The organism is Ornithinibacillus californiensis (assembly GCF_001038485.1).
Lineage (GTDB): Bacteria > Bacillota > Bacilli > Bacillales > Amphibacillaceae > Ornithinibacillus > Ornithinibacillus californiensis.
Window position 1 is genome coordinate 1 of the sequence record NZ_LDUE01000046.1, and the last position, 57,671, is coordinate 57,671.

The 57,671-nt window shown below is 37.8% G+C and carries 54 protein-coding genes, 6 pseudogenes and 1 riboswitch (1 of these 61 running past the window's edge); of the genes and pseudogenes, 16 read left to right on the forward strand and 44 right to left on the reverse strand.

The window, feature by feature from the left end; translation table 11 throughout:
* The 3 genes and pseudogenes from TE34_RS10120 to TE34_RS10130 form a co-directional block, all read right to left on the reverse strand.
* Positions 1 to 351 (reverse strand): annotated as a pseudogene (locus TE34_RS10120) (IS4 family transposase); the annotation flags it as partial.
* Between the two features lie 170 nt (positions 352 to 521).
* Complete coding sequence (locus TE34_RS10125; RefSeq protein WP_047984706.1) at positions 522 to 1,400, reverse strand: ComEC/Rec2 family competence protein; 879 nt, start codon at positions 1,398 to 1,400, stop codon at positions 522 to 524.
* Positions 1,401 to 1,525: 125 nt separating this feature from the next.
* A complete protein-coding gene (locus TE34_RS10130) occupies positions 1,526 to 2,356 on the reverse strand; it encodes a DUF817 domain-containing protein (RefSeq protein WP_047984796.1) in 831 nt (276 codons plus the stop codon).
* 376 nt (positions 2,357 to 2,732) lie between these two features.
* Here TE34_RS10130 and TE34_RS10140 point away from each other — a divergent pair, with 376 nt between their 5' ends.
* Positions 2,733 to 3,635, forward strand: coding sequence for an LCP family glycopolymer transferase (locus TE34_RS10140; protein ID WP_047984708.1), 903 nt, complete (start codon positions 2,733 to 2,735; stop codon positions 3,633 to 3,635).
* Between the two features lie 64 nt (positions 3,636 to 3,699).
* Here TE34_RS10140 and TE34_RS10145 read toward each other — a convergent pair whose 3' ends face one another.
* From TE34_RS10145 to TE34_RS20735, 4 genes and pseudogenes are all read right to left on the reverse strand, one after another.
* Entirely contained in the window at positions 3,700 to 4,614 is a 915-nt protein-coding gene (locus TE34_RS10145) for a VOC family protein (protein WP_047984709.1), read from the reverse strand.
* A 97-nt stretch (positions 4,615 to 4,711) separates the two neighbouring features.
* Positions 4,712 to 5,114 (reverse strand): annotated as a pseudogene (locus tag TE34_RS10150) (HIT family protein).
* 16 nt (positions 5,115 to 5,130) lie between these two features.
* Positions 5,131 to 5,595 carry an NUDIX domain-containing protein gene (locus TE34_RS10155; RefSeq protein ID WP_047984710.1) on the reverse strand — a complete coding sequence of 155 codons (465 nt, stop codon included), beginning with the start codon at positions 5,593 to 5,595 and terminating at the stop codon, positions 5,131 to 5,133.
* 12 nt (positions 5,596 to 5,607) lie between these two features.
* Entirely contained in the window at positions 5,608 to 5,829 is a 222-nt protein-coding gene (locus TE34_RS20735; RefSeq protein WP_269083163.1) for a GNAT family N-acetyltransferase, read from the reverse strand.
* Positions 5,830 to 6,331: 502 nt separating this feature from the next.
* Here TE34_RS20735 and TE34_RS10165 point away from each other — a divergent pair.
* On the forward strand, positions 6,332 to 6,670 hold the full coding sequence (locus tag TE34_RS10165) for a hypothetical protein (RefSeq protein WP_157037621.1): 339 nt from the start codon (positions 6,332 to 6,334) through the stop codon (positions 6,668 to 6,670).
* Positions 6,671 to 6,729: 59 nt separating this feature from the next.
* Here TE34_RS10165 and TE34_RS10170 read toward each other — a convergent pair whose 3' ends face one another.
* The 4 genes from TE34_RS10170 to TE34_RS10185 form a co-directional block, all read right to left on the reverse strand.
* Positions 6,730 to 8,871 (reverse strand): ATP-dependent Clp protease ATP-binding subunit, encoded by a 2,142-nt coding sequence (locus TE34_RS10170; protein WP_047984712.1) that lies wholly within the window; start codon positions 8,869 to 8,871, stop codon positions 6,730 to 6,732.
* Positions 8,872 to 9,058: 187 nt separating this feature from the next.
* Positions 9,059 to 9,853 carry a delta-lactam-biosynthetic de-N-acetylase gene (gene pdaA / locus TE34_RS10175; protein ID WP_047984713.1) on the reverse strand — a complete coding sequence of 265 codons (795 nt, stop codon included), beginning with the start codon at positions 9,851 to 9,853 and terminating at the stop codon, positions 9,059 to 9,061.
* A gap of 57 nt (positions 9,854 to 9,910) precedes the next feature.
* Positions 9,911 to 11,218 carry a Na+/H+ antiporter family protein gene (locus TE34_RS10180; RefSeq protein WP_047984714.1) on the reverse strand — a complete coding sequence of 436 codons (1,308 nt, stop codon included), beginning with the start codon at positions 11,216 to 11,218 and terminating at the stop codon, positions 9,911 to 9,913.
* Positions 11,219 to 11,373: 155 nt separating this feature from the next.
* The gene (locus tag TE34_RS10185) at positions 11,374 to 12,168 is read right to left on the reverse strand and encodes a YfkD famly protein (RefSeq protein ID WP_047984715.1); all 795 of its coding nucleotides are present in this window, start codon (positions 12,166 to 12,168) and stop codon (positions 11,374 to 11,376) included.
* 84 nt (positions 12,169 to 12,252) lie between these two features.
* Here TE34_RS10185 and TE34_RS10190 point away from each other — a divergent pair, with 84 nt between their 5' ends.
* The gene (locus tag TE34_RS10190) at positions 12,253 to 13,425 is read left to right on the forward strand and encodes an MFS transporter (protein ID WP_047984716.1); all 1,173 of its coding nucleotides are present in this window, start codon (positions 12,253 to 12,255) and stop codon (positions 13,423 to 13,425) included.
* Positions 13,426 to 13,712: 287 nt separating this feature from the next.
* Here the strand turns inward: TE34_RS10190 and TE34_RS10195 are convergent, their stop codons facing one another.
* Entirely contained in the window at positions 13,713 to 14,426 is a 714-nt protein-coding gene (locus tag TE34_RS10195; RefSeq protein WP_047984717.1) for an amino acid ABC transporter permease, read from the reverse strand.
* An 11-nt stretch (positions 14,427 to 14,437) separates the two neighbouring features.
* Entirely contained in the window at positions 14,438 to 15,283 is an 846-nt protein-coding gene (locus tag TE34_RS10200) for a transporter substrate-binding domain-containing protein (RefSeq protein ID WP_047984718.1), read from the reverse strand.
* A gap of 251 nt (positions 15,284 to 15,534) precedes the next feature.
* Here TE34_RS10200 and TE34_RS10205 point away from each other — a divergent pair, with 251 nt between their 5' ends.
* The gene (locus TE34_RS10205) at positions 15,535 to 17,457 is read left to right on the forward strand and encodes a heavy metal translocating P-type ATPase (RefSeq protein WP_047984719.1); all 1,923 of its coding nucleotides are present in this window, start codon (positions 15,535 to 15,537) and stop codon (positions 17,455 to 17,457) included.
* A 21-nt stretch (positions 17,458 to 17,478) separates the two neighbouring features.
* Here the strand turns inward: TE34_RS10205 and TE34_RS10210 are convergent, their stop codons facing one another.
* Genes TE34_RS10210 through TE34_RS10220 form a run of 3 tightly spaced genes read right to left on the reverse strand, consistent with a single transcriptional unit; the run spans position 17,479 to position 19,116 of the window.
* Complete coding sequence (locus TE34_RS10210) at positions 17,479 to 18,300, reverse strand: YihY/virulence factor BrkB family protein (protein WP_047984720.1); 822 nt, start codon at positions 18,298 to 18,300, stop codon at positions 17,479 to 17,481.
* 26 nt (positions 18,301 to 18,326) lie between these two features.
* Positions 18,327 to 18,629: a hypothetical protein gene (locus TE34_RS10215; RefSeq protein WP_047984721.1), complete on the reverse strand. Its 303-nt coding sequence runs from the start codon at positions 18,627 to 18,629 to the stop codon at positions 18,327 to 18,329.
* 16 nt (positions 18,630 to 18,645) lie between these two features.
* Entirely contained in the window at positions 18,646 to 19,116 is a 471-nt protein-coding gene (locus TE34_RS10220; RefSeq protein ID WP_047984722.1) for a low molecular weight protein-tyrosine-phosphatase, read from the reverse strand.
* 130 nt (positions 19,117 to 19,246) lie between these two features.
* On the opposite strand from TE34_RS10220, the gene TE34_RS10225 reads away from it, so the two are divergent.
* Positions 19,247 to 20,602: an alanine/glycine:cation symporter family protein gene (locus TE34_RS10225; RefSeq protein ID WP_047984723.1), complete on the forward strand. Its 1,356-nt coding sequence runs from the start codon at positions 19,247 to 19,249 to the stop codon at positions 20,600 to 20,602.
* Between the two features lie 94 nt (positions 20,603 to 20,696).
* Here the strand turns inward: TE34_RS10225 and TE34_RS10230 are convergent, their stop codons facing one another.
* Complete coding sequence (locus TE34_RS10230; RefSeq protein WP_047984724.1) at positions 20,697 to 21,239, reverse strand: transcription repressor NadR; 543 nt, start codon at positions 21,237 to 21,239, stop codon at positions 20,697 to 20,699.
* 202 nt (positions 21,240 to 21,441) lie between these two features.
* Here TE34_RS10230 and TE34_RS21235 point away from each other — a divergent pair, with 202 nt between their 5' ends.
* On the forward strand, positions 21,442 to 21,615 hold the full coding sequence (locus TE34_RS21235; protein WP_169749098.1) for a hypothetical protein: 174 nt from the start codon (positions 21,442 to 21,444) through the stop codon (positions 21,613 to 21,615).
* 1 nt (position 21,616) lies between these two features.
* Positions 21,617 to 23,089 (forward strand): sodium:solute symporter family protein, encoded by a 1,473-nt coding sequence (locus TE34_RS10235; RefSeq protein WP_047984725.1) that lies wholly within the window; start codon positions 21,617 to 21,619, stop codon positions 23,087 to 23,089.
* A gap of 327 nt (positions 23,090 to 23,416) precedes the next feature.
* Here TE34_RS10235 and TE34_RS10245 read toward each other — a convergent pair whose 3' ends face one another.
* The 3 genes from TE34_RS10245 to TE34_RS10255 all read right to left on the reverse strand — a co-directional run bounded on the left by TE34_RS10245 (position 23,417) and on the right by TE34_RS10255 (position 25,980).
* Complete coding sequence (locus TE34_RS10245) at positions 23,417 to 24,085, reverse strand: SOS response-associated peptidase (RefSeq protein WP_047984727.1); 669 nt, start codon at positions 24,083 to 24,085, stop codon at positions 23,417 to 23,419.
* Between the two features lie 13 nt (positions 24,086 to 24,098).
* Positions 24,099 to 25,094 (reverse strand): glutaminase, encoded by a 996-nt coding sequence (locus TE34_RS10250; RefSeq protein ID WP_047984728.1) that lies wholly within the window; start codon positions 25,092 to 25,094, stop codon positions 24,099 to 24,101.
* A gap of 130 nt (positions 25,095 to 25,224) precedes the next feature.
* Positions 25,225 to 25,980, reverse strand: a complete 756-nt coding sequence (locus tag TE34_RS10255) for a lysophospholipid acyltransferase family protein (RefSeq protein ID WP_047984729.1) — start codon at positions 25,978 to 25,980, stop codon at positions 25,225 to 25,227.
* A gap of 135 nt (positions 25,981 to 26,115) precedes the next feature.
* On the opposite strand from TE34_RS10255, the gene TE34_RS10260 reads away from it, so the two are divergent.
* On the forward strand, positions 26,116 to 26,676 hold the full coding sequence (locus TE34_RS10260) for a maltose acetyltransferase domain-containing protein (protein ID WP_047984730.1): 561 nt from the start codon (positions 26,116 to 26,118) through the stop codon (positions 26,674 to 26,676).
* Between the two features lie 39 nt (positions 26,677 to 26,715).
* Here TE34_RS10260 and TE34_RS21470 read toward each other — a convergent pair.
* Together TE34_RS21470 and TE34_RS21690 are read right to left on the reverse strand one after the other, a co-directional pair.
* Positions 26,716 to 27,096, reverse strand: a pseudogene (locus TE34_RS21470) (CAP domain-containing protein); the annotation flags it as partial.
* A 30-nt stretch (positions 27,097 to 27,126) separates the two neighbouring features.
* Positions 27,127 to 27,870, reverse strand: a pseudogene (locus TE34_RS21690) (CAP domain-containing protein); the annotation flags it as partial.
* 332 nt (positions 27,871 to 28,202) lie between these two features.
* Between TE34_RS21690 and mreBH the strand changes: the two are divergent.
* From mreBH to TE34_RS10285, 4 genes are all read left to right on the forward strand, one after another.
* A complete protein-coding gene (gene mreBH, locus TE34_RS10270) occupies positions 28,203 to 29,210 on the forward strand; it encodes a rod-share determining protein MreBH (RefSeq protein WP_047984731.1) in 1,008 nt (335 codons plus the stop codon).
* 535 nt (positions 29,211 to 29,745) lie between these two features.
* On the forward strand, positions 29,746 to 30,903 hold the full coding sequence (locus TE34_RS10275; RefSeq protein WP_047984732.1) for a CaiB/BaiF CoA transferase family protein: 1,158 nt from the start codon (positions 29,746 to 29,748) through the stop codon (positions 30,901 to 30,903).
* 6 nt (positions 30,904 to 30,909) lie between these two features.
* Positions 30,910 to 32,112, forward strand: coding sequence for an acyl-CoA dehydrogenase family protein (locus TE34_RS10280; protein ID WP_047984733.1), 1,203 nt, complete (start codon positions 30,910 to 30,912; stop codon positions 32,110 to 32,112).
* 93 nt (positions 32,113 to 32,205) lie between these two features.
* Positions 32,206 to 33,654, forward strand: coding sequence for an NAD-dependent succinate-semialdehyde dehydrogenase (locus TE34_RS10285; protein WP_047984734.1), 1,449 nt, complete (start codon positions 32,206 to 32,208; stop codon positions 33,652 to 33,654).
* A 45-nt stretch (positions 33,655 to 33,699) separates the two neighbouring features.
* Here the strand turns inward: TE34_RS10285 and TE34_RS10290 are convergent, their stop codons facing one another.
* From TE34_RS10290 to TE34_RS10350, 14 genes and pseudogenes are all read right to left on the reverse strand, one after another.
* Positions 33,700 to 34,740, reverse strand: a complete 1,041-nt coding sequence (locus tag TE34_RS10290; RefSeq protein ID WP_047984735.1) for a hypothetical protein — start codon at positions 34,738 to 34,740, stop codon at positions 33,700 to 33,702.
* The gene (locus TE34_RS10295; RefSeq protein ID WP_047984736.1) at positions 34,727 to 35,251 is read right to left on the reverse strand and encodes an RNA polymerase sigma factor; all 525 of its coding nucleotides are present in this window, start codon (positions 35,249 to 35,251) and stop codon (positions 34,727 to 34,729) included. Before TE34_RS10295 ends, TE34_RS10290 begins: the two co-directional genes overlap by 14 nt.
* A gap of 99 nt (positions 35,252 to 35,350) precedes the next feature.
* Positions 35,351 to 35,833, reverse strand: a complete 483-nt coding sequence (locus tag TE34_RS21480) for a DUF4279 domain-containing protein (RefSeq protein ID WP_269083165.1) — start codon at positions 35,831 to 35,833, stop codon at positions 35,351 to 35,353.
* Positions 35,819 to 36,661 (reverse strand): annotated as a pseudogene (locus TE34_RS21485) (alpha/beta fold hydrolase); the annotation flags it as partial. The gene TE34_RS21480 and the pseudogene TE34_RS21485, both read right to left, overlap by 15 nt.
* A 12-nt stretch (positions 36,662 to 36,673) precedes the next feature.
* A complete protein-coding gene (locus tag TE34_RS10305) occupies positions 36,674 to 37,126 on the reverse strand; it encodes an NUDIX hydrolase (protein WP_047984737.1) in 453 nt (150 codons plus the stop codon).
* A gap of 14 nt (positions 37,127 to 37,140) precedes the next feature.
* Positions 37,141 to 37,605, reverse strand: coding sequence for a DUF2691 family protein (locus TE34_RS10310; protein ID WP_047984738.1), 465 nt, complete (start codon positions 37,603 to 37,605; stop codon positions 37,141 to 37,143).
* Between the two features lie 29 nt (positions 37,606 to 37,634).
* Positions 37,635 to 38,480: a hypothetical protein gene (locus TE34_RS10315; protein ID WP_064971729.1), complete on the reverse strand. Its 846-nt coding sequence runs from the start codon at positions 38,478 to 38,480 to the stop codon at positions 37,635 to 37,637.
* An 11-nt stretch (positions 38,481 to 38,491) separates the two neighbouring features.
* Positions 38,492 to 39,241: a hypothetical protein gene (locus TE34_RS20275; protein ID WP_053075056.1), complete on the reverse strand. Its 750-nt coding sequence runs from the start codon at positions 39,239 to 39,241 to the stop codon at positions 38,492 to 38,494.
* 189 nt (positions 39,242 to 39,430) lie between these two features.
* Positions 39,431 to 39,760 (reverse strand): DUF3870 domain-containing protein, encoded by a 330-nt coding sequence (locus tag TE34_RS10325; protein WP_047984739.1) that lies wholly within the window; start codon positions 39,758 to 39,760, stop codon positions 39,431 to 39,433.
* Position 39,761: 1 nt separating this feature from the next.
* Entirely contained in the window at positions 39,762 to 40,523 is a 762-nt protein-coding gene (locus TE34_RS10330; protein ID WP_047984740.1) for an IclR family transcriptional regulator, read from the reverse strand.
* 61 nt (positions 40,524 to 40,584) lie between these two features.
* Positions 40,585 to 41,757 carry a saccharopine dehydrogenase family protein gene (locus TE34_RS10335; protein WP_047984741.1) on the reverse strand — a complete coding sequence of 391 codons (1,173 nt, stop codon included), beginning with the start codon at positions 41,755 to 41,757 and terminating at the stop codon, positions 40,585 to 40,587.
* A gap of 231 nt (positions 41,758 to 41,988) precedes the next feature.
* Positions 41,989 to 43,479, reverse strand: coding sequence for an aldehyde dehydrogenase family protein (locus TE34_RS10340; protein WP_047984742.1), 1,491 nt, complete (start codon positions 43,477 to 43,479; stop codon positions 41,989 to 41,991).
* 31 nt (positions 43,480 to 43,510) lie between these two features.
* Positions 43,511 to 45,172, reverse strand: a complete 1,662-nt coding sequence (locus TE34_RS10345) for a thiamine pyrophosphate-dependent enzyme (protein WP_047984743.1) — start codon at positions 45,170 to 45,172, stop codon at positions 43,511 to 43,513.
* Positions 45,169 to 46,347: an LL-diaminopimelate aminotransferase gene (locus TE34_RS10350; protein WP_047984744.1), complete on the reverse strand. Its 1,179-nt coding sequence runs from the start codon at positions 46,345 to 46,347 to the stop codon at positions 45,169 to 45,171. The genes TE34_RS10345 and TE34_RS10350 overlap by 4 nt, the downstream gene beginning before the upstream one ends.
* 162 nt (positions 46,348 to 46,509) lie before the next feature.
* Between TE34_RS10350 and kynU the strand changes: the two genes are divergently transcribed.
* From kynU to kynA, 3 genes are read left to right on the forward strand one after another with little or no spacing between them, the layout of a single operon-like run.
* The gene (kynU, locus tag TE34_RS10355; RefSeq protein WP_047984745.1) at positions 46,510 to 47,781 is read left to right on the forward strand and encodes a kynureninase; all 1,272 of its coding nucleotides are present in this window, start codon (positions 46,510 to 46,512) and stop codon (positions 47,779 to 47,781) included.
* The gene (gene kynB, locus TE34_RS10360) at positions 47,781 to 48,425 is read left to right on the forward strand and encodes an arylformamidase (RefSeq protein WP_201777689.1); all 645 of its coding nucleotides are present in this window, start codon (positions 47,781 to 47,783) and stop codon (positions 48,423 to 48,425) included. Before kynU ends, kynB begins: the two co-directional genes overlap by 1 nt.
* Entirely contained in the window at positions 48,418 to 49,266 is an 849-nt protein-coding gene (gene kynA, locus TE34_RS10365; RefSeq protein WP_047984747.1) for a tryptophan 2,3-dioxygenase, read from the forward strand. Before kynB ends, kynA begins: the two co-directional genes overlap by 8 nt.
* Before the next feature lie 49 nt (positions 49,267 to 49,315).
* Here the strand turns inward: kynA and TE34_RS10370 are convergent, their stop codons facing one another.
* The 8 genes and pseudogenes from TE34_RS10370 to ribE form a co-directional block, all read right to left on the reverse strand.
* Positions 49,316 to 50,596 (reverse strand): DUF5667 domain-containing protein, encoded by a 1,281-nt coding sequence (locus tag TE34_RS10370; RefSeq protein ID WP_047984748.1) that lies wholly within the window; start codon positions 50,594 to 50,596, stop codon positions 49,316 to 49,318.
* Between the two features lie 154 nt (positions 50,597 to 50,750).
* On the reverse strand, positions 50,751 to 51,425 hold the full coding sequence (locus TE34_RS10375) for a hypothetical protein (RefSeq protein WP_047984749.1): 675 nt from the start codon (positions 51,423 to 51,425) through the stop codon (positions 50,751 to 50,753).
* A gap of 91 nt (positions 51,426 to 51,516) precedes the next feature.
* Positions 51,517 to 52,569 (reverse strand): C45 family autoproteolytic acyltransferase/hydolase, encoded by a 1,053-nt coding sequence (locus tag TE34_RS10380; RefSeq protein ID WP_047984750.1) that lies wholly within the window; start codon positions 52,567 to 52,569, stop codon positions 51,517 to 51,519.
* A gap of 54 nt (positions 52,570 to 52,623) precedes the next feature.
* On the reverse strand, positions 52,624 to 54,498 hold the full coding sequence (locus TE34_RS10385) for an ABC-F family ATP-binding cassette domain-containing protein (protein WP_047984751.1): 1,875 nt from the start codon (positions 54,496 to 54,498) through the stop codon (positions 52,624 to 52,626).
* A 28-nt stretch (positions 54,499 to 54,526) separates the two neighbouring features.
* The gene (locus tag TE34_RS10390; RefSeq protein ID WP_047984752.1) at positions 54,527 to 54,706 is read right to left on the reverse strand and encodes a hypothetical protein; all 180 of its coding nucleotides are present in this window, start codon (positions 54,704 to 54,706) and stop codon (positions 54,527 to 54,529) included.
* 115 nt (positions 54,707 to 54,821) lie between these two features.
* Positions 54,822 to 55,286: a 6,7-dimethyl-8-ribityllumazine synthase gene (gene ribH, locus TE34_RS10395; protein WP_047984753.1), complete on the reverse strand. Its 465-nt coding sequence runs from the start codon at positions 55,284 to 55,286 to the stop codon at positions 54,822 to 54,824.
* A 27-nt stretch (positions 55,287 to 55,313) separates the two neighbouring features.
* Positions 55,314 to 55,925, reverse strand: a pseudogene (gene ribB / locus TE34_RS10400) (3,4-dihydroxy-2-butanone-4-phosphate synthase); the annotation flags it as partial.
* A 12-nt stretch (positions 55,926 to 55,937) separates the two neighbouring features.
* Positions 55,938 to 56,588 carry a riboflavin synthase gene (gene ribE, locus TE34_RS10405; protein ID WP_047984754.1) on the reverse strand — a complete coding sequence of 217 codons (651 nt, stop codon included), beginning with the start codon at positions 56,586 to 56,588 and terminating at the stop codon, positions 55,938 to 55,940.
* A gap of 241 nt (positions 56,589 to 56,829) precedes the next feature.
* Positions 56,830 to 56,974, reverse strand: a riboswitch (FMN riboswitch).
* Between the two features lie 159 nt (positions 56,975 to 57,133).
* On the opposite strand from ribE, the gene TE34_RS10410 reads away from it, so the two are divergent.
* Positions 57,134 to 57,671: the 5' portion of a P1 family peptidase gene (locus tag TE34_RS10410; RefSeq protein ID WP_047984755.1), read on the forward strand. It continues 452 nt past the right edge of the window; only the first 538 of its 990 coding nucleotides appear in the window; its start codon is at positions 57,134 to 57,136; its stop codon lies beyond the right edge, outside the window.

A 57,671-nucleotide genomic window follows, 5' to 3' on the forward strand; every position in this document is an offset into this window, starting at 1 on the left:
CCGAAACCCCATGAAGGTATTGTAGGAATTTCTTTTGTAGTACCAGTCCACAATAGTATCTAATAAAAATATAAAAGCCTCTGGTTTAACCTTCTTCCTCGCCTCACAAAAGGCCTGTTTACTTACTGTTACCTCCTTTTTATTAAGAATTTTAAAGAAGTCATCCAGTTCAATCTGAATGCTCTTCTTTACAAAATTAAGCATAAATAACAATGTGCTTGTAAAACTCAACTTGTTTTGCCCTTCACGGGTAAAATAGGTTGGTTTGGATCGTGATTCACACTTAAAAATATAGTCATGAATGACGTTCCGAGTTACCTCAATAGCCTCTAAAAACATACTTTTCCCCATAAAAAATCACCACTTCATCGTTGATATACCTAAAAAATCGGTATTCAAATCGATTATTGTGGTGATTTTAAAAAGTCAAGTGCTTTTTGGCATATTTTGGTTATTTTTTGTCTTTTTTAATTCATTTACATATTTTGTCATCTTAGCTTGATGACATTGGGACTGTCCCTCTAACTACTTTCTAATATGCCTTGTATTGGTGATCTTTGGGGAAGGATGACATAGTGTTCTCCTTCTGTGTGGATTACTAAATCTCCATAAACAGCTGTGGAGTATATATCGGTTTCTAATTCAAATAGTTTGTTAATGACTCGATTTACCGGATGTCCATAGTCATTATATTTACTATATGTTATAACCGCAACTTCTGGATCTACTTGTTCTAAAAACTTTTCCGAGCTACTCGACTTAGAACCGTGATGTGCAATTTTAATAATCTCTGCTCGTACATCATACGTTTTGGCAATTTTATTCTCTTGTTTATCTTCTATATCTCCCAAAAATAAAAAGTCCACATCATTATAGCTAAGCTTAAAAGCTATGGAGGACTGATTATTATTTTTACGCTTTCCATATGCATTTAAAATTCTCATGTCTAGTAGTGTATCGATTGATACTTCTTTTCCAGCTTTTGCGACAGTTAGCGGAATATCTTGTTTCCTTATTTCGTTCATGTAATTTGCATAAGCTCGAGTAATATGAAGCTTTCCTGAATCTAATATTTCCTTTACCTTGAATTCCTTCATCACAGCAGGTAAACCACCTATGTGATCCCGGTCTGGATGTGTTGCAATAATTAAATCGAGTTCTTTAACACCTAACCCTTTCAGATACTTCACTACCTTTTTCCCAGCCTTAGGGGGACCTGCATCAATTAATATATTTTTCTGACCTGGGGTTTTAATAAAAATACTATCGCCTTGACCAACATTGATAAAATGCACGTCCATTTTCGGCGCAATTTCTTCATAGGCCAGTGCACTGTCTATCGCCGCAAAAACAAGGAAAAACAAAAGCATACTGGTAAAAATTCGTTTGATTTGCAGCATGAATATTACATCCTTTATAAAAGAGTTCTTTATTATCTTTTCACGTTTAGGATGGAAATATTTATTGAATTTTGTCCAATCCTAAATAGTAAACAAAAAAAGGACCACCCTACGATGATCCTGCACTATATTCCCTTTCTCTCTGAAACTTTACCCTTAACCAATTTCAACGTCGCTACGATTAGAAAGCTAACAATCACAAGTAAAAGCCAGGAACTCACCTTTCCTAAATGAACTAGACTCCATGCCTCCGTTTGGTTTGGGTATTCCCATGCTCCAAAATACGTTGCAATATTTTCTGCTATCCAAATAAAAAATCCTATAAGAACAAAAGCTAGTGCAAGTGGCATACGATATCGCGTTGCATTCAATTCATATGCGACCCATGACTTCCAAAAGACAATGATGACAAGGACTGAAAGCCACCAACGAATGTCTACCCAAAAATGATGGGTGAAAAAATTCAAATATATTGCTGCTGCAAGTGGCACCACTACCCAAAATGATGGCCAACGAATTAATTCGACTCTTAGTCTCCGCCACGCCTGACAAAGATAACTTGCAACACTGGCATACATAAACCCACTATATAAAGGCACTCCAAAGATTTTAGAATAGCCTTCTTCTGGATAAGACCAAGAGCCCATATTCACCTTGAATATCTCTAGTGCTAAACCTATTAGGTGAAATAAAGTTATTACTTTTAATTCATCACGAGTTTCTAGTCCAGACCGAACCATCCAGCCCTGCATCAATAGAAAAATAATTAGTAACCAGTCATATCGTGATAGAAATGGCAGTGGAATGATTTGAGTGATGGCTAGCGAACCAAAGATAACAACTGGAAAGATGCATGACAGTGCTTGTTCCCATCCGAAACGGAAGAGTTGATTTAATGGTCTAAATGTCCTTTTTCTATCGAATCCTACATCATTAATTTTAACTGCTTGCTTCATCATTTTTATACTCCAAACATATAAGAACTAGGTTTCCAATTATAAAAAGAGCTATTTTTAAAAAGAGGTTTGATTTTCGTTTCATAAAAACACCTCGGATTATTATTATTATTATTAAATTAACAATACCATACGTTTTATCGATTAACAATAAAAAATTATCGATTAGTTTTAAGTCATTATCGATAAAGGAATACCTTTCAGGCATAGTTATAGCATCCTTGGCAATTGAATACAGATATAGATTAATTACTGCTTTAAAAGTCAGACCACTCCTCCGCCTAATAGTTTGAAAATATTAAAAATTATAATCAAACCATACTATATGATGCTATAATGAACTCAATATAGATCATTTTGTAAATGGGGTGGGGGTATGTTAGAGAAAAAACAGGTTAGCAAGTTTTCGTGGTTAAAATTTAGTTTTATAGTTATTTTACTACTGGTCATAGGTGCTGTTGGATATGTACATAGTCTTTATCAAGAAATTCAAGAAACGATAAATAGTCAAATGTATCAACCATTACCTTCTATCGATCAAGTCCGTTCAGAAGAAAAACTTGCTAAGATGGAGAGACTACATGTATTACTACTTGGAGCGAACTTAGGAGTAGGTGAACATGGAAGAGCGGAATCTTTTATGGTTCTATCTCTTGATCCAAAGAATGAAACGATGGAGATTATCAATATTCCAAAGGATACACGCGCGTCGATTGAGGAAACAGGATTTGAGGATAAAATTAATCACGCCTTTGCTTTTGGCGGGCCGGATATGGCAATTGAATCGATAGAAAACCTGTTAAATACCGAGCTAGATTTCTATGTGCAATTGAATTTGGACGGCGTGAATACGCTTATTGATGCACTAGGAGGAATAACAGTAATGAATGAATTGAACCTTGAATTGGAGGACTATCAACTTCAACCTGGGGAGCTCCATTTAAGTGGTTCACAAGCATTGCGATATGTTCAATTACCAGAGGATTTACTCGAAGGTGACGACGGACAAACGGATAGACAAAGCCAGGTAATCGATGCCGTCATTCAAAAAGGAACTACCATGGTTACCCTCAATAAAATCGATGCAATTTCGCAATTTCTTGAGCAAAATATGGTAACTAATATGGACTTTCATATTATAAAGGAGTTGCTATTGAACTATAACGGGGTTGGGAAAAACGTAACTAACCACACATTGGCCGGAAGCAGAAAAGAGATTGATGGTATAAGTTACTTAATTATTCCAGACGAAGAAATTGAAAAGATACATAAAAAATAATAGAGGGACAGTCCCTCGCTATAGTAAAGCTTTAGCACTTTACTACGGTGAGGGACTGTCCCTCCTAGCCATCATATGCTTTTTTTAATTCGGTAATAGTTAGTTTTTTCATAGGGAGGATCGCTTTATTTACACGTGCGATTTGCTCTTGTGTGCCGTTCGTCATCATGTCGTCCAATATAGCTGGTACAATCTGCCAAGAAATACCATACTTGTCTTTTAACCAGCCACATTGCTCTGATTTCGGGTTGTCGGAGAGCGTTTCCCATAAGTAATCGATTTCTTCTTGTGTATCACACTTAATCATGAAAGAAACAGCCTCATTAAAACTAAAATCATGCTGATGTGCACTATCCATGGCAGTAAACCACATATCTTCTAAGCAGAAATCAGAAAACATGATAGTGCCTTCTTTGTCTGGTTCCATTCCCTCAGGATAACGAGCAATACTTCCAGGTTTGGCATTCCTAAAAACGGATAAATAAAAATTCATTGCCTCCTCCGCATTACCGCATTGGTCATTAACGAACAAAAGGGATGGCGTAATCATCGGCCGATCATCACTTTCTGAATTGATCAACATTAACTGCCAACTTAATCCAAACTTATCCTGAATCCAACCAAATTTTTCACTAAATGGATACGTATCTAGTGGCATTAATGCTGCGCCTCCATCAGATAATTTGTTCCAAACATCATTGATTCTTTCACTCGCTCTTTTATCTCGTGCTGCGTTAAATTTCACCGTGAAGGAAACAGACGGATTTAACTTAAAATACGGACCTGCACCTATTGCCATAAATTCTTGTCCACAAAGCTCAAAAGAAACTTGCTCCACATCACCTGATGGTGTGTCATGGATAGTAGTTACATTTGTAACTTTTGAATCCGGGAATATAGAAGTATAAAGCTCCGCTGCTTCTTTTGCTTCCTTGTCATACCATAGGTGTGGGACAATTACTTGGTTCACTATTGCCATAACTATTCCTCCTTTATTTCACATAATAGAATCAGCGATCACATCATTCAGCATTATTACCAAATCATATGATATGCACCCTTACAAATCAATTTTTTTACTTTATCCTCTTATTCTCAGGTTGCTTTAGCCAATAACGAATGCCTTTTCACTGCATACGGTTCGTCATTATATCTAGGGATGACATGAAAATGGCTGTGTAAGATATGTTGATTAGAAGCATCTCCTACATTCCAGCCTAAAGTGTATCCATCAGGCGAATGTTTTTCATCTAAATATGTTTTAGCCTTTTGCATTAAATCATATGTATCGTTCCATTCTTGCTTCGTTAATTCAAATGCATTGATATGATGCGCTTTTGGGACAATTAGTCCGCTTCCTTCTAGTACATCCTGTTCCTTGTCATGCTGCAAATAGTAGCATGTTTCATTTTCTAAAATAATATGTTGATCTTTATCTTCATACGGATTACAAAATGGACAGTTTTTATCATAAGCCATTTCTATTCCCCCCAGATTAATTAATATCTCCAACATAGGTAGGCATTCGCTCACCAGAATGGTATTTTATTATGTTTTCTCTTAAAGCTTTAGGGTAAAAATTATAGGATTGCAATTGTTCAATTGGTAACCATTCCACGCCTATTTGCCCTTTGTCCGGATTGCTTCCTTTAATCCCTTTTTTCAATGGTTGTACTAATTCACATCGGAACATAAACTCATTTTGGTGCGCATGTGAATGATACTTAGCAAACTCATGATTTTTGCCAATGTATTCGCGCACAAAAACCAGCTCACCTATTTCAACATGTCCCCCTATCTCTTCAAGACATTCCCGTTTTAAAGTCTCATAAAGATTTTCACCGTGATGCTGACCTCCACCAGGTAAAATATAAAAGTAATCACCGTTATCATTTAGCTTTATAGTTAATAGTTTACCGTCATTTATAATGATTGCTTTTGCCGAAGTTCTTATATTCATATGTATTCTCCACTATTCATTCTTTAATTTTACATAATCTATCAAAACTAGTTGCTCTGTTATCCGATGTTCTCCAACCTTTTCATACCCGAGCTTTTCATAGAAGTGATGGTTTCTTGTGTTTAGATGTGGTGTATCGAGGCTCCATTCAGTTGCTTTTGGAAACTCTCTTTCGATTAATTGCATAATTTGTGAGCCTAATCCTTTATTCTGTTGTTTCTTGGCTAGGAATATTCATTTTTACGATATCTGCCCTCTCCTAAATCCCGTACATCAACACCTCCAATAACTTCATCATCTAACCTAACAGTAAAATGCTTAAAATTTTTTATTTTATATTCCAGTCTTTCAATAGATTCATTTACTGGAGTTGTATCATGGTCTTGATACTTTACTAAATCATCAGCAAATGATTCCTTTTGTATTTGTAGCAGATTATCTGCTTCAATTACTTTAGACCTAATAATTGTAAGCCCGATGTAATTCCCTACTTTTCATTGTAGAATAAATAAAACAAACTTTGATTAGAAATAGCCTCGTCAGACATAAATAATGCTATCGATTTACTACAATTCTAGCATAGATTTCAGATATATTTGAATTATTTTCCAATACAGATCAAAAGAAGAAGGATAATCCTCTTTATTGTCGAATTAATTACTATCGGATAGTAAGGAGGAGTTTATTATGAGTACAAAACTTTATTCTGTTGGGGTATGTAAACTATAGATTAAAGGTGGGAATAACTATTAACATTGCAATGGTAGATATTAAGGTCTCTAAGCAGGGACATGATTTTAATGAACGGGAACAAAAAATTTTAGAAGTGCTTATGCTCAATTTAGCAGCACATGCAAATGCGCAGGTTACAGGAGAAGGTATGGCTTTTCATCCAAAAGAAAAGAGGGAAGATGATATATTCTCCTTTCAGTTTGCTTGGCAGAAATCCATTGAGAAACAGCAATATGAGGAACTTGTAGCGGCAATCCAAAGTAGATATGAAACAGCTTTTAAGATGAGCGGATTGGAAGATATCCATATAGACTTCCTTGAAAATTCTTATCTTAAAAAATAAATCATCCGAAATAGGTGAAAACGCATTGGAATCATCCAATGCGTTTTCCTTGTCTATATCTATGCTTTATTTACAACAACTTCACCATTTTTAACAGAAACATGAACTTTTTCCACATTTTCTTCTTCTAAAAGAAGGTCAGTTAATGGATCCTCAATCTTATCTTGGATGACACGGCGTAATGGACGTGCGCCAAATTTCGGATCGTAGCCTAGCTTAACTAGGGCTTTTTTTGCATCATTTGTAATGGTAATCTCCATATTGTTTTCCTTAATAGCCTCTGTTAAATCTCCTAACATTAGATCAATAATACGCATTAAGTTGTCTTCTGTTAGTTCGTTGAAATTAATGATTGCATCAAAGCGGTTTAGGAACTCAGGTTTAAAGTATGCACTTAAGTTTTCTAATGTGGATACGGACTCATGTTTATCTTTGTTGAAACCAACTGTAATTGATTTCGTGCCAGTTCCAGCATTACTTGTCATGATAATAACCGTATCCTTAAAGCTTACTTTTCTACCTTGAGAGTCTGTTAGATGACCATCTTCCATAATTTGTAGGAACATGTTTTGTACATCTGGATGTGCTTTTTCAATTTCATCTAGAAGAATGATCGAATATGGATTGCGTCGCACACGCTCTGTTAACTGACCAGCTTCATCATGACCGATATAACCTGGAGGGGCACCAATTATTTTAGACACTGAATGCTTCTCCATATATTCACTCATATCTAGTCGGATCATGGCATCACGAGTACCAAATAATTCTTCTGCAAGAGCTTTCGTAAGCTCGGTCTTACCTACACCAGTTGGACCTACGAATAAGAAAGATCCAATTGGACGGTACTTCGATTTCAATCCAGCACGGCTTCGACGGATTGCCTTTGCAACTTTATCTACCGCTTCATCCTGACCAATTACTTTCGCGCGAAGATTATCACCGATATTTTTCATTTTCGCTTGTTCATCAGCTTGTAGTTTCGTTACAGGAATACCTGTTTTTTCTTCTACAATTAATTGAATATCAGAAACGTCCACATCGATTACTTGCTCTTCACCTTTTGCTTTCTCCAATTGCTTTTGTAATTGAATTTCTTGGTAGCGAAGATTCGCTGCACGCTCGTAATCTTCCTGCTCAGCAGCCGCTTCTTTCTCCTTCACGATTTCATCCATACGTTGTTGAATAGAACTAGAGTCGTTTTGAGAATTAGCTAGATTTAAGCGAGAACCAACTTCATCCATCAAATCAATTGCTTTATCTGGTAAGAAACGATCTTGGATATATCTATCTGATAAAGTAACAAATGCTTGAATTGCCTCATCCGAATACCGTACTTCATGAAAATTCTCATAACGATCTTTAATACCTTTAAGGATAAGAACTGCTTCCTCTACTGAAGGCTCTTTCACAATGATCGGTTGGAAACGTCGTTCTAGAGCTGCATCCTTTTCAATTTGACGGTACTCTTTTAACGTTGTAGCTCCAATAATTTGTAGCTCACCACGTGCGAGTGCTGGCTTTAGGATATTTCCTGCATCCATTTGTGAACCTTCTGCAGTACCAGCACCAACTAATAAGTGTACTTCATCAACGAAAAGAATCGCATCTTTACGTTCTTGCAGTTCCTTAATTAATTGTTTCATACGTTCTTCAAATTGACCGCGTACACCAGTGTTAGCTACAAGTGAAGCAACGTCCAGTAGATACACTTCTTTATTCATTAATTTTGCAGGAACTTGTCCTTCCGTGATTTTAAGGGCAAGGCCTTCTGCAATAGCTGTTTTACCTACTCCTGGCTCACCTATTAGCACCGGATTATTTTTTGTTCTTCTATTTAATGTTTCAATTACTCGTTTTACTTCTTGATCACGACCAATAACTGGATCGATTTCACCAGCACGCGCAGCATCTGTTAGATTTCTTCCTAATTGATCAAGTAAACCATTTCGTTTCGTTTTTCTTTGTTTTGTTTTCGTTGTTGTATGTGAATTTGCGGATCCATTACTCTGGAAGTTAGCAGCATATGCATCATTTTCCCCACCAAAGAACGGATTAGAGAAAAGTCCATTTGCATTCATCATGTTATCTTGGATTTCACGGAAACATGAATTGCAAAGGTGCATCTGCATCTTTTCATGATTCATTTGCATCGCCATATTAATGTTCGCTTCATTTACACCACATTTTTGACATTTCATTTTCCATTCCTCCTATAAATTTAAGTATCCATAAGATCAAATTTTGACTTTGACTATCTTTGACCTTGTGTCTTCATTATACTCTGACCTTTTTTGACTTTCAAGTATTTTGTTTAAATTTTTTTCAGGATTCTTCACCATAGAAAAAACATCTCAAAAAGGGGTCAGACCCCTCTTTGAGATGTTTTTAGTAGCCGTAGATTGGCTTTGTTAGTTTATCTTGAAGGACAAAGTCATCTAGACTTTTAAACGTATAACCTTCTTTTTTTAGATCTTGGATAATCTTCTCTAATGCTTTTGCATTATCCTCTGATACGGCGTGAAGTAGGATAATGGCACCTGGATGGATTTGTTCCATTACTTCATCATAGGCATATTGCCAGCCCTTTTGCGCATCTGTATTCCAATCAATAATTGCAAGTGACCAGAATACATGAATATATCCTAAATCATAAGCCCATTCCAAAGTTTGCTGATTAAACATCCCTTTCGGTGGGCGAACATATTTGATGTCACTCTGGTTGGAGACTCTAGAAACCGCTTCTTTCAAAGTTTCTAATTCACGCTTCATGACATCTTTCGTCAAAATGGTAAAGTCGGGATGATGATAAGAATGGTTTCCAATTGTATGACCTTCATCCACCATTCGCTTGATTAATTCGGAAGCACTATTTACATAATGTCCTGTAACAAAAAAAGTAGCAGGTACCTTTTCTTTTTTCAACACATCCAAAATTTCATCCGTGTAGCCCTGCTCATATCCATTATCAAATGTTAAGTATACGGTTTTATCACCTGAATCATCCACATAATAAGCACCATATTCTTTTAGGATATCTTGATAATTCCCAATATCTGGTGCCTCATGATTTTTGTTTTTCTTATATCCCCAACCATATGCCCCTGCCTCTTCCACTTGTATATGAAAAAAGGCAAGAAAAAATATGAAGGTAGTTGCTAACATGAAACAAACTTTTTGCATAGAACCCCACCTATTTTTTTTCTTACCTTTTGCTTAATCAACTATTTTTATTCTATCTTACAAGAAAAGTGATGCTGCCCAGCCAAAGATGAACAACGGTATATTAAAGTGAACGAATGTCGGAACACATGTATCCCAAATATGATTGTGCTTACCATCCGCGTTAAGACCAGAAGTTGGTCCTAGTGTACTATCTGAGGCAGGTGACCCAGCATCTCCTAATGCACCAGCTGTCCCAATAAGCGCTGCCGTTGCAAGTGGTGAAAAGCCTGCTGAGATACAAATTGGAACAAACAATGCTGCAATAATTGGAATCGTACCAAATGAAGATCCAATACCTATCGTAATTACTAAACCTACTAATAATAAAACAAAGGCAATAAATGCTTTATTATCTCCTAAAAATCCAGAAGATGCTTCAACTAGTGCGTCGACTGAACCGGTTTCTTTTAAAATAGTACCAAATCCAGAAGCTACTAACATAACAAATGCAATAGAACTCATCATACTTACACCATCAACAATAATCTTGTCACTTTTAGAAAAAGGAACAACAAAGAATAATACCATAAGAATAAGTCCTGTAAGTGCACCTAATACTAAATTTCCAGTAACAATCTGAACTACTAGCGCACCAAGTATAGCAACAATCGTTAGCCCATGCTTCAAGTTAAATATAACTTCTTCCGTTACAGGTTTAACAAAGTTAGAATTCTCTTCCACATGCGGTCGTGGTTCTTTATCTTTTCGGTAAGTAATAAAGATTGCAATAAGCAAACCAACTACCATTCCAATTCCAGGAAATAACATTGCCAACCAAATATCATTTTTCGCGATTTCCGCACCATTTTGTACCATTCCATCATAAATAATCCCATGAAAAATCAAACCAAACCCAGCAGGAATCATCACATATGGTGCCTTCAATCCAAACGTTAAGGCAACTGCAACTCCACGACGATCGACACGCATTTTATCAAATAACTTTAACAACGGTGGTATTAAAATAGGTATAAATGCAATATGAACTGGAACAACGTTTTGTGAAAGAGAAGCAACACCAGCAATTACAAGTAAAAGCATGGTTTTCTTCCCTGTAAGTATACGAATTAAGAAGTTAACTAATATAGTTGTAATACCTGTATAACTAATTGCAACTGCAAAAGCACCAAGCAACACATAACTTAATGCGGTGTTAGCTTGACCGCCCATTCCGCTCACAAGCATTTCGACAGCCTCTATTACATTTAACCCCGCCAATAAACCTGCGGAAACTGCTGCTATAATAATTGAAATTATTACGTTTACTCGTAACAAGCTCAAAATAGTCATAATCAATACGGAAACAACTACAACCCATTCCATTTCTCTTCCCCCTTGAAGTAATTACGCTTTAATACTTTACTATGATAAAGTAATAGAGTGACAAAGTCAACCTAATATTATTAACTTTTTATCTAATTGTTATTCATATAAAAAAGCTCTGAAACCTACGTAGGTTACAGAGCCATTTTATAGGATTATTTTAATTCAAAAGAAAATGAGACATGATCTTGGATTGGAATCCATGCTCCTATACCTTGCTTTGTAACATTCTTAATGACAATGGACTTCTTTGTTCCTTTTAATTCGATATAAACTTCTCCGAATGTTACCTTCCCTTTTTCATTAACCGCAGGTGCAAACGTGTGTAAGTAGCCATATTTTTGTGATGGAACACCATAAGAATTTTCTTTTTTCGTGCCAGCTCCTATAGTTGTGGAATAAGAAAGTGGTAATTTAGTATTTTGCTTAGCCGTCATGATGATCATTTGTTTCACGTCGTCCGGATTGGCGATTTTATTCGTTAGCGCGCCCTTAATTTCTTTTTGAGCTTGTTGATTGTAATTTAATTTCTGGCTATCCTTACCACCAATATTATTTAACTCATTTACGTTTATCTTTTGATATTCCCAGTTAATATTCGTATCGTCCGATTCGTAGTTGAGTGGCCAACGTCCTAAAAAGACCATCCCACGATATCCAAATCCAATGGGAGATGGTTTAATAGTTGACTCATTAAGCATCTTAATTAAATTTGGATTAGAGATTTTAACATCTGTACTTTCCATTAATTCTTGCGTGAGTTCACTTGGTTCAATAACTTCCTCATCCTCATTGGAATTAGGAAACGTATTCTCCTTTGAAATATCTAATACATGACTAGGGATGTTAAATTCATTCTTTTTGCCTTCTTTTTCATCTGCTGCGACAATAAAAGAAGTTTGAATTGCAAGTAGAAAAGTAATTAATGCTATGATATATTTATTTTTCATGTGCGCCTTCCTCTCTTATTTTGCCTTAGTTTTTTCGAGCAGTATTCTTTTTATACATATTCATCATCTTTAGGGGGAACAAAAATGATTTTTAATCGGTTTCGATTTTGGATTTTAATATTACTTGTGATGATTTCTGGACTCTCACAAGGAATGCTGATGCCACTCCTAGCAATCATCTTGGAGCAAGGTGGTGTATCATCTTCCGTTAATGGATTGCATGCTACAGGTTTATATATCGGAGTTTTACTAGCTTCTCCCTTTATGGAAAAACCGATGCAAAAGTACGGTTTCAAACCAATCATCCTAATTGGTGGTTTATTAGTTATCATTTCTTTACTATTATTTCCACTATGGGAAGCACTATGGTTTTGGTTTATCCTGCGGGTAGTTATTGGTATTGGTGATAACATGCTACATTTCGGAACGCAGACTTGGATTACTACAACAGCAGATAAAAGTACGCGTGGTAGAAGTATTTCACTTTACGGGATGTCGTTTGGTTTAGGTTTTGCAATTGGACCACTGTTTACAAGGTTATTAGAAGTTAATGAAGCACTACCTTTTATAGCGTCCGCCCTATTAAGTACGTTAGTTTGGTCACTAATGTTATTCGTTAGAAACAAATTTCCCGATACAGATGTTTCAAGTGTTGAGACTTCTAAAGAAAGTTCACTGAAGCGATTTATCCAAACAACGAAAATTGCTTGGATTGCCTTATTACCACCATTTGCATATGGATTCTTGGAGGCTACCCTCCATGCAACATTTCCCATTTATGGTCTTCGTATTGGGCATGATGTTGATATGCTTTCACTAATTATTCCTTGTTTTGCGGGTGGTAGTCTACTATCTCAATTACCTTTAGGGATTCTAAGTGACAAGATTGGGAGAAGAAGAATTCTTTTAGTTATTATGGCGTTAGGATTAGTCTGTTTTATTGGAGCGGCATTCTTAGAGGCTTCCGTAGCTGCATTATTTATATTATTTACTCTAGCAGGAATATTTGTTGGTTCGTTATATTCACTAGGAATATCTTACATGACAGATCTACTGCCACCAAACTTACTCCCAGCTGGGAACCTACTTTGTAGCATAGCCTTTAGTATTGGGAGTTTAGGTGGACCGTATTTTGGCGGATTATTTATTGATTTTCTACCTGGAGTATCCTTCTTCATTATGATTGCAGTAGTTCTAGCATTTATTGTTGGAGCGATGTTATTGAAGCGAAACACGGTAGAGGCAGTAAGTAGGTAGGGTTGGGATCTTAGAAAGAATAGCTATACTGTTCAATTCACAAGGAAAGAGGTCGGGACATAAGTACTCCTCTCAAAGGTAAAACCTAACATTTTTGTTAGTGCATATAACTCGCCCCGGAAATATACTTCGCTTTCCGTGGGGGGCTGGTGAGCCTCCTCAGAGCTATCGCTCTTGCGGGGTCTCACCGATGCCTATCCTCCCACAGGAGTCTCCGTATATTTCCGGGGCTAGTCTAGTATTTGTTCGTCATTTACTACCCTTGATAGAGTTATGTCCCAACCACATTAATTTATCGTCCGACTAGCCTTAATATCTATATGCTTACCATATCGCTTTTCTAATTTTTCTTGTAAAAATGAGATAGCGATTCCGATTGGCCAGTAAATAAATGCAACCATAATATACATTGTCATCGCATCAAAGGTTCGTCCTGCCACAATTTGTGATTTTTGAAACAGCTCTGGTACCGTAATAATTGATGCAAGAGAGGTCCCTAACATGACACTTAAAAACACATTCGCTAATGGCGGAATTGCTATTCGAATGGCTTGTGGCAGAATAATTAATCGCATTGCTTTCCAATACGGAATGTTCAATGCTTTCGATGCTTCCCACTGTCCTTTATCAACACTCGATAAAGCTGCTCGGTAAATCTCAGCAATATACCCTGCACTATTGAGACCGAATGCTATCGAGGCTGCAATAAAGGCTGTGAGCTTGATACCAATTATTGGTAGGCCAAAATATATCAAGAATAAAAAGACAATTATTGGTGTACTTCGCATGAAGGAGATGTACAATCTCGCTGGCCAGCGAAGGATAAAACGGTTGGAACCTCTCGCCAGTGAAATGAAGAATCCTAAAATAAGACCGATCAACATGCCAATGATGGCAAGGGAAATCGTCATCGGAACCCCTTCTAGCAAGAAAGGTAAACTCTCCCAAGCTAATACCGGATCAAAAATATTTTCTAATTGAACGTGATCAATTTCAAACATAGGATCACCTTTTATTCGATGCCTTCGATTTCAATTACTTCCTCTTCTGGTTCTTTGGAAACATCTAGTCCACCAAAGAATTCTTCGGAGATCTCGGTTAATGTTCCATCCTCTTTCATATCAGCAATAATTTTATTTACCTTTTCTAATAATACCGTTGCTTCTTTTTGCATCACAACATTATTTGTCGTTGGATGGAATCGAAGGTCTGGATGTAAGGTGATATTGAATTCTGGAAATGCTTGAATAGCTAAAGACTGAAGGTAATAATCATTAATAACAACATCTGTATTCCCATTATGAACATCTCTTAAGTAGGCATCGTTGGTTACATTACCATAAGTAATAACTTCCCCACCAAATTTTCTAGCAATATCACTATATACAGTTGTTGCAGCTCCACCGGCTTTTTTGCCTTTTAGATCTTCTAACGTATGAATGCCTGACAAATCATCAGCACGAACGATCATCGTAGCGAATGAATATTTAACAGGCTCTGTGAATGCAAATTTCTCACGACTAGCATCTCTTGGTCCTGCTTGAATAATATCAACACGGCCACTTTGAAGTGCAGATAGCATCGCATCAAAAGCCATTGTTTCAAATTTAATATCGACACCTAATCGGTCAGCTATTTCACGAAAAACTTCTACATTATAACCAGTTAATTCATCTGAACCTTCTGGATAATAGGATGCTGGATATAACGTACCTGCAGTACCAACTACAATTTCACCAGATTCCTGGATATTTTCCCAAATTTTATCCTCCACTGCCTCTTCCGTATCTTCTCCACCACACGCAGCTAGGAAAGTTAGAGTACCAAGTGTGAACATTAATAGTAAAAATTTCTTCATATTAAAGCCCCCTTAAATATTCTGTTACAATTTTTAGAACCTTTCTGATTGTAACAGTTTAGTTTTAATTATTCAAATCTTTTTCACCTTATCTAATACTGTAATGGGGTAAAATCACTATAAATAGTAACAGTTTTAGGGGATTTTCATATCGGTTGACCTATTCAATATTTATGATAATATTATAATATATATTAGTTTATAATTATTATAAATAAGGTTTGTGAAACTTAATTTGGGGAGGAAAAATAATGGGTACTAGTCTTGATACGTTCATAGAACCACATCAATCAAAAAACAATTTCGTCTTCATAAAGAATCTACTTCCACATATCGAATTAATTGCAGCTTTATTAAGTGGATTAATTATACTTATTACTTGGTTACTGGAAGGTCATATATCTGAATCAGCCTTTGTGATTCTTCATTTAACCGCTTTTATTATTGGTGGCTATGCCAAAGCAAAAGAAGGTATTTCGGAGACGATTAAAAATAAAGAGCTAAATGTTGAGATGCTCATGATTTTTGCTGCTATCGGTTCAGCCATCATTGGCTATTGGACAGAAGGCGCAATACTTATATTCATTTTTGCTTTATCAGGAGCTTTAGAAACCTATACGATGAATAAAAGTAGAAAAGAGATCTCAGCTTTATTAGACCTACAGCCAGAAGAAGCGATTAGAATCTCTAACGGGAAAGAAGAAGTCGTATCTGTTCAACAACTGCAAATTGGTGACCGTATCCTAGTCCGCGCAGGTGAACGAATACCAGCAGATGGAGTTATTTTAACAGGAGAAACTTCCATTGATGAAAGTGCAATCACTGGGGAATCTTTACCAACTACTAAAGCAAAATCTGATGAAGTTTTAGCTGGTACAGTTTCACTTGATGGGACGATTACTGTATCTATTACTAAGAATTCTGATGAAACGATGTTCCAAAAGATAATAAATCTCGTGCAATCTGCACAGGAAGAAAAGTCACCATCGCAACTGTTTATTGAGCGCTTTGAAGGAACCTATGTCAAAGTCGTGCTGCTGATTTTCCTAGTCATGCTATTTCTACCATACGTGCTATTCGAATGGTCGTTAGAAGACAGTATCTACCGGGCGATTATTCTATTAGTAGTTGCCTCTCCTTGTGCATTAGTGGCTTCGATCATGCCTGCCACCCTTTCAGCTATTTCTAACAGTGCTAGAAAAGGTGTTCTTTTCAAAGGTGGAGTACATCTTGAAAATCTCGAGAATATTAAAGCAATCGCATTTGATAAAACTGGTACATTAACCAACGGAAGTTTAGTGGTTACGGATGCTCATTTTGCTAATGATGTAGACCAAGATGGAGTGGTTGCTATTATTGGCGCAATTGAGAACCAGTCTACCCACCCACTGGCAAAGGCAATTACCAACTATAGTAGGGAACGTGTAGATATTTTCAATAATGAAGTAGTAAATATGAAAACTATAGGAGGAAATGGTGTAGAGGCAACGATTAATGGAGAGCAGTGGCAGATCGGAAAACCTGATTATGTCGGCAGAGAACTTGCTGAGCAGTTTCAAGATGGAATCTTAGAAAGATTAGCATCAGAAGGGAAAACGGTTGTTTTCGCAAAAACAGCGGGGGCAATCGTAGCTGTCTTTGCATTAAAAGATACGATTAGAGAAGAAGCTAAATACGCGATTAAACAACTTCATCAAAATGGAATTAAAACGATTATGCTAACGGGTGACAATGAACTTACTGCTAAAGCTATTGCTTCAGAGGTAGGAATGGACCAATACATCTCAAACTGTTTGCCAGAGGATAAAGTTAATCATTTGAAAGAACTGCGTAAGAAATACGAAAATGTAGCGATGGTTGGAGACGGGATTAATGATGCCCCTTCTCTTGCTACAGCCAATTTAGGTATTGCGATGGGGGAAGGTACGGACGTTGCATTGGAGACTGCAGACATGGTCCTTATGAAAAGTGACCTAAACAAAATAATGAATGCTGTGAAGCTGTCTAAAAGAATGAATCGAATCGTTAAACAAAATGTTTACTTTTCAATAGGGGTCATTGCCGTCTTACTCATCTCTAACTACTTCCAAGCAATTGACCTTCCTTTAGGAGTTATTGGTCATGAAGGAAGTACTATTCTAGTTATTCTAAACGGATTACGATTATTGAAATAAACAATTTTGGGGACTGTTATGTCAGTCCCCATTTTTCATTTTGCTTATTGTTGCATTTAAGATTCCACCTACTATGACAATAAAAGCAGATATATAAAACCAAATCATTAACGTGATGACGGCACCTAAACTTCCATAAGTTGCTGAATAATGCCCTAGGTTGGCAACGTAGAAAGAGAATGTATACGATGTTATTTGCCAAGCAACTGTAGAAAATAGAGCACCCCAGAAAGCTTCCCGAAACTGCACACTTACGTTAGGTGCAAGCTTATAAAGAAACAGAAATACGACGAAAAATACAATTGATGTTAATACCCAACGCAACATTTCCCATACTGTTATGAAGTCGTCCGATAATCCGAAAAGGGAAAATAAATATATTCCAATCATCCTACCAAGTACGGGCAGCAATATAGCAATGACAATGACTCCTACCATTGCAATCGTTAGTGCTATCGCAATTAATCTAGAAACAATAAAAAATCGGTCTTCCTCTACCTCGTATGCATGGTTGAACACACGCATAATCGCATTAATTCCGTTGGAGGCAGCCCATAATGTACCAATGATACCAATAGATAGAAGTTGTCCATTTTTCTGAGACACTAGTTGTTCTACATTTTCCTCTATCAATTGCATGGAATCAGGCGGTGTAACGGAAGATAATATTCTGGTTAATATTTCAGGATCAACTGGTAAGTACCCGACTAATGTAATCAGTACTACCAGCAAAGGAAACAGTGATAAGAGAAAAAAATAAGCTAATTGCGCGGCTAATCCAAAAGCATCTTCCTCTAGGATCCGCCCAATTAGCTTTTTTATAAAAGTAATAACTTGATTCAAACTCAAACCTCCTAATAGAGAATTAATTAACCCTCTATACGTTTTATTCTATTTGGCTTTGAGGTTACTCTAGCTATTGTATTTTCCACTTGTTCTAGTGCATTGACTGCATTTTCTGTTTGGTATGTTAAGCTTTCACTAAACTCCTCCATAGCAATTCTTGCATTATGGATAGAGAGTGTTGGATTCTTTATAACTTCAACTGATTTGTTTTTGGCGTTTGAAAGTTTATGTTTAGTGTAGTTTCTTGTATCCCAATCAAACAAAGCTGCTATTCCACCTACTGCTGCTCCGATAGCGATACTCGAAATCAATCTTCTTTTACCCATTGTACCTCTCCTTTTGTTATATGTTGTGCTTTTCCCTTATATACGAAAGTAATTTGTTACAACCAATTGTTACTAGTTCATAGGTGTAATCAAAATCTCCAGTATAATATGGATCTGGAACTTCCTGCTCCATTGCATTCGCTACAAAATCCATCAACTTTGCAATCACAACATATTCATTCTGCGAATTAATTTCTAATAAGTCTTTTATATTTTGGTCATCCATCGCAATAATATAATCAAAATCGTTCCAATCCTTCTCGGAAACTTTTCTAGCCTTCATTCCTTGGTAGGAAATCCCTTGTTTATCTAGTATTTTTCTTGTTCCAGAATGAGGCAGCTCCCCAGTATGCCAACCACCTGTCCCTCCGGAATCTATCTCTATCTTATCAGACAACTTTTCTTGCTGAACTAAATGACGAAATATAGCCTCAGCCATCGGGGAACGACAAATATTTCCTAAACATACAAATAAAACTTTAATCATTACTTCCCCATCCTTCTTCCTAATTATAATCAATCCCTCAAAGAGATTTAAGTAAAAAGATTATAAAACTTGTAATTTATATTGAATCTTCTAAATATTATATCTATAATAGACGAAAAGGAGGGATTTCATGCAAGATATAATTAATAATATTAGTAGTTTTGTTTGGGGACCACCAACACTTATTTTAATTGTTGGTACCGGTATTTACTTGACATTGAGATTAGGATTTTTGCAATTCCGTACTCTTCCTTATGCATTACGACTCGCTTTCAGTCCAAAGAGACAAGACAAGGCATCCAAAGGAGATATTAGCCACTATCAAGCCTTAACGACAGCCATGGCCGCTACCATTGGTACTGGTAATATTGTTGGGGTAGCAACCGCCGTAGTATTAGGGGGACCAGGTGCTGTCTTCTGGATGTGGATTACCGCTTTATTCGGTATGGCAACGAAATATGCCGAAGCAATATTAGCGGTAAAATACCGTGTCGAGAACAGTAAAGGAGAAATGTCTGGTGGCCCGATGTACTATTTGGAAAAGGGATTAAATGCTAAGTGGCTAGGTGTCCTTTTTGCAATCTTCGGGGCCATTGCTGCATTTGGTATTGGTAACATGGTTCAATCGAACTCTGTTTCTGATGCACTTGAAAGCTCTTTTAGTGTACCAACTTGGGTTACAGGACTTATTTTAACAATTTTAGCTGGTTTAGTTATTATCGGTGGAATAAAAAGTATCGGAAGAGTAACTGCATTCTTCGTTCCGATCATGGCATTATTTTATGTACTTGGTGGGCTTGTCATTATTGTGACGAACCTTGATATTGTACCTGCTGCTATAAGCTTGATCTTTACTGATGCATTTACAGCTAGCGCACTTGGCGGTGGTATATTAGGTACTGTTATTCGTTATGGTGTGGCACGTGGGGTATTCTCGAACGAGGCTGGGCTAGGATCTGCACCAATTGCAGCAGCTGCAGCGAAGACAGATTATCCTGGTCGCCAAGCATTAGTATCGATGACACAAGTATTTATTGATACGATCATCGTATGCTCCATCACTGGTATTACTATTGTAATGGCAGATCTCGCTGGTAGTGGATTAGAGGGTGGACCGCTAACACAGGCCTCCTTTGCAGCATTTTTAGGTGACTTTGGTGGCTATATTGTTACGATAGGAATTGTGCTATTCGCCTTCTCCACACTCGTTGGCTGGTCATACTATGGAGAGAAATGTTTTGCATACTTATTTAACGATAAAGTAGTTCCAATTTACCGCGTTGCATTCGTAGCAGCAATCTTCTGGGGCGCTGTTCAAACACTTGATCTTGTTTGGGGTATTTCTGACGTCATGAACGCCTTGATGGCAATTCCAAACTTAATTGGATTACTCGGATTGTCAGGTGTCGTAGTTTATGAGACGAAGAAATTCTTAGAGGTTGCGAAGAAGGAAAAAGAACAAGCAAAATTAGAAAGAGCTTCTTAAAGACTATTTAAACAATTAAAAGGACAGTTTCCCGTAATGGGAGATTGTCCTTTTTTCTGTCAGATCATCTTTGCAAGGAACTCTTTGGAAATTATTAATCCTCTAACAATATACCAAGCTTCCTTAATGCCTCACAAGCCTCATCCAGTTGTTCTTCCTGATCTGCTTCAATGGTATGTAAGTGTACACCTTCAGTCAAATTAGATAAGAGCAATGCTCGTTTGTTCATTAACTCTTTAATAAATGAATCTACCTCTCTTCGATTTTTAATCATTAAAGAGCCAGTTAGATCACCATAGATAGGGTGTTCCACCATAACATTTCGTACTGTTATGCCATAATCCACAAGTGTATAAAGCTCATCTGCCGTCTGCTCGGCGGTATGCTTTACTACTATGACACGAGTTACATTGTTATTTTGTAAATTATCTTGTAAATAAACATAACCCCTTGCCGTTGCTAGAATCGGTTCTCCGGTAGCTTTTAATAAAGAAATATCCTGAACGATTACTTGACGACTTACATTCGTACGTTCCGATAATTCTTTACCCGTAATTGGTTCTGTTTCTTCTTTTAACCAAGATAGAATTAACTTTCTACGCTTTTCCCCTAGGATTTTTTGATTTTCTCCCTTCATAACAACCTAACCTCCGCATAATTTTCACCTTTACATCCACACTAATGTTACAGCTTTTCCTTTTATTATACCTTAGATTCTCTCAGTATGAAAAAGCTAGCTTTAAAAAAACAATTGATTTTTATAGCGTCATATGTAAATATATGTGTAAAGACACCTGTTAACTTAAATCTATTAATTTATCAAAAGAAGGAGATAAACAATGAAACGTTTCTGGGGAATTATCATTATTTTAACTGTCGTTTTGGCTTATGTTGTCCCTTATACGCTTCTTTCCGATGTCCGTTCTTGGAATGGAAGCTTTCTTTACTGGGGATTAACTGGAATTGTCGTTATTATCGCAAACATTATGCTTACAAGGGATTGGAGCGAATAAATTGAATACTAGTTATGTCATATGGGGAATTATTATTTATATTATCGTTGCATCTACAATCGCATTATTATCTAGAAAAGGAAACCTACCAGGCATGTCCGGTTATTTTATCGGTGACCGCAAAATGAATGGTATTCTATCTGCTTTAAGCTATAGTGCAACTACATACAGTGCATTTATGATGGTAGGTTTAGCTGGGCTCACCTATCGTGGTGGTGTTGGTGCACTTGGTTTTGAAATTATTTACTTTATCGGGGTATCATTGATTCTTATTTTTGGCCCTAGATTCTGGCTAGCAGGTAAAAAGAATGGTTACGTAACACCATCAGAAATGATTGGAGACCGTTACCAGAGTAAATCTGCAGCTGCAGTTATTGCATTAATGAGTTGTATATTCCTTATTCCATATAGTGCCGTTCAATTAGCAGGAGTTGGTTATTTATTATCTGGAATGACAAATAATGCTATACCTTTCTCTGTAGGGGTCATTATTGCTATTATTTTAGCTTTATTCTTTTCATACACTGCAGGGATTAGGTCAGTTGTTTGGACAGACTCTCTTCAAGCAATCTTCATGATTATTACATCAAGTATAGTGGTAATCTTGATTGTTAATTCACTTGGTGGCTTTGGACAGTTCTTTAATAACTTAGAAACATCACAACCAGATATGTTAGCTGTACCTGGGAATGGTTTCTTTAGCTTTTTAACTTTCTTAAGTTTAACTATCCCTTGGTTTTTCTTTAGTATTTCTAACCCACAAGTTAGTCAACGGTTATTTATGCCAAAATCCTTGAGGGGCTTAAGACAAATGCTAATCGGTTTTCTTGTGTTTGGCCTTATTTATACGTTTGTTTCAGTTATGTGGGGGTTTTCCGCTTTACAGTTGTTCCCAGATCTAGAGACAGCAGATCTTGCTACTCCAAGTCTTCTGTCGTCAGATGCTGTTCCTCCTTTATTGGGAGTTATCGTTATGGTAGGGATTTTGGCTGCGGCAGTTTCAACAATCGACTCCATTATGTTGACCCTGTCATCGATGTTTGCTCGTGATGTTTATGGGAATACGAAAAATCGTCCGAATGATTCACAACAGTTAAAAGTCGGTAAACTAGTCATCCCAGTCATCGCTATTTTGGCATATGCATTTGCGGAATTGGAATTAAATTTAATTGCAGTCTTATCCGTAGCCGCTTCTTCTGGTTTAATTGTTGGTGTACCAGCAATCGTAGGAACATTCTTCTGGAAGCGTGGAACGGCAACTGGGGTTATTGTTAGTGTCGTTATCACAGCTCTATTAGTGCTTTATTTTGAAGCTACAGGAACAAAACCACTTGGACTAGGTGCGGGAATTTGGGGACTGATTATATCTAGCATATTGTTTGTTGGGGTTAGTCTTGCCACCCGTGCACCAGAAGAGAAAGCGAATGAGTTTGTTAATTTGATGAAGGAACATCGTAGAGAAAAAAGAGCATAAAATATCGAGAGCCCTTGGTTTCAAGGGCTTTTTTTATTGGATTTGATTTCTCATCATCATTACTAGTAAATTTATTTAAATAAAAACGATGATACAGCTCCTCATCATCATTTTTCCTTTCTTTCTCTAAAAAAACGACTACGAGAACGTGTCTCATGATCATTTTCACTTTCCTACTCTAAAAAAATGACTACGAGAACGCGTCTCATAATCATTTTCACTTTCCCTCTATTAAAAAATGACGATGAGAACACTCTCATAATCATTTTCATTACTATATTCCCATAAAGTGATGATGAAGACTTTTCCCTACTATTTATGCACCAACTAATCCGCCAATGGTGCTATACAAGTCTCGTCATTATTCTTTGCTGCATTGACATGGCTGGATACATTGTACGCGGTGAACTCCTCTGGCTCTAGATGGAAAAGGAACTCACGTGCTTCTGTTGGCTCATACTTCTCAGGTGTGATCCATTCGTCTTCCTTTTCCTTTGGAAGAATAATTGGCATACGGTCATGAATGTCTTGCATGAATGGATTAGCTTCTCGAGTTAAAACCGTACAGGTAAATAGGTTTTTATCATTGTGACTCCATTTATCCCATAGCCCAGCAAAGGCGAATAGTTTGCGTTCTGCAAGATGAATTCGCTTCGGTTGCTTCCCATCATCCGTTTTTTTCCATTCATAAAAGCTGTCTGCAACAATTAAACAGCGTTTTCTAGACATTAATCGTTTGAAGCTTGGCTTTTCATGTGCAGTTTCACTTCTTGCATTGATCATCTTGTAGCCTATTTTTTCATCTTTTGCCCACGATGGAACTAGGCCCCATCGCAAATAACCTGCACGTTTTTCCTTACCATCATGAATTATCGCAAGTACATTTTGACCAGGTGCGATGTTATAGCTTGGGTGATAATCATCAATGTCATGCTCTAATCCAAACGCATCAAGAATCTCTAATTGATCCGCTAGTAACGTGTATCTGCCACACATACAATCTCCCCCGTTAAAAAATACTCAAATCCCATTGCGATGCAATATGCTTTAATAGCTTCATCCCAGCAATACTATTCCCTCTACTTTCCAGGGCCGGACCGAATACCCCGATTCCACAACCTTCAATAAAAGGAAATGGAGCATTTCTCACACGAGGTGGTGCAACGGCTACAATTCCTCCGGATACACCACTTTTGGCTGGGATACCGACATACGTTGCAAACTTACCGGACGCATCATACATCCCACATGTTAGCATGAGTGCTTTTGTTATTCGAGCGATTTGCCGTGGGATAATTTCTTCGTCACTATCAGGATCTTCTCCATCATTTGCTAGTATTAACCCTATGCGAGCTAAATCATCTACTGTAACCTCTATGGAGCACTGTTTAAAATATGTCTCTAGAGTTACTTCGAGGTCTGATTCCAAAAATCCTGTTTCAACGAGGTAATATCCGATTGCTCGATTTCGCGCAGAGGTATCATTTTCAGATTTAAAGACAGCTTGATTGATTTTAGGGCGATATCCGATTATTTTCTCTAACAATTTTAAGAGTGGTGCTAATTTTTCCTTCGACGTTTTCCCTTCTAACATGGATGTAACCGTTAATGCACCCGCATTGACAAAAGGATTAAATGGTTTGTTTAGACTTTTCATCTCTAGATGCATGATGGAATTGAAGGCTTCTCCAGTTGGCTCCACATCAACACGATCCAATACATAGCTAACACCTCTTTCCATACAAGCGACCATAAAGCTAATTACTTTGGAAATACTTTGTATCGTAAAAGTAGTATTTACATCACCTGAACATATTCTCATTCCATTTTTCCCATGGATAGCTATACCAAGATGGTTTGGGTTTGCTTCTGCTAAAATAGGAATATAAGAGGCAACTTCTCCTTCCTCCGTAGCTTTTTGATAGAACGCTACCCAATCATCCACGTACTCCTGCAACCATTTCTTATCTAATTGTGTATTCCAATTGACTGTACCCTGAACCATCAACTTCACCTCGAGTTTAAACATATTAAAACATACTATCTCTAGTATGTATCGTTCTTTCATGGATATTGATAATATATTAAAAAACAGTGGGCTAATAAATGCCTCACTGTTTGTATATGGGTTAATTTTATTCTTGTGTACTAAGCACCATTTCTCTTTCCACTTTAGCAGAAGGCAATGCTTTTTGCACAATAGCTTGAAGTTCATTTGCAAGCTCGGCACTTTTCATAGTTTCATAGACTTCGGGCAAAATAGGGTCATGAATCGTCATGCGAATTGTAGAGCCTTGCACTCGACCATTACCTTCCTCAAGCATTCGATATGTTCCATCAATGGTTACTGGAACGATTGGCACATTGGCCTTAGTCGCTAACCGTAAGCTACCAGGCTTAAATTCATTTAACTGATTCCCTCGACTTCTTGTGCCCTCTGGAAATATTACTAGTGAATGGCCATTCTTTAAGCTTTCTATCCCTTGATTGATAGCTTTCATAGACTGGCGTCGGTCAGCACGATCGATAAACACACAATTTATTAAGCCCATCCAAGTTCGAATGATAAACAATTTATTGATTTCTTTTTTAGCAATAAAACCAACTGGTTTACCCAAATGTCCAAGGAAAGCTAATATATCAAATAATCCTTGATGGTTGGCAACATATAATACCGGGCCTTCAGGAATATTTTCTCTACCTGTCACTTGTACATCTGTACCGGTAGCTTTTATTACCTTTTGAGAAACTCTTTCTGGTGTTGTGAATATCTCTTTTCGTATCGCTTCTGTAGTTTGTTGTTTGTATAGCTTTTTCGCTTTTTGAAGTTTAAAAAGACTACCTATTACTAAGATAACTGCATAAGAATAAATTTTAAATGAAAATATCATTGCTGTCTCCCCCCACTATCCATTCTTAATTATACTTTTAAATCGCTCATCTTCAAGGAATATTTACCTATTACTTATAAGTGACTAAGAATTCTATGTTAATATAATGGCAACTATAAAAATAGGAGTCCCAATATGAAAACAGAAAAAGAAAAAATGATAGCTGGAGAATTATATGATCCAACTGATCCAGAGTTGGTAAGTGCCAGATTAAATGCCCGCAGACTAACGAGGTTTTATAATGAAACGCTGGAAACAGACGAAGTGAAGCGAACTGAGCTATTAAAGGAGCTGTTTGGTTCTAGCGGAGAAAGTATATTCATTGAACCTACATTCCGTTGTGATTACGGGTACAACATACATGTTGGAGAAAATTTTTACGCCAATTTTAATTGTGTTTTCCTAGATGTATGTAAAATTAACATAGGTGAAAATTGCTTTATCGCACCAGGAGTCCATATTTACACAGCGACTCATCCATTAAACGCTAAGGAAAGAATTTCTGGCATAGAATTTGGAAAACCCGTTACAATCGGTAATAATGTGTGGATTGGGGGAAGTGCTGTTATTAATCCTGGTGTTACCATTGGGAATAATGTAGTTGTTGCATCTGGTTCCGTGGTAACAAAGGATGTTCCGGATAATGTAGTAATAGGTGGAAATCCTGCGAGAGTAATTAAAGCGATAGAAGAATAAATTCATATAAAAACGGACGGTACTAAAACCGTCCTTTTATCATTTACCTATAAACTGCTGCGTCCAAATAATTTCCTCTTTTACAAAACCAACACCAATATGCGTATAGCTTGGATTTAGAATGTTAGCCCGATGTCCTTCACTATTCATCCATGCCTGCACAACTTCCTCAGGTGTAAACTGTCCTCTAGCAATATTTTCTCCTGCTGTTTGGTATGTAACACCAAATTCATCCATCATATCGAATGGTGTGCCATAGGTTGGGCTAGTATGATCAAAGTATCCATGTTCCGCCATGTCTTTTGATTTGGCCCGAGCTACTTTTGCAAGCTCAGAATCAATACTGAGTAGCGCCAAACCATGCTTTGCCCGTTCCTGATTGGTTAATTCTACAACTTGTTGCTCATACGTAGATTGGCTAACGGTAGTATCTAGTCTTTTAATAAATTGTTGGGTCCAATAATACCCATCGACTTCAAACCCTACGCCAATATGAGTAAAGTCAGGGTGAAGAATATTTTCTCGATGCCCTTCACTATCCATCCATGCTTGAACAACTTCGCTCGGTGTAGTTTGACCTCTTGCAATGTTTTCACCTGCTGAATAGTATTTAATTCCTAAGCTCTCCATCATCGCAAACGGGGAACCATAGGTTGGGCTATCGTGAGAGAAATAATTATTAGTCGCCATATCTACTGATTTTTTACGAGCGACATTCGCTAAACTTTCATCTAATTTAAGTGGCTTGAACCCATGCTTGTCACGTTCCAAATTCGTAAGGCGAATGACCTCCTGTTCAAATTCAGCCTGACTAAGCGTTGCTTTATTCGGAGTTTGATTCTTTTGTGGTGTTTGCCTTTTAGTTTTCTTTTCCTCCTGAACTGATTCTTTCGGAGGTTCTGTAGCCTGGGCAACTTCTTCTACTTTCTCTTTTCCCACTTCAACAGGATGGTTTTCCTCTTTTAAGGCAAGAACTTTCGTATTAATTTTTTTCCAATCCACATGTGCTAGTTTAGTTTCTTCCATCGTAAAAAAGAAGTATTCTTCCAATGAAGATGCAGTATATTTATAAAAAGTACCATCATTAAAATAATAGCGGTCAAATTCGTTATTTTCCGCCCCAACATGGATAGGTATGACAAGGAATGTGATCATGGTGAGCAGTAATCCTATAGGTTTTAATTTATTTTTCATGTTGTGTAGCCACCCCTTTCTATCCTAATTCCATCAGGATTCGACAATTCCAGTGCTATTATCTCATGTTTTTTCCTTGATGAATTTTCCATTTTTATTACAATAAACAAAAAATGTAAAGCAAATGAAACTTGTGTTTAGTCTGGTTTTATCTTATTTTAATATAGTACCGCTAAAACTTTAGCGATGTATATTCAGGCAAATATTGCTAATAATGTTAGCTAGTTTGGCAGATAATAAAATTATGTTGTCTGTTGACGCCCACAATTATTTTGTCGAAATAGAAGATTATATAGTAGAAAGACTATTTGTCATCAATGGAGGAACTTATTATGTTTTCTAATGCAGAAATCGGTATTGATCTAGGTACTGCAAATATACTTATTTATGCCAAGAACAAAGGCATTATTTTAAATGAACCATCGGTTGTTGCAATCGATATTAATACAAAGCAAGTCGTAGCAGTTGGTACGGAAGCTAAAGAAATGATTGGTAAAACACCAAGAAACATCGTACCCATTCGCCCATTAAAAGATGGGGTTATTGCAGATTATGATGTAACAGCTCAAATGCTAAAAGCTTTTCTAAAGAAAGTTAGCAAGAAGCTAGGCATGTCTATGCGCAAACCCAATGTCGTAGTTTGTACACCTTCTGGTAGCACAACGGTAGAAAGAAGAGCTATCCATAATGCCGTAACGAGCTATGGTGCAAAAACGGTGCACTTAATCGAAGAACCAGTTGCAGCTGCAATCGGAGCTGAGTTACCGGTGGACGAACCAATTGCAAACGTAATTGTTGATATTGGTGGTGGTACTGCAGAAATCGGTATTATTTCACTAGGTGGAGTTGTTTCTTCAAGCTCTGTTCGCGTTGGTGGAGATAAAATGGATGATGAAATAATTCAGTACATCCGTAAGAAGTATAATATCTTAATCGGTGAACGTACAGCTGAAAACGTAAAAATGGAAATTGCCTATGCACATCCAAATCATAAAGAAGAATTCGTAGATGTTCGTGGTCGTGACATGGTAACCGGTTTACCGAAGACTGTTTCTATCTCTTCAAAAGAGGTTTATGCAGCAATAAGAGAATCGCTAGAACAAATTCTACAAGCAATCCGTGTGACGTTAGAAAACTGTCCACCTGAATTAAGTGGTGACATTGTTGATCACGGTATTGTTATTACTGGTGGAGGCTCCTTATTAAAAGGTATGCAAGAATGGTTAGCACATGAACTATCAGTTCCAGTTCATATTGCGCCAAATCCATTAGAATCAGTAGCAATCGGTACTGGTAAAGCAATTAAAATGATATCTAAGCTTGAAAAAGCAATGAAGTAATGGGAAACGGGGGTTATGGCTCCCGTTTTTTTATTATATTGGCAATTTGGTTGATGATGTACTAATTTTGGTTGATGTTTTCTTTTAACAGTTGATACTTCAAGAAAAACGGTTGATGTTTTATTTATTCGGTTGATATCCCTTTTTACTGGTTGATGTCTATCATTTTTAGGTTGATATTTGCCAATAACGGTTGATAGCACCTAAGTTATGGTTGATGCCTCTCTTCCTCATCATAATAAACCATCACTAATTACACAATACCTGTTTACAAATTTTTCAGAATAAATTAAACTATAGGAAAGAGTCATGTTAAAACGCTTACACCGTTATTCCACATGACCTGTTTAAAACAATTCCTATTTAACTAAACTGCCTAGCTTGTTCACAGCTCAATTCCTGACCTGTCCCAACAAGCCAAAAGCCAGTTCAATTTGATCTACAGCACGCTAGCTGTGTTCATTTTGAATTGGCTTTTTTTATTAACATCTCAAGATATCAAGTAAACGAAAACTATCACGAAAGGAGTGTAGCCGTGTCAGGAGCTTTAGAAAATATCAGAGTTCTTGATTTAACCCGGGTTCTTGCAGGACCTTATTGCACGATGATTCTTGGAGATCTTGGTGCAGAAGTTATCAAGGTTGAAGCGCCCGGTGGGAGTGATGAGACGAGAAAATGGGGTCCACCTTTTCAAAATGATGTTAGTGCTTATTACCTTTGTGCTAACCGGAATAAGAAAAGTATCACCTTGAACCTAAAGTCAGAAGAAGGAATTCAAACGATCAAAGATTTGGTAAAGGAATCAGACGTGGTGATTCATAATTTCAAAACAGGGACGATGGAACGTTTTGGGATAGACTACGATCAGCTTGCTAAAATAAATCCGGGTATTATCTTCTGTTCTATTACTGGATTTGGTGAAACTGGTCCTCACAAAGATCTACCTGGTTATGATTTTATTATTCAAGGGATGAGTGGATTAATGAGCATCACTGGTGATGATGCCTCTGGCCCACAAAAAGTCGGAGTAGCCATAACGGATATTTTGACCGGGCTTTATGCCGCCATCGGAATTCAAGCTGCAATAATCGAAAGGCAGCAATCCGGTCAAGGACAAAAGCTAGACCTATCCTTGTACGACTCTGCAGTCAGTGCCCTAATTAATATCGGTAGTAACTATTTAATGTCAGGGAAAATTCCATCAAGACTAGGAAACCATCATGCGAACATTGTCCCGTACCAAACCTTCCAAACCATGGATGGAGAGATGGTTATTGCCATCGGTAATGATAATCAGTTTAAAGCATTTTGTACTATCTTAGGAAAAGAACAATATAGTGAAGATGAGCGCTTTAAAACAAATCCTGCTCGTGTGGAACATCGAGATATTTTAGTTCCTTTAATCCAGGAAATTCTAGTGACTAAACCTACCAGTTATTGGTTGGATAAGTGTCATGAAAACAACATCCCATGTGGGCCGATTCAAAATTTACAGGAAGTAACGGAAGATCCGCAGCTGCATGCTCGTGATATGTTCTTGGAAACGGAGCATCCAACCGCTGGCCTAATTAAGATGATTGGTAGTCCATTAAAACTCTCACGGACCCCAGTCACATTAAGGCACCATCCACCAGATGCTGGTGAACATAATGAAGAAATCTTACAATCTATTAAAAATATAAATCAGGAGTGAAGAAGAATGAATTTTAATTTTACCGAAGAGCAAAATATGTTACGAGAAACAGTTAGAAGTTTTGTAGATAAGGAGATTATGCCGTATATCGCGGAATGGGATCGCGAAGGGCAATTTGATCCGAACCTTTATAACAAATTAGCAGACCTTGGCTTTATGGGTGTTTGTATCCCAGAAGAGTACGGTGGAAGTGGCATGGACTATAATTCCCTTGCTATCGTATGTGAAGAACTAGAGCGTGGAGACACTGCATTCCGTACAGCTGTATCCGTTCATACCGGATTAAACTCCATGACTCTTTTACAATGGGGTAATGAAGAACAAAAGCAAAAGTATCTTACTCCACAAGCAAAAGGTGAAAAGATTGGGGCATTCGGCTTAACAGAGCCAGGTGCAGGTTCAGACGTTGCTGCTTTACAGTCTACTGCAGTAAAAGATGGAGATTATTACATTTTGAATGGCTCTAAAACATGGATTTCTCTTTGTGATGTTGCCGACCATTTCCTAGTGTTTGCTTACACCGATAAATCGAAAAAGCATCATGGTATTTCTGCATTTATCGTAGAAAGAACTTGGGACGGATTCTCTTCTAAAGCCATCAAAGGAAAACATGGAATTCGTTCTGGTAACACTGGTGAGCTTTTCTTCGATAATGTGAGAGTTCCCGCGGAAAACTTACTCGGTGAAGAAGGAGAAGGTTTTAAAATTGCAATGTCAGCACTAGATAACGGACGATTCACGGTTGCTGCTGGTGCCGTTGGCCAAATCATGGCTTGTCTGGAATCTAGTGTGAAATACTGCCATGAGCGTGAAACTTTTGGAAAACCTATCGGGAAGCACCAACTAGTACAACAAATGATTGCCAAAATGGAAGCAGGTTTACAAATGAGCCGTCTACTAGTATACCGTGCTGGCGAGCTGAAGAATGAAGGAAAGCGTAATACGAGAGAAACATCTCTTGCAAAATGGCAAGCATGTGACTTTGCCAACCGCGCTGCCGATGATGCGATGCAAATTCACGGTGCGTATGGGTATTCGGATGAGTATCCAGTTGAACGTTATCTACGTAACTCGAAAGCTCCTGTTATCTATGAGGGAACACGTGAGATTCATACGGTCATGCAAGCGGAGTATGTACTGGGCTACCGTAAAGATAAACCATTAAATCAAATGTTACCTGCATGGAATCCTGATAAAGAACTAGTTTAATAACACTCAAGAGTCGCATCTGCAAATTGCTAGAATATTGCAGGTGCGATATGCTTATTTATAGAATAAAAGACTATTTGGGGAGGATTGTTCATGATATCAACATTAACCAAAAGTATTTATATTAATGGCGAGTGGCGCGACATTGATTCATCCAAAACACAAACCGTTTACAACCCAGCTACATTAGAAGCGATCACGGAAGTTGCCAATGGGGGACAGGAAGAAACGAAAGAAGCGATTGAAGCTGCTTCAAAAGCGTTCCCTGCATGGAGTGAAATGACTGGAAGACAGCGTTCTCGGGTACTTTATAAAGCTGCAGAACTTATGAGAAAAGATGCAAAACGACTCGGTGAAATATTAACGAAGGAACAAGGAAAGCCACTACCTGAGGCAGTTGGTGAAGTTAAAGGGGCTGCAGGATTTTTACTTTGGTATGCCGAAGAAGCATCTCGCGGATATGGCGAATGGATCCCTTCTTCTGTTAAGACAAAGCGTATGCTAGTCGTTCCAAAGCCTATTGGTGTTGTCGGAGCCATTACTCCGTGGAACTTCCCATCATCCATGATTACGCGTAAATTAGGCCCAGCACTAGCAGCAGGCTGTACGGTTGTTCTTAAGCCTTCACCCGAGACCCCGCTTTCAGCTATAGAAATTGTGAAAATTTTTGAGGAAGCAGGAATGCCTCCAGGAGTTGTCAATCTAGTAACTGGTGATGCACAAGCAATCGGAAAAGAAATGCTAACGAACAAGGAAGTTAAACTGATTACATTTACCGGCTCAACTGCTGTTGGAAAATACTTAATGCGGGAAGCTGCTGATCAAGTGAAAAAAGTTTCTCTTGAGCTTGGTGGTCATGCACCAATCATTGCGTTTGAGGATGCAGACCTAGATAAAGCTACTACACTTTCATTAGCAAGCAAATTCCGTAATAACGGTCAAACCTGTATTTGTGCAAACCGCTTGTATGTTCATGAATCAATTGCGGATGAATTTACGGCATTGTTAAAAGAAAAACTAGAAAAAATGAAAGTTGGAAATGGTTTAGAAGAAGGCACAGAGCTTGGACCATTAATTAGTGAACAAGCAAGGGAAAAAGTCGAAGCACATTTAAATGATGCACTGAACAAAGGTGCAGAAATCGTGTCTGGTGGAAACAAATGGGACGGAGAACTACAAGGTTATTTCTGTCCACCAACCATTGTAAGAAACGCAAGCGATGATATGAAGGTCATGCGTGAAGAAACCTTTGGCCCTCTATTCCCTATACAAACATTCACAGATGAAGCTGAGGTTATAAAAAAAGCGAATGATACAGACTATGGATTAGCCGCTTATATTTTTACAGAAAATACTAGCCGCACCTTGCGCGTCGCTGAAAAACTTGATTATGGGATGATTGGTGTAAATGATGTCTTCCCATCTGTACCAGAAGCACCATTTGGTGGTATCAAGCAATCTGGTAGTGGTGGTAAAGAAGGCGGCCATCATGGAATGGATGAGTTTTTGGAGAAAAAGTTAATTTCTATTGCAATTGATTAAAAGTAAAAGCCGGCATTAGAAAAATCCTAATGCCGGTTTTCTCATCTATTCTGTAATAGCATGATGCTTCTCTAGCCCATTCTCAAACACACGGTAATCATATACTTTTCCATCTGAGTGATTTAGATAAAAGACACTATAGCTTTTCGCTTTATTTTCATCATCCCAGTCTATGAACAATTGGGCTTGAACTTTTCCCTCTTTTAATCCTTCTGTATCTATCCCTGCCATATCATCAAGAGGGGACGCATAATTTTCTCCAAAGTCATATCGCCAAAACTCTCCACCATCAGCTAAACTGCTAGCATATTTAATCTCTATTATTGCTCTCACTTCTTCTTTCGTTAAACCAAGACTAAATCTTTCCTGAATCATTGCTGCTATTTCATTATCTTCTTCTTTGATCTGTTCCACATTAAGAATTTCTAGATCAGCTTCTGATACATCAAATAGATAAAACTTATCTACCGACTCACCTATTAACCAAAAAGTAAAATCCTTATATTCTTCAAAAAGCATGATGGAATTTTTACCTGGGCTAAACTGTTTCTCACTTCCTTTACTAGGTTTTTCAAGTGTTACGAATAATTCAACAACTGCACTACCAGCCTCAAGTCCGTCCATTTCCAAAAATTCAAATTCAATAATATCACCTTGTTTTATTGGAGAACCATCCGCATTCATACTAGTTGGCGATGCAATTAAATCTCCCTTTTGATATACTCTTAATTCCATCGAGTAAATATCAAATGGCAGTTTATTCTCAATCAAAAAAGTATACTCTACTTCTTCTGTATCATCTGTAACCGGTGGAGTAGGATTCCTTTCAAAGGACCCTTGAGGTTGTTCACTTTCACCTACAAAGCTTTGATTATCAAATATTAGTGGTAATGCAACGATTACTAATAATAATACTACCACAGCAGTGGCTGCATAATACTTCCATTGGACCCTATTACGTGTAGTCATTGGCAAATCCATTTTCCGATTAATATCCTCAATAATTTCTCTTTGTTCATTCTCTGGTAATCTAAACTTTTGATTCAACGATTTTAACCCTTGATTCACATCATCATACTGTCTCATGGCTAAAATCCCCCTTTTCCAGTTCTTTACGAAGAGCTTTCATGCCCCTAAACAAATTCACTTTTACTTTGTTTTCAGTCCAACCTAGAATCGTTGCAGTCTCATTTATCGAAAACTCTTTGATTTTCCTTAGGACAATAACATCCCGATAAGCAAGTTTTAGTTTATTTAGAGCTATGTATAGTTCTTGTTCTGATTCGTTTAACATGGCAGCTTTCTCAGGGCTTAGCTCAGTTGATTTCAATATTGGAATTGAATCTAAGAAGTAAGAGATTGGCTTTTTCTTCCGTATATCATCAATGGTTAAGTTTCTGGCAATACGAAAGAGCCAGCCCTTTACATTATCGCCTCGAAAGGAATCATAATGGCTATACGCGCGCAGGAACGTATCTTGTAATATATCTTTCGCTTGTTCATGGTCACCAATTAAAAAATGAATATAATTATAGATATCATTGCTATAGGCGTGGTACCAATCATTAATCTGCTCTTTCCTAACTTGCAGGTCCATGACCTCAAATCCTCTCAATCTATGATTTGCTTTTCACTGTATCAACGGATGAAACAGAGAAAAGTTACAAAAAAAAAATAAAACGCTCTATTACGAGCGTTATTCAACATCATCATCCTCTGGTTCTGTGAATGGATAAACATACTCATCCAAATCCATCCCTACCCCTATATCAATCATGAATTGCATCTGTTCTATTGTGAGCGAGTATCCTGGAGACATTCCATTGTAAACTTTAGGAACCATACCGATATATGGTCTAATACCATACTCATCTCTTAGCTGAATAATAACGGATACCTTATCCTTAAATGTATTTACAATCTCATCAACTAACCCTTCAAAGTCAAGGGTTTCTATTCTTCCAGTACTATATTTCCATTGTGTATAAGAATATTGTCTTGGATTAATCGCTAGCTGTTTAGCCCGTTCTGGATTATGAAATTCTCCCATTTTCTGAGTCGAAGTAGGAGATATCCCTAGTCTGTCTGTTACGAGGGCTAGTTCAAAATCATAATCATTATCTTCGCTTCCCTCTAGTGCGAAATATATTTCTACAGAGGTTCGCAATGTACTTTTCACAAACTCTTTAAACTTCTCTTCTTCCTCCGAAAATGGGTTATGATTACTTTCCTCAAATATCGTCCAAGAAGCGTCTGGTATCAACTCAGCTATTTCCACACCATACTTCATCGGGCACTGGGAGTCATACTTTCCTGCGTAGATATAGCTTGGAACGCGAATTTCTTTTAATTCTTCTCTAATATCATAAGTAGGATATTCTACTTTTCTAAAATAATCTAACCGTGGTCCAACGGTCTTACCACTATTTGGCTTTTTCAATGCCTCCTGCAGTTTTTCTTCCGAATGATAGGACATTAACGCCCATTCATAACCCAACTCTTTTCTAGTCTCAATCGGTGTTGTTGGGTCTTCTAGCAGGTTCATTATTTCTACAATTCTATTGAACTTAGGATTCTTACTGCAATAGATTGAATCAGGATCTGCACCATATTCATAACTAGCAGCTGCCCCGCCAGCTATAATCTTCGTTAATGAACTTGGACAATTAATCGCATATTTTAACGCAAGCATCCCACCAGTGGAGTGACCAGCAAATCCCCATTTGTGAATCCCCAAAGCCTCACGTACTGCTTCTAGGTCTTGAACCGCCGCATCCATACTGTATTCACTCTCGTCTTCTACTGGAGAAGAATTACCTGCACCTTTCAAGTTTATTAAATACACATGATATTCCTCAACGAATGGATTAGCAAAACTATTCCCTTTCTCATTAAAAGCACTATACAGATGCGTTACTGCCAGTGGTTCTCCACCACCATTTTCAAATACTTCAAATACGCCTCGGTCTGTTTCTACTAATAATCTCGTCCACTCATTTTTCCACATATCTATTCCCCTTTATCTGCACTTCTTTAGAAAGTCTTTGACGATCGGTATGTCTGGCGGATTTATATCTTCCGGAAGTTCGTTTAGACTAAAAAACTTCAATTCTGCTACTTCGTTTTCATCTTCGCTTAGCTCACCTTCGTAGTTCCTACAAATATAAGCTGTAACTACATTGTATACCTCATCACCATGAGGATATTTATAATAGAATTCTTTACCTGAGTAAACATTAAACATTATTAATTCCGATGCAATTAATCCTGTTTCCTCTAGTAACTCTCTACTTGCTACTTCCTCTAATGATTCCCCAAGGTCCATGGAGCCACCCGGTAAACCCCAGCAGTTATTATCCTGTCTTAATTGCAGTAGGATTCTATTATGTTTATCTACTAAAATTACACATGCACCAACCATTATTAGCGGACATGATCCGACTTTTTTTCTTAAATCTGCTATGTATCCCATTGTTATTTTTCCCCTTATTCAAACCGAATGGTGGGTGCATTTTCATCGGTTAGATACTTTATATCTTTATACCCATTTCTTTTAGCTATCTTAAATAATTGTTCGTTCAACTCTGGTTGCTTAGCGAAGACATAGACCTCAGTTGTATCAACAATTATTAAGACAAACTGACATTCACTTTCTAGATAATCCTCATAGCTTCGAATGTCACGTACTTCTTCTTTTTTCCTATATCCTTTCAAATCAACAAAAATAAGATACTGATTTTCCCCTTCCGAGATGATCTCAGACAGCTCCTTACTAGTAAGAATATGGTCCTCAGAAGAAGAAGGGAAAAGTGTTTCACCTATTTCAATTTCTTTATACGACTCTACAGGATCAACTTGCCAAATATAATGCCATATGTCTAAGTCATGTAAAATTTCATATAAGAATTTACCTCTAGCATTTGGGATATTGAACATAATTCCTCTTTTCATAAGGAAAGCCTCACTTCTACTTTAAATTCTCAACTCTGACTTTCTTCTAACCAAGATTTAATGATATGGAAGAATTCTTTTTCCTTCCACAACAGCAATGTATCAACCTCTCCTTTTCGCTCTACAAAATCCTGAAACATACAATCTGCTATATAATAACCGAATCGGCTATAGCCAAACCTCTGACCACCATTGATGGAAAACCACTCTCTAAATATATTTGCGTTCGACTTACCACTTTCCATATCTGATATAAAACTAGTAATAATTTCTTGCTTATTCTCTTTCGCAAATTTCAACCAATCCTCTTCCTCATACTTATAGGAAAAATAGATGGACTCTTCTAGACCCGGAACGATTTGCTTAGAAAAGTGAGTTGCTGCGCCTTCTTGTAATAACCATGTGTATGGGTGATCCCATTTGGCCGATTTCCAATCCATATCATATTGATCCGTGATGATATTATGAGATGCATGGCCGAACTCATGTGCAATGATGACCTTTAAAGGCTCCTCATCAAAGGTAAGTCTCTCCAACGCAAATGTAATATTGGGTATAATTTGCAAGTGTGTGTACGCATTCGAACCATATCCCCCAATGATTAGATTCACATCAATAGGAAACTCAATTTGGTAAACTTCTTGATACAATGCAGTTACATTTTCTATCAAATTACCAATTCGTTCATGAACCTTTTTAATAGAATCCCAGTCTTCCGAATACTTCTGTATCGCTTGATTTAATCTGTCATCTGTATTTTTGCAATGACGAGGAAAATAAGCTTTAAAAATATCTGGATGTTTTTCATAATACTTTCTTAACCCAACTAATGACGGTTCTGCAGGGAAATCTTTACATGTATCTATGATTCTCAAGATTAACCATCCTATCTTTTTCGTAATTGATTATCTTTATCTGCATCAAAATCAACTCTAGTATCTCTTGCCACCTGTATACATTCTAATTTGTCATTAGATAGAAAGGCGTCAATTATCTCTTTGGATCCGCCTACAATACTAAAATCGAAATCATAATCCGTAAAAATACACCACTGCTTGTCTTCCGGCCACCAATAGGTTGGGGATCCTAATTCAAAACCCTCACCTCTATGGTATAAAGTTGTTACATCATTTAATTTTCCATGATACATAAGTTCTCTAGCATGTAAATCAGAATCTTGAGAAAGAGTATATACCGTTTTTAACCATTCAAAATAAAAATAACAACCTGTCTCATTTGTGAAAGGGGTTAATGTATTGATAGTTTCCTCAAAGATATTTCGCTCCATGGTCCCTTCATCGGGGAAAATAAGGTATCTAGGAAGGTTCAGTGACCCGAGTGCATGATGTAATGACCAACCACTAATCTCTTTCGTATAGGGGAGATTCAGCTCATCCATTACTTGTTTGCATGTCATTTTCTCCACATTGTTCATAATCAGCTCTTCATCTGGTTCACACTTAGACCACACTAAATTTTTATCTTTTATATTCCAATCGCGAAGGAAAGGGTTCATAATTTTACAAAAGTGTGTAAATCGCTGAGGGATAAAGTCTGACACTCGACTATTTCCATCAATATTTCTTGTTTCTCTTCGTATCCATTTGAATTCTGTAAAATCCTCTAGCCTGTTCATTTCTCTCCACTCCCACCATCAGTTATAGTTACCCTCTTCTCTATTTTCCTCATGGTTCCATTCCACGTTTATTCCAATTATCTATATCTATTCTAACAAAAATTCTGAAGGTTTTTATAGTTTGGCGAAGAACTTTTAAACAAAAGAAAACGCATAGTTACAACTATGCGCTTGAATGAAATATTCTTTCTATACAGATGCACTTTTCCTTTTTTCCAAATACAACTCGTATTGTTTATGCAAATCCTTCAGTGCAGAAACAATGGCATTCCCAGCTTTCCCCATATAATGTCCCTTTACAGTTCTTACTGGTTCCTCTATTCCATCCTGCAAGCTATAGCCTCTTAATAAATGTTGGACAAAATCACGGCCATGTTCGGTTGCTAAAGTGCAGCTTGCTGCGACAATAACACCATACTTCCAGTCAATCTCAGCGGTAATGGTTAACGTTTCAAACATATTTTGCGCGGCCATACCAGACGGTAATCGAGCATGTCCTGCAATAAAAACGGTATTCATATTAGTTAACAACTCCTTGGATGTAGCCTCGAAAACCTAACTTTCTAGAGATACGTGCTGCGGTTTCTTCTGTTTTGGTTTTTATTTCAGTTAAATTTTCACCTTCAAAATAAGTGGACAAACCGCTAACAGTTAAGGCAGCAATTACTTGATTACGATAATCATAGATTGGGTAGGAGATTCCAGTTGTATTCTCGTCCTGTTCACCAATACTATAGGAATACCCTTCTGTACGTATTCTTGAAAGTTCTTTCTTAAACGTTTCTCGGTTTATTTTATTTTCAGCTTCGTCTAATATTTCTTCTTGCTTCTCTTCTGATAGATTTGCTAGAAGCATTTTAGGGCCAGATCCAATATAAAGTGGGGAGCTTTTACCAATTCGCGTATACAGACGAATGGCTTTATTACTTTCCACCTTTTCAATATAGATTGCCTCGCGGTGATTTATTACCACAAGATGCACTGCCTCTTGAATGTCATTAGCAAGCTTCTCCATATAAGGATAGGCAATTCGTCTAACTTCTAGTTGATCGGAAACTAACTGACCGAGCTCCAATAGCTTTAATCCTAATCGATAGCGACTATCATGTTCATTTTCCTTTAGCTTGTAAACATAATTCATAGATTCTAATGTTGTTAATAAACGATAGGCTGTAGGTTTCGGTAAATTTGCTCGTTCTGATATTTCCTTTAAAGAAAGTTCGTAGTTTTTTTCATCAAATAAGTTTAATAGTTTAAGTGCCTTCTTTACACTTTGGTTCATCTCTATTCTCCTTACCTACAATTAGAAAAAGGCCCCTCTGCCTAAACAGAGGGAAATGCCTTTAGTTTCTAACTTTGGAGTCTTCCTTCACAACCGATTCTGTAATGACTACTCCGCGTTTTGCCATTTCTTCAATATATACATTTCCTGGAACGCTCTGCTCTGGAGGATAAACTCCTCTTTTCGCAATTGTTCCATTCCCAATCATTTGAGCAACAACCGAAATGGTATTCGCAGTTGCTCTAGCCATCGCTGTTACATTATGTTCTCTGTCTTTAAAAGTAGCCATTTCATATTGGTACGTAGTGAACTCTCCATCCTTTGTGCCAGAAACTTCTACACGAAGTAACACTGCATCATCGCGGTCACCTAGTTCCACAATTGGATCAAGAACCTTTAGTAATACTTCTCTCGGCTTTATTGTTTGCCCATGTAAATCAACCTCATAGTCATTACGTGTCAGATTCAGGTCAACTAGTAGTTTGAACTTCTCCGCATGTCCTGGGTAACGAATCGTTTTATATTCTAATGTATCCACGTTTGGAAAAGAGATTGGTAATGTTGATGTTCCACCGGAAGTGTGAAAAGCTTCTAATGGCCCAAATTTATCAAAGTGAAGTCGTTCTACTTCGGATAAAGATGGAATCTCTTGCTTCACGCCATTTCGGATGATTAACGACGGGTCTGTGTAGTGATCCATTAAGCCTTCCATCGAGAACACGTGAAAATACTCAAGTGGTGGTTCTGGTCTTACTGGAATACCACCAACAAACAGTTTAATAGATTTCGTTTCATCTAGTTTGCTAGATCCGTAGCCAGAAAGAATATTAATCATTCCTGGTGCTACGCCAAGGTCTGGTATTAATGTTACATTGGCTACTTCTGCGTCTTCGTGCATTTCTAATACTTTATCGGTGATGTGTCCAATGTGTCCTCCTAAATCGACTGAGTTTACGCCGACTTGGATGGCTGTTTTTGCTACGATTTCGTTGAAGGAATAGAATAGTGCGTTTATGATAACGTCGTATTGACGCATGAATGCTGCTAGTTCTTCTTGGTTGGATGCGTCTACTTGGTGTGCTGTTAGTTTTGGTGAGTTTAGTTGGTCGACTACTTGTTGTGCTCTTGTTAAATCTAGGTCTGCTAATCCGATTGTTGTTACTCCTTGGCTTGTTGTTAGGTCTCGTGCTGCTTCTTTTCCCATTAATCCTGATCCTAGTACTCCTACTTTCATGTGATCACTCCTTCTGTAAAATTTAATCCTATAATTATATTTTCTGGCCCTGGCCGCGGTCGGAATACACTCCGCTTTCCGTGGGCGGCTGGTGAGCCTCCTCGCTCGTTCCGAGCTGCGGGGTCTCACCGATGCCTTTGCTCCCACAGGAGTCTCCGTGTATTCCGACCGCTAAGTGCATTGAAGAATCTGTTCAATTTACACTAGCCAACATAAATAAATAATTTTTCCTTACTCCACGTCTATCTGTGCTCTTTGGAGTTTGCCGCTGTAGTCTACGTAGACGGATTTCCATTCGGTGAAGACGTCTAGGGCTTGGACTCCGGAGTCGCGGTGGCCGTTTCCGGTTCCTTTTGTTCCTCCGAATGGTAGGTGGATTTCGGCTCCTGTTGTTCCTGCGTTTACGTATACTATTCCTGTGTCTAGGTCGCGTTGTGCTTGGAAAACGCGGTTTACGTCTCTTGTAAAGATGGAACTGGAAAGACCGAATTCTACACTGTTATTCACTTCGATTGCTTCTTCAAAGCTCTTCACTGGTATTAAAGAAACTACTGGTCCGAAAATCTCTTCTTTAGCAATTCGCATGGAAACTTTTGCATCTGTAAATATTGTTGGAGCGAAATAATTACCATTTGCATGTTCGCCTTCTGTTAACTCATAGCCACCCGCGAGAAGTTTTGCTCCTTCTTCTTTACCAATTTCAATATACTTTTTAATCTTTTCGATACCGGCTTTATTGATGATTGGTCCCACTTTTATGGATTCATCTAGCCCATTACCAATTGTTAATGTTTCCATTGCAACTAATAGTCGCTCTTCTAACGCCTCTTTTACATCCTCATGAACGATTACACGGCTACATGCGGTACAACGCTGACCACTTGTTCCAAAGGCACTCCATAGAATTCCTTCTACTGCTAGATCTAGGTCTGCATTATCCATGACGATTACAGCATTTTTACCACCCATTTCTAGGGACACCTTTTTCAACTGGCGTCCACATTCACCAGCAATATTACGTCCAACATCGTTAGACCCGGTAAAAGAAATCACTCGAATATCATCATGATGTACCATCGCATCACCAACCTCGGAACCACCACCAAATACTACGTTAATCACGCCTTTTGGAAGGCCAGCTTCTTCAAAAATCTTCGCTAACTCATAAGCCATGATTGGCGTTTCTGTTGCAGGCTTCCAAACTACTGCGTTACCAGCAACAATGGCAGGGAATGACTTCCACGTTGCAATTGCAATCGGAAAGTTCCATGGTGTAATGATTCCAACAACCCCAATAGGTGCGCGAACGCTCATGGCGAATTTATCCTTTAATTCGGAAGGTGTTGTTTGACCGAATAAACGTCTTCCTTCTCCAGCCATGTAGAATGCCATATCAATACCTTCCTGCACTTCCCCACGTGCTTCCTCAATCACTTTTCCATTTTCCATTGTTAACAGCTGTGAGATTTCTTCTTTTCTTTCCTTTAATAGATAACCAACTCGATATAGAACTTCTGCACGTTGAGGCGCAGGGACTAGTGCCCACTCTTTTTGTGCCTTTTTGGCTGCTTGAACGGCTGCATCTACACTTGCTGCATCTGATAAAGGAACATCCAGTATTGCTTCGCCAGTCGCAGGGTTATAGACCGGGGTTGTCTTTTCTACCTCAACCCATTCTCCATTAATAAAGTTTGATAACTTCTTTGTTTTTACTTCTACCATTTAAAATACCTCCTCAAATATTTTGCTAAGATTATAGTTTAGGGGTCTGACCCCTTATCGATGATATAGTGGATGAAACGGATATTTGCTCCACATTGGTGAGTATTTCAATCACTGTTGGCAAGCCGCTTTTTTGTGCTTGAAGTAAAGCATTTTTGAACTCGCCAATGGTTGAAACAGTATACCCTTGTGCACCAACACCCTTTGCTAAAGCAGAAAAAGATACTTCACCTAAATCAGTTCCAATGACTCTTTCTGGATAATGTATTTCTTGGTGCATACGGATTGTTCCATAGCTGTTGTTGTTAAATACAAGCGCAATTACTGGGATATTTTCTCGCACTGCTGTTTCAAGCTCTTGGAAGGTCATCATGAATCCGCCATCACCTGATAGAGATACGACCGTTCTTTGAGGATTTGCTAATTTAGCCCCCAAAGCAGCAGGTAAACCATACCCCATTGCCCCTGACGTTGGTCCTACATAGGTGTTCGATTTCGTAAATGGATAGAATCCATGTAACCAACCGGCAAAGTTGCCGGCATCATTCGTAATGATCGAATCAGCAGGGAGCATATCTACCATTGCTTTGATGATATGCTTATTGATAACGTCTGCTTCTGAAACTTCTAAACTACTAACCTCTAAGTATCGCTGGTTACATTCCCTAGCCCATGTCGGCCAAGCAAAGCTTATATCCATATACGTAAAAGCATTTAGTGCCTTTTTCATATCAGCAATAATAGCAACGTCAGGTGGATAAACTTTACCAATAACCTCTTGTTCGATATCTACATGAATTAGTTTTTGTTCAGCCGACAATAATGTGTAATCCTGTGTAGTAACCTCAGAAAGCCTGGTTCCTAACGCTAGTATTAAATCTGCTTCCTTTACCGTTTCAATTACCTTTTTCGGTGTGCCTAATCCAAGATGTCCAGCATATAGCGGATGATTGTTCGGAAACACATCATGTCGGCGAAAAGCTGTAATAACTGGAATTTGGAAACGTTCAGCAAATCGGAGTAATTCCTTTTCAGCTTGAGACAGTTTCACCCCTCCACCAGCAATGATTAGTGGTTTATCTGCCTCAATAAGGGAATTCGCCACTGAGACTTCCTCTCCATCAGAAGGTGCTGGTCTTGGAATCGTAATCTCTGGTCCGAAGTGCATCTCTGCCTCTGCAGGCAGTACATCCTCTGGCAAAGAAACGACTACTGGTCCAGGTCGACCCGATTGTGCAATACGAAATGCTCTACCTACTAGTTCAGGCATTCTTTCTGGATCCTTTACTTCAACTGCCCATTTCGTAATCGGCTTGAAGAATTGATCTAAATCTACTTCTTGGAAACCTTCCCTGCCACGGAATTTACTATGTACCTGCCCTAGGAAGACAACCATTGGAGTCGAGTCTTGATAAGCAGTATGTACACCGATGGATAGATTGGCTGCACCTACTCCCCTAGTCGCAAGTACAACTCCTGGTTTCCTTGAGGCTTTGGCATACCCTTCCGCCATAAAGGATGCTCCACCCTCATGTCTAGCAGAAACCAAATCAATGGAAGCTTCATCATATAAAGCATCCAATAATGGCAAGTAGCTTTCCCCTGGAACACAAAATACTTTTGTAATTTGTTCCCGCTTTATACATTCCACAATTGCTTTTGCAGCGGTCATTTTTGTTTTCATTTGAATCATGACGAGATCACGCCTTTACTCGTAAATTCCTTTATTCTTCTAATAACTTCATCAATACGATCTAGTTGTACAGATAACGATATGCGAATATACCCTTCACCAGAAGGACCAAAAGCAGTTCCTGGTGTAACAATAATTCCAGCTTCCTCTAACAGTTTTTCTGAAAATACCGCAGACGTATAGCCAGCTGGAATCTTCGTCCAAATAAAAATGGATCCTCTTGGCTTTTCTACTTCGAAGCCTGCCTCTATTAAACCTTGGTACATTCGTTCCATTCTTGCCTTGAAAATTTCATTATGTTTTTTCACATCTGATAAATCACTTCTTAATGCGTGTGCTGCTGCTTTTTGAATCGCTAAAAATTGGCTCGTATCGATATTACTTTTGTACGTGTGAAGCGCTTTGATTAAGTCTTTATTTCCTACAACGTACCCGATCCGCCAGCCAGTCATATTAAAGCTTTTAGACAGCGACCCAAATTCAACCGCAACCTCTTTCGCCTGTGGCACTTGAAGAATACTTGGAGACTTATAACCATCAAACGTTACCAAGTCGTAAGCAGCATCATGAATGACAGCAATATTATTTTTCTTTCCAAATGTAATCGCTTCCAAAAAGGTATTCAATTCTACTGTTGCAGCGGTCGGATTCCCTGGATAATTCAAGAAGAGTAACTTCGCTGCTTGTTTATCCATTTCTGATACCCGTTCAAACATTGGTACATAGCCATTCTGTGCATCTAACGGAAGATAAGTACTAGTGCCTCCTGCTAAATGTACCGCTGTCTGGTAGACGGGATAACCTGGATCTGGAATAAGCACGGTATCCCCTGGATTAATCGCTGCTTGGATGAGATTGGCAATTCCTTCTTTAGAACCGATTAGTGCTAAAACCTCTGTGTCTGGATCTAACTCTACCCCATAGTGGTTTTGATAAAAATGGGCCACAGCTTCACGGAACTCCTTGCTTCCGTCATAGGGGGAGTATCGATGATTCATTGGATTCTGTACCTCCTCACAAAGCTTATCGATAATAAACTTCGGTGTAGGCAGGTCAGGTGCCCCAATTCCTAAATCAATGACATCCACACCAATAGCCTTCAATTCCTCTTTCCTCTTTTGAAATCTGGAAAATAGATACGGCGGTAACTCCTTTACCCTATCTGACACATACATGGTTCTACCCATCCTTCCGTTTCAATATACGAAACGCTATTTCATATATCTGACATCAGTATAATCGTATTAACAAATTTTTTCAATTATTATTAAAAAACGAAATATTTTTGTTACAATGAATATAGAAAGCGCTTACTTATTCTAAACTGAGGTGAAAAAATGGACACAAGTAAAGACTATGCTCTTTATTTAGACAAAAAGGATTTCTTATCCGCTTTTCGAGATGAATTCTATGTTTCTAAAGAGAAAGTTTATTTAGACGGAAATTCCCTCGGACTCTTATCCAAACGATCAGAAAAAGCAGTTCTCAGCATATTAGAGTCTTGGAAAAATCACGCAATAGATGGTTGGACTAGTGGTGATCATCCGTGGTTTTACTTATCAGAGGAACTTGGTAAACAATTTGCTCCACTCGTCGGGGCGGATCCCGAAGAGTTAATTGCAACAGGATCTACGACGGCCAACCTACATCAGCTTTTAGCAAGCTTTTATCAACCCGAGGGCAGGAAAACGAAAATTCTAGCAGATGCGTTAAACTTTCCGTCTGATATATATGCGATAAAGAGCCAACTTCAATTAAAGGGTTACTCACCAGAAAACCATCTTGTCCAAGTAAAAAGCAGTGACGGCCACACGCTAAAAACAGAGGATATCATTGAGGCGATGACAGATGAGATTGCTTTAATCATCCTCCCGGGTGTTCTTTATCGTAGTGGGCAAATACTTGATATGAAAGCGTTGACCAAGGCTGCGCATGAGCGTGGAATTGTTATTGGATTCGATTTATGTCATTCCATTGGCTCCATTCCACATAGCTTATCCGATTGGAATGTCGATTTTGCCTTTTGGTGCACGTATAAACATTTAAATGCAGGTCCTGGGAGTGTCGCTGGCATCTATGTTAATAAAAAGCATCTAGGTAAGGAGCCGGGGCTATCGGGCTGGTTCAGTTCAGCTAAAGAAGTACAGTTTGATATGGCCCATGAATTAACACCTGCTCCTACTGCTGGAGCGTTTCAAATTGGTACACCACATGTGCTTAGCCTAGCCCCACTAATTGGTTCACTAGAAATCTTTGAAGAAGCAGGAATTACAGCCATCCGTAAAAAGTCTTTAAAGCTAACGGATTATTTACTGGGGTTAATACATGCAGAGTTAGATGATTTCCAATTTGAAGTTGCTTCACCAAACGACCATTCATCACGTGGTGGTCATATCTATTTAACCCACCCAAATGCAGCTAGTATTTGTAAAGCATTAAAAGTATCCGGAGTAGTACCTGACTTTAGAAGTCCAAACGGGATACGCCTTGCACCTGTTGCACTTTATAATACCTTTGAAGAAGTTTGGCAAGCGGTTCAAACATTAAAAGTTATCATGCAGGAGCAAACATATAAAAAATTCGAAAATACAAGAGGAGTTATCGCTTGATGGCAAAATGGATTGATATAACACAACCACTTACTAATGATATGGCACACTGGCCAGGTGATCGCCCTTTCACCTATGAGGTTGCTGCTACAAAAGAACAAACTGGATCTGCTAATGTAGGAAAAATCACGACTAGTGTTCATATGGGAACGCATGCCGATTCCCCATTCCATTTCGATAATCATGGAACAACAATTGAACAAATTCCAGTGGATACGTATATAGGGAAAGCTATAGTTATTGATGTAAGTCCATATAAAACCATTACACCAGAGGTATTAAAAAAATATAACCTAAAGGGTACTACACGGTTACTGCTTCATACTTCTCTACCGAATAACCCTAAACACTTCCCAGAAGATATACCAGTTCTGGACCCAAGCATTGCTGCCTATCTAGCCGACAAAGGAATCATTTTATTAGGTATTGATATGCCTTCTGTTGACCCGATAAATAGCAAAAGCTTAGAGACACATCATGCGCTTTACAAACATGGCATTAACATTTTAGAAAACCTCATGCTCGACCATGTAGAGCCCGGTGATTATGAACTTATTGCCCTTCCATTAAGGATTGTTGGTGCTGATGGTAGTCCAGTAAGGGCTGTTTTACAACCAGTAAAGGAGGACTTATCGGATGCGTGAGGATTATGTATGGGATTTCTATTCGGATGACTCAGGAGCTTATACAGACTTCAAGGAAAAAATGACATATGGTGATTATTTACAACTCGAATCTTTACTAGATAGTCAAAAACGCCTCTCTAATCATCATGATGAAATGCTATTTATCGTCATTCATCAAGTTAGTGAGCTTTGGCTAAAGCTAATGATTCATGAGATAGAAGCTGCAACAGAGGCTATTCAGAATAAGGAATATCAAGCTGCCTTTAAAATGCTTGCCCGTGTATCTAAAATTCAATCACAAATCATTCATGCTTGGGATGTACTCTCAACGTTGACGCCATCAGAGTATATGGAATTCCGTAGTTTACTTGGAAATGCATCTGGGTTTCAATCGTATCAATACCGTCTAGTTGAGTTTGTTCTAGGTTACAAGACACCCCATATCGTGAAAATATATGAAAAGGACCCTGTATTACATGAACGACTCCAAGCAGCGTTTGAAGCTCCAGGCTTGTATGATGTAGCCATTCAATCATTAGCTAAAGAAGGATTTAGTATTAACCAAAGCGTACTAGAAAGAGACTTCTCCCAAAAATACCAGCAAGATCCAACTGTTGCTGATGCTTGGTTAGAGGTTTACCGGAACAAAGATACATATTGGAACCTATATCAATTAGCTGAAAAGCTTGTCGATATTGAAGATTGGTTCCAACAATGGCGATTCCGTCATATGAAGACAGTCGAACGAATCATTGGTCTCAAAACCGGTACCGGTGGAACATCAGGGGTAGCCTATTTAAAAAAGGTGCTTGACCATTACTTCTTCCCCGAATTATGGGACGTACGAACTAAGATATAAAAAATGCTTAGGGTCTCCAGACGAGATCCTAAGCATTTTTTAACACTAATTAATTGTTACCATTTCCTTTTCCTTTGTTACCATTTCCATTATTTCCTTTATTGCCGTTACCGTTGTTGCCCTTACCATTATTACCCTTGTTTTCTTTTTTATCCGCTTTTTCTGATGCTCTCTCAGCTTTTCTTTCGGCTTTTTCTAATGCTTTCTCAGCCTTCTTTTCAGCTTTTTTATTTTTAACCTTTACAACTTCTTCTGTTTCTTCTGTAGACTCAACTTCTTCTTCACCATCTAGGTCGTCCTTAGAGATTTCAGGCTCTTCATCTGTAACTGGTGCTTCAACAGTTAAAGTTGCTTTCTCTTCTGAGTTTTCCTCAGTAGTTTCTTCGTTAGTTGCAACTTCTTCTTCTAATTCTAGTTCTTCTTCTTTGGTTACTTTACTTGCACGCTTCTCAATTTTCTTCGCTAGTTTAGCAAATGACTTTTCAATATTTTTCATAATAGCAGCTTGTGCTTTTGGATTTTCGATTTTCGCAAGTACTGCAGATAGAGCATTGATATTATTTGCTAATTTAACTTTTACTTTAGCAGTTTCTTCATCATCTTCTGCTACTACTTCTTCCGTATCTTCTTCAGTAATTACTTCTTCTGTTTCTGTTTCATCTTCAACAGCTGTTTCGTCAGTAGCCTCTTCTTCTGTTGTTTCCTCAGTTTCCTCTGTTGAATCTTCTGCTACTTCTTCTTCCGTTCCTTCTTCTGTGCTTTCTTCTTCAGTAACTTCTTCTTCACCTTCAAGCTTATCTTCCGCTTGTGCCTGGAAATCTAAAGCTTTTTGAAGTAATTCACCTGCTTCATCAATCTTACCTTCTTGAATTAGAACATTTGCTTCAGCGATACGCTTAGCAGCATATTCTGCTAATAATTGGCTCTTTTTATAATCATCAAAAGTTAATGCTAAAGTTATTTTTTCTTGCACTACTTCTACAAAGTAGAAAAAGTCTCCAGGAATTAGCCCAGCATCTACTTCCTCTTCTTCAGTTACTTCTTCATCAGTAGATTCATCCTCTTCAGTAACTTCTTCACCTTCAGTAGTTGTGTCTTCTTCTGTGTTTTTGTTTTCCTCAGAATCATCTTCTGCTACAACATCATCGCCACTTGTCTCATCAACTGCTGATTCTTCAGTAGTGTTTGTAGTTTCCTCTTGTGATTCTGTAAGAGTTAGGCTTCCTTCGTTACTTTCTTCTGCTAGAGCTGTTGTTGCCCCAGATGTTACTACTACTGCTGCTAGGACCGTACTAGTCACTAGACTTGTTAGTTTACGTGAATACTTCATTTATTGTTTCCTCCCCTTTATAAATGATTGCCCTAAAAGTTTCGCAGGGTTGGATAATTATATGTCGTTTTTTGCCTAGTATTTTTTAAAATAGAACTATTTAACTAGATCTATTTGTTGCAAATCAACACAAAAAACCCCTAAAAACAATGTTTTAGAGGTCTTCTTCAATACGAAAAATAACTTTATATTTTTCTTCATCTAATAGGTCAGTGATATGAATATGCTTACCATGACCAAAGAATACTTCAGAGTCTGTCATCGCAATGACCATTGCCTTCGTATTACTTTGTATATCTAAGAATACATCACCGACCACTGGTTTTACAACGTCCTCATCACTATCGGTTATATAGGTAATGGATTCATCTTGAATTTGTTGTTCTTCCGGAACTAAGCTTTTATCATAATATGCAATTTCTTGGCTTGCGTCCGCTTTACCAGGAACCATTACAACATATTCATTATGCTTAACGCCATTATCCCTTGTAGTCACAACATTGCCATCTTCCACACTATCCACTTTTTCAATGGAGTTTAGTGAATAATGATCTAGAAAATCTGGCGCTGGCTTTGTGATTAGTATGTAATCACCAGGATTAGGCTTTCTATTTTCGTCAATCGTATAGCGTTTCCCATAAAAAATAAACGTATCATTATGCTTTGGCTTGTACAATGTTATTTCGTTCGCACTAGTTAAAACTTGTTTCATATCCTTTAATCGATACAAGTGCACTGACTTTTTAAACATAGGTTTTACAGTATATACTTTGTGGAGTTCATTTTGATAAAAAACAAATTGACCTTTCCGAACTTGAAAAAGCTTCACAGGATTTCCTCCTAGAGATAGAATGAATAAAATAAAGAATGTCTAATCTTATCTTTTGTCACATTTCAATATTTAAACATGATAAATTAGTTTATCGCACATTCTTATCCATATGTACAAAGGGCAGGTCTGTATCCACTTTTCCTAAGATGCGTTTTAAATGTATGTTTTCTCCCTCTAACCATTTACCAAAATCAAAAATAACTGGCTCACGGTCGCCACCTAGCGCAAACCAAGCTTTCAACTCTTTCGGAAAATATGCTGAGGTATGAATAGTTCCAGACCAGTTTTTATATTGATTGGAGAAAACTCCCTTGTCGGAATCATTCATCATTCGAAACGCTTGATACGCATCTGTTGCGTATTGCTTTTGAGATTCTATGGCGTCCATGCGTTTATACGAATCATCTAAATGGTGGCGGTTCTCATGTTTTAAGACTTCAAAGTGGTTTGTACAAACGTTTGATTGACGTACTTCAGTCCCTCTTGGCGTAGCCTCTACAATATAAGTTTGCCCAGTTTTATCTAAAACAATATAGCTAAAAGAATGTCTATGCGGCACTTCCTTAAGCATATGTACGGCCTCTTCGACAGTAGCACAATTTTCAAGTACCATTCTGCCAATCATATTACAAATAAATCCGTCTCCTGGCTTTTTGCGGTGCATAAAATTATAACCCAAGCTTAAGCCTTTCTCGTTCAAACCATCCATTCTTCCCGTTATTCTTTGGGATGGACCGATGAGAGCATAACCTTGATCAGTTGGTGCAAAGATGGTAAATCTTCCTTCATATGTTTTCGGGTGATAATCATAGTTTCGAATCATATAATCAGAATCTGTAAAAATGGAGCAACCGCTTCGCATATAATGAAGGCGGTATCCACCAAATTCCTGAAGCACTTCCTGCATATCCCATTGCAATGCATCACGTAAGCCAAGGAGTTCATCCCATATGGTAGGAGCAAATGGAAGAATTGCTTCCTTTACCTCTTGTTCTTTTATGATGAAATGTGGTCTACGAATTTTCCAGATTCGCTTGCGATTTTCTATTGTTAATGAATCCTTCAGTAGTTCGCCTTGTTTATAACCAAAATCATAATGCGAGCCACGGAACTGAATGACATCACTATAGATTTGCTTCAACGTAATCATCCTTTAACAAAAATAGGATAGAAGCTACACTCTATCCTATTCTTCCTATTTACTCTCTAATTCTTCAACTAGAAGGGATAGTTCTTCCCATCTTTCCATCTTAGTATCAAGCTCTTCTTGAACTCGTTCTTGTTCTGCAAATAGTTTTTGAACTTTTTCTGAGTCACTTCCTGCTTCGACAATACCGGTTTCTAGCTCTATTATCTTTTCTTCTAGCTTTGCTATTTGATCCTCGATTTCGTCCCACTCTTTTTGTTCCATATAGGATAGCTTTTTCTTCTGCTTTGGTTTTTGTTCTACTTTGGCAGCTTTTACTTCTTTCTTTATATCCGTTTGATGCTTTTCTCTATACTCACTATAGTTACCAAAGAACGAACTAATTCTCCCATTACCTTCAAATACGAGTAGCTTATCCACGACACGATCTAGAAAATATCGGTCATGGGATACGGTAATGACAACACCAGGAAAGTGATCTAAGTATTCTTCTAAGACCCCAAGTGTTTGAATATCTAAATCGTTTGTAGGTTCATCAAGGAACAGAACGTTTGGCTCGGTCATTAGAATCTTAAGAAGGTACAGTCGTCGGCGTTCTCCACCGGAAAGCTTACGAATATAGTTATATTGCTCAGAACGCGGGAATAAGAAACGTTCAAGCATTTGTTCCGCTGTAATGACATCGCCATCTTTCGTATGAATGACCTCTGCCACTTCTTTAATAAAATCGACTACACGCATATCCCCATTCAATTCTTCATCACCTTGCGTATAGTAACCTATTTTAACGGTTTCACCAGTGATTACTTCTCCACTATCAGCAGTAAATCGTTTGGCCATAATATTTAATAATGTGGTTTTCCCTGAGCCATTAGGTCCAATAATACCAATACGATCTCCAGGAATAATTAACTGGCTGAAATCTTCTATTAGTTGGCGTCCTTCAAAGGATTTTTCAATATCTATTAATTCAATAACCTTTTTTCCAAGGCGAGTAGAGCCTACGTTAAATTCTACGTTTTGTTGATCGGTGTTAAAGGTTTTATCCTTCATTTCATGAACTCTATCTATTCTAGCCTTTTGTTTCGTTGTTCTTGCCTTCACTCCAGCTTTTAACCAAGCCAGTTCTCTCTTTAACGTATTGGCATGTTTCTGTTGATTGCTTCGCTCGAGCTCTTCTCGTTCAGCTTTCTTCTCTAGAAATACCTCATAATTTCCTTCATAGACATAGAAATTCCCTTTATCCAGTTCAAAGATTTTGTTAGTTACACGATTTAAGAAGTATCGGTCATGCGTAACCAGTAGTAATGCTCCAGTAAAGCTTTGCAAATATTTCTCTAACCATTCGACTGTTTCATTATCCAGGTGGTTTGTCGGCTCGTCTAGGATTAACAAATCAGCAGGCTGAATTAATGCTTTAGCAATCGCAATCCGTTTCTGTTGTCCACCTGATAGTTCCGTAACCTTCTTATTAAAATCGGTTATACCGAGCTTGGTCAAGATTGTCTTAGCAGTAGTACTTGCTTCCCACGCTTCATGCTCATCCATCTTTTGTTGAACCTTCAATAGAGATTCTTGCACTTTCATGTTCTCAGGATCTTGCTCAAGTTTTTGTAATGTACGCTCATATTCGCGCATTACTTTCATAATTGTTGCTTCCCCATAGTAAATCTGCTCAATCACCGACAGATTCGAATCTAATTCAGCTTCTTGTGGTAAATACTCGACTTGATAATCCTTTGGAAACTGGATTGACCCGGTATCTGGTGAATCTACACCTGCGATTACTTTTAAGAAGCTCGACTTTCCGGTGCCATTAACACCAATCAACCCAATTCGGTCTTTTTCTGTAATTGTACAAGTTATATTATTAAATAAAATCTTATCACCATATGATTTATGTAAGTTTTCAATCATTAACATAGCAAAGCCCTTCCTTGCCTATCAAAGATTACTTTGAATTTTTTCTGTTGCGGATTACTTCTTTTACCAAAAAGACAATTAGTAGTAGTAACCATGATGTTACTAAATAAAAAATCATTTTACTCATTTGGTCCATATCATTAATAAAAAATACCATGCCGGTCCAAATAGCAGCAATGATAATAATTTGATAAATTAAAGGTTTCATGCAATTTCCCCCTGTGACACATATTACCTCTAAGTTTACATTACCAATATTTATTTTACCATTTGATTGCTAATAAAGAGAGGATAACAGCTCTTCTAGCCGTTACCCTCCATTCTTAAAATTGTTTTAACATATTTGCCATTTCAATGGCAGAAACAGCAGATTCCGCTCCTTTATTACCAGCCTTTGTTCCTGCTCGTTCAATTGCCTGTTCTATTGTCTCTGTTGTTAACACTCCAAAAATAACTGGCTTTCCAGTTTCGAGTGAAACACGGGAAACGCCCTTAGCTACTTCACTACATACATAGTCAAAGTGTGGTGTTGATCCTCGTATAACTGTTCCAAGGGTAATAACTGCATCATATTTTTCATTCTGCGCCATTCTCTGTGCTACTAATGAGATTTCAAATGCACCTGGAACCCATGCAATATCCACATTTTCTTCTGGTACTCCATGTCGTTTTAACATATCTGTAGCACCATCTAATAGTTTACTTGTAATAAATTCATTGAACCTTCCAACAACAATACCTATCTTTAAATCACTACCAACTAAATTTCCTTCAAACACTCGTCCCATTTTCATCCATCTCCTTTATGATTGTTTTACTGTTGCTCTTTGTTTTTGCTGGTATTCTACTAAATCTTCAATTGAAATGAGCTTTAAATCCAAACGCTTGGCCATCTCAATTAAATCTGGCAAACGAGCCATCGTTCCATCTTCTTTAACAATTTCGCAGATCACGCCTGCAGGTGAAGCATTGCTTAGCTTGGCTAAGTCAACTGCAGCCTCTGTATGCCCTGGGCGCGCAATTACTCCTCCATCTTTTGCAATTAAAGGGAACATGTGGCCAGGTTTTTTGAAATCTGAACCCTTTGCATTAGTATTAACTAATTCTAAAATGGTTCTTGAACGTTCTTCTGCACTAATTCCAGTAGTTGTGCTTATATGGTCAACACTTACTGTAAAAGCCGTTCCCAATGGGTCGGTGTTATTTTCTACCATCATCTTTAAGTTTAGCTTTTCCGCTAACCATGAAGTGATAGGCACACAGACTAATCCTTTACCATGTGTAATCATAAAGTTAATCACTGCAGGAGTTGCCATATCTGCCAAGGCTATAAAATCTCCTTCATTTTCCCTGTTCTCATCATCCACGACAATTATTGGTTTTCCTAATTTTAAATCTTCAACAGCTTCGTCTATATGGTTAAACAATTACATCACCCTTTACATAAATCCATTCTGTATTAATAATTCTTTGTCAATATCTGCTTTCTGTGTTTGGTTAGTTGGATTGAGTATGTTATGTACATATTTTGCTAACATATCACACTCAATATTTACAATATCTCCTTGCGACTTATCCCCAACAATTGTTTCTTGGACTGTATGTGGAATAATTGAAATCGTGACAATATTCTTGTTCACGTTAAATATGGTTAAGCTAGTTCCATCGACTGTAATAGAACCTTTTAGCATGAGATACTTTTTGAGGTCATCAGAAACCTTAATATCATAGTAAATCGCATTTTCTTGCCTCTGTTTACGAATGATTTCCCCAATACCATCCACGTGTCCTGAGACAAAATGGCCTCCAAACCTTCCATTAGCCGGCATGGCACGTTCTAAATTCACTTTAGAGCCATTAATCAAATCCTTTAAAGAAGTAGATTTAACTGTTTCAGGCATGACGTCCACCTGAAAGTCGTTCATAGTGAAGCTCGTTACAGTCAGGCAAACACCGTTCACCGCGATGCTATCTCCAAGCTTAACATCATCCAATATTTTCTTAGATTCGATAATCATTTGAATGGCATGTTCGGACCTTTTTTGTATTCCTTTTATAGTTCCCATCTCTTCAATAATTCCTGTAAACACATCTCTCACCTCTTTTAACTTCTTAAGTTATAGTAAACACCAAAAAGCCCCTGAATATTCTTTCAGGGGCATAGGGATAGATTTTGGGCATAGTTACAGAATTTTTAAATAAGCCAAACAACATTTTTCCTTATCTCATTATTAAAAACTCCTCATTCGCTTGTCCATGCAGATGACCATGCGTACAAGTTGTTCTAATCAGTAATAAGAAAATATAATCTAGCTTCTTCTGACTTCCACAAAATTCCTTCTCCCATCCAGACTTTACTGTCGGCTCTGGAATTTCACCAGATCCACCGTATGAATATTTTCATACGGGTCACGGACTTAGAAGCACCTACTTCATCACCGCCGGTTGGGAATTTCACCCGACCCCGAAGGAACACATTAAAATTATTGAATTAAAATCAGTATAGTATCTTTTTAATAGCTATGCAATTGTTTGTTTAGCAACAAAATTTAGATAGTTTACTAAATATCTACGTGATTATCTTACCATTATCGTACATAATATAATTATCACAAAAGTTATGGGGGAAAATTCTATGGCATTACAAAAGGGGAGCAAAAATTGTATTACCGATGTAGAAGGTGTACTAGTAGGACACAAGACATTGTATGAGAAACTGGATGATGAAAACACCATTTGCACTGGCGTCACTGCAATTCTACCGCATCCAAGAAATCTCTTCTATGAAAAGGTACGAGCAGCTAGTCACGTTATTAACGGATACGGAAAAACAAGTGGACTTGTTCAAATAGATGAGCTGGGTTTGATCGAATCTCCTATCATGCTAACGAACACATTGAGTGTTGGGCCAGTAATGGAAGGAACGGTTACCTATATGCTTGAAAAAAATGAAGAGCTCGGTACATCTGCTGGAACACTAAATGTCGTTGTAGGCGAGTGTAATGATGGGTTTTTAAACTCTATGAGACTCCAAGCTGTCAGACCTAAACATGCTATTGAAGCGATTGAAGGTGCAAAAAGTAGTGCTGTGGAACAAGGGGCTGTTGGTGCTGGAAAAGGAATGATATGCTTCGGATATAAAGGTGGAATTGGAACAGCGTCGCGGATCGTTA

Excerpts from the sequence above, each read along its gene's own strand:
- TE34_RS10125 (WP_047984706.1), bottom strand. The coding sequence starts at position 1,400 with ATGCTGCAAATCAAACGAATTTTTACCAGTATGCTTTTGTTTTTCCTT.
- TE34_RS10130 (WP_047984796.1), bottom strand. The coding sequence starts at position 2,356 with ATGAAGCAAGCAGTTAAAATTAATGATGTAGGATTCGATAGAAAAAGG.
- TE34_RS10140 (WP_047984708.1), top strand. The coding sequence starts at position 2,733 with ATGTTAGAGAAAAAACAGGTTAGCAAGTTTTCGTGGTTAAAATTTAGT.
- TE34_RS10145 (WP_047984709.1), bottom strand. The coding sequence starts at position 4,614 with ATGGCAATAGTGAACCAAGTAATTGTCCCACACCTATGGTATGACAAG.
- TE34_RS10155 (WP_047984710.1), bottom strand. The coding sequence starts at position 5,595 with ATGAATATAAGAACTTCGGCAAAAGCAATCATTATAAATGACGGTAAA.
- TE34_RS10170 (WP_047984712.1), bottom strand. The coding sequence starts at position 8,871 with ATGAAATGTCAAAAATGTGGTGTAAATGAAGCGAACATTAATATGGCG.
- pdaA (WP_047984713.1), bottom strand. The coding sequence starts at position 9,853 with ATGCAAAAAGTTTGTTTCATGTTAGCAACTACCTTCATATTTTTTCTT.
- TE34_RS10180 (WP_047984714.1), bottom strand. The coding sequence starts at position 11,218 with ATGGAATGGGTTGTAGTTGTTTCCGTATTGATTATGACTATTTTGAGC.
- TE34_RS10185 (WP_047984715.1), bottom strand. The coding sequence starts at position 12,168 with ATGAAAAATAAATATATCATAGCATTAATTACTTTTCTACTTGCAATT.
- TE34_RS10190 (WP_047984716.1), top strand. The coding sequence starts at position 12,253 with ATGATTTTTAATCGGTTTCGATTTTGGATTTTAATATTACTTGTGATG.
- TE34_RS10195 (WP_047984717.1), bottom strand. The coding sequence starts at position 14,426 with ATGTTTGAAATTGATCACGTTCAATTAGAAAATATTTTTGATCCGGTA.
- TE34_RS10200 (WP_047984718.1), bottom strand. The coding sequence starts at position 15,283 with ATGAAGAAATTTTTACTATTAATGTTCACACTTGGTACTCTAACTTTC.
- TE34_RS10205 (WP_047984719.1), top strand. The coding sequence starts at position 15,535 with ATGGGTACTAGTCTTGATACGTTCATAGAACCACATCAATCAAAAAAC.
- TE34_RS10215 (WP_047984721.1), bottom strand. The coding sequence starts at position 18,629 with ATGGGTAAAAGAAGATTGATTTCGAGTATCGCTATCGGAGCAGCAGTA.
- TE34_RS10220 (WP_047984722.1), bottom strand. The coding sequence starts at position 19,116 with ATGATTAAAGTTTTATTTGTATGTTTAGGAAATATTTGTCGTTCCCCG.
- TE34_RS10225 (WP_047984723.1), top strand. The coding sequence starts at position 19,247 with ATGCAAGATATAATTAATAATATTAGTAGTTTTGTTTGGGGACCACCA.
- TE34_RS10230 (WP_047984724.1), bottom strand. The coding sequence starts at position 21,239 with ATGAAGGGAGAAAATCAAAAAATCCTAGGGGAAAAGCGTAGAAAGTTA.
- TE34_RS21235 (WP_169749098.1), top strand. The coding sequence starts at position 21,442 with ATGAAACGTTTCTGGGGAATTATCATTATTTTAACTGTCGTTTTGGCT.
- TE34_RS10245 (WP_047984727.1), bottom strand. The coding sequence starts at position 24,085 with ATGTGTGGCAGATACACGTTACTAGCGGATCAATTAGAGATTCTTGAT.
- TE34_RS10250 (WP_047984728.1), bottom strand. The coding sequence starts at position 25,094 with ATGGTTCAGGGTACAGTCAATTGGAATACACAATTAGATAAGAAATGG.
- TE34_RS10255 (WP_047984729.1), bottom strand. The coding sequence starts at position 25,980 with ATGATATTTTCATTTAAAATTTATTCTTATGCAGTTATCTTAGTAATA.
- TE34_RS10260 (WP_047984730.1), top strand. The coding sequence starts at position 26,116 with ATGAAAACAGAAAAAGAAAAAATGATAGCTGGAGAATTATATGATCCA.
- mreBH (WP_047984731.1), top strand. The coding sequence starts at position 28,203 with ATGTTTTCTAATGCAGAAATCGGTATTGATCTAGGTACTGCAAATATA.
- TE34_RS10280 (WP_047984733.1), top strand. The coding sequence starts at position 30,910 with ATGAATTTTAATTTTACCGAAGAGCAAAATATGTTACGAGAAACAGTT.
- TE34_RS10285 (WP_047984734.1), top strand. The coding sequence starts at position 32,206 with ATGATATCAACATTAACCAAAAGTATTTATATTAATGGCGAGTGGCGC.
- TE34_RS10290 (WP_047984735.1), bottom strand. The coding sequence starts at position 34,740 with ATGAGACAGTATGATGATGTGAATCAAGGGTTAAAATCGTTGAATCAA.
- TE34_RS10295 (WP_047984736.1), bottom strand. The coding sequence starts at position 35,251 with ATGGACCTGCAAGTTAGGAAAGAGCAGATTAATGATTGGTACCACGCC.
- TE34_RS10305 (WP_047984737.1), bottom strand. The coding sequence starts at position 37,126 with ATGGGATACATAGCAGATTTAAGAAAAAAAGTCGGATCATGTCCGCTA.
- TE34_RS10310 (WP_047984738.1), bottom strand. The coding sequence starts at position 37,605 with ATGAAAAGAGGAATTATGTTCAATATCCCAAATGCTAGAGGTAAATTC.
- TE34_RS20275 (WP_053075056.1), bottom strand. The coding sequence starts at position 39,241 with ATGAACAGGCTAGAGGATTTTACAGAATTCAAATGGATACGAAGAGAA.
- TE34_RS10325 (WP_047984739.1), bottom strand. The coding sequence starts at position 39,760 with ATGAATACCGTTTTTATTGCAGGACATGCTCGATTACCGTCTGGTATG.
- TE34_RS10330 (WP_047984740.1), bottom strand. The coding sequence starts at position 40,523 with ATGAACCAAAGTGTAAAGAAGGCACTTAAACTATTAAACTTATTTGAT.
- TE34_RS10335 (WP_047984741.1), bottom strand. The coding sequence starts at position 41,757 with ATGAAAGTAGGAGTACTAGGATCAGGATTAATGGGAAAAGAAGCAGCA.
- TE34_RS10340 (WP_047984742.1), bottom strand. The coding sequence starts at position 43,479 with ATGGTAGAAGTAAAAACAAAGAAGTTATCAAACTTTATTAATGGAGAA.
- TE34_RS10345 (WP_047984743.1), bottom strand. The coding sequence starts at position 45,172 with ATGATTCAAATGAAAACAAAAATGACCGCTGCAAAAGCAATTGTGGAA.
- TE34_RS10350 (WP_047984744.1), bottom strand. The coding sequence starts at position 46,347 with ATGTATGTGTCAGATAGGGTAAAGGAGTTACCGCCGTATCTATTTTCC.
- kynU (WP_047984745.1), top strand. The coding sequence starts at position 46,510 with ATGGACACAAGTAAAGACTATGCTCTTTATTTAGACAAAAAGGATTTC.
- kynB (WP_201777689.1), top strand. The coding sequence starts at position 47,781 with ATGGCAAAATGGATTGATATAACACAACCACTTACTAATGATATGGCA.
- kynA (WP_047984747.1), top strand. The coding sequence starts at position 48,418 with ATGCGTGAGGATTATGTATGGGATTTCTATTCGGATGACTCAGGAGCT.
- TE34_RS10370 (WP_047984748.1), bottom strand. The coding sequence starts at position 50,596 with ATGAAGTATTCACGTAAACTAACAAGTCTAGTGACTAGTACGGTCCTA.
- TE34_RS10385 (WP_047984751.1), bottom strand. The coding sequence starts at position 54,498 with ATGTTAATGATTGAAAACTTACATAAATCATATGGTGATAAGATTTTA.
- TE34_RS10390 (WP_047984752.1), bottom strand. The coding sequence starts at position 54,706 with ATGAAACCTTTAATTTATCAAATTATTATCATTGCTGCTATTTGGACC.
- ribH (WP_047984753.1), bottom strand. The coding sequence starts at position 55,286 with ATGGGACGAGTGTTTGAAGGAAATTTAGTTGGTAGTGATTTAAAGATA.